The organism is Mycobacterium shunyiense (assembly GCF_058270075.1).
The window spans coordinates 1-57,671 of sequence record NZ_JBZDPU010000005.1; the positions used below are offsets into that span (position 1 = coordinate 1).

The 57,671-nt window shown below is 66.9% G+C and carries 45 protein-coding genes (1 of these 45 running past the window's edge); 34 read left to right on the forward strand and 11 right to left on the reverse strand.

Annotated elements, in window-relative coordinates; genetic code table 11:
- The first annotated feature begins 347 nt into the window (after window positions 1–347).
- The 9 genes from AC4ELH_RS02565 to AC4ELH_RS02605 all read left to right on the forward strand — a co-directional run bounded on the left by AC4ELH_RS02565 (window position 348) and on the right by AC4ELH_RS02605 (window position 10,616).
- Window positions 348–1,106 carry a GntR family transcriptional regulator gene (locus tag AC4ELH_RS02565; RefSeq protein WP_448446580.1) on the forward strand — a complete coding sequence of 253 codons (759 nt, stop codon included), beginning with the start codon at window positions 348–350 and terminating at the stop codon, window positions 1,104–1,106.
- Window positions 1,103–1,330, forward strand: a complete 228-nt coding sequence (locus AC4ELH_RS02570) for a 4Fe-4S dicluster domain-containing protein (protein ID WP_003880761.1) — start codon at window positions 1,103–1,105, stop codon at window positions 1,328–1,330. The genes AC4ELH_RS02565 and AC4ELH_RS02570 overlap by 4 nt, the downstream gene beginning before the upstream one ends.
- Window positions 1,331–1,340: 10 nt before the next feature.
- A complete protein-coding gene (locus tag AC4ELH_RS02575; protein ID WP_498883170.1) occupies window positions 1,341–2,771 on the forward strand; it encodes an ABC transporter substrate-binding protein in 1,431 nt (476 codons plus the stop codon).
- Window positions 2,768–3,628, forward strand: a complete 861-nt coding sequence (locus AC4ELH_RS02580) for an ABC transporter permease (RefSeq protein WP_064880448.1) — start codon at window positions 2,768–2,770, stop codon at window positions 3,626–3,628. Before AC4ELH_RS02575 ends, AC4ELH_RS02580 begins: the two co-directional genes overlap by 4 nt.
- A complete protein-coding gene (locus tag AC4ELH_RS02585; protein ID WP_498883171.1) occupies window positions 3,625–4,374 on the forward strand; it encodes an ABC transporter ATP-binding protein in 750 nt (249 codons plus the stop codon). The genes AC4ELH_RS02580 and AC4ELH_RS02585 overlap by 4 nt, the downstream gene beginning before the upstream one ends.
- Before the next feature lie 5 nt (window positions 4,375–4,379).
- Complete coding sequence (locus tag AC4ELH_RS02590; protein ID WP_498883322.1) at window positions 4,380–7,055, forward strand: fumarate reductase/succinate dehydrogenase flavoprotein subunit; 2,676 nt, start codon at window positions 4,380–4,382, stop codon at window positions 7,053–7,055.
- 114 nt (window positions 7,056–7,169) lie between these two features.
- Window positions 7,170–7,664 carry a DinB family protein gene (locus tag AC4ELH_RS02595; protein ID WP_498883172.1) on the forward strand — a complete coding sequence of 165 codons (495 nt, stop codon included), beginning with the start codon at window positions 7,170–7,172 and terminating at the stop codon, window positions 7,662–7,664.
- 87 nt (window positions 7,665–7,751) lie between these two features.
- Window positions 7,752–10,361: a helix-turn-helix transcriptional regulator gene (locus tag AC4ELH_RS02600; RefSeq protein ID WP_448446592.1), complete on the forward strand. Its 2,610-nt coding sequence runs from the start codon at window positions 7,752–7,754 to the stop codon at window positions 10,359–10,361.
- Window positions 10,362–10,415: 54 nt separating this feature from the next.
- Complete coding sequence (locus AC4ELH_RS02605; protein ID WP_064879747.1) at window positions 10,416–10,616, forward strand: hypothetical protein; 201 nt, start codon at window positions 10,416–10,418, stop codon at window positions 10,614–10,616.
- A gap of 7 nt (window positions 10,617–10,623) precedes the next feature.
- On the opposite strand, the gene AC4ELH_RS02610 is transcribed toward AC4ELH_RS02605, so the two are convergent.
- The 4 genes from AC4ELH_RS02610 to AC4ELH_RS02625 form a co-directional block, all read right to left on the reverse strand.
- Window positions 10,624–13,728 (reverse strand): hypothetical protein, encoded by a 3,105-nt coding sequence (locus AC4ELH_RS02610; RefSeq protein ID WP_498883173.1) that lies wholly within the window; start codon window positions 13,726–13,728, stop codon window positions 10,624–10,626.
- Window positions 13,725–18,860: a hypothetical protein gene (locus AC4ELH_RS02615; RefSeq protein WP_498883174.1), complete on the reverse strand. Its 5,136-nt coding sequence runs from the start codon at window positions 18,858–18,860 to the stop codon at window positions 13,725–13,727. Before AC4ELH_RS02615 ends, AC4ELH_RS02610 begins: the two co-directional genes overlap by 4 nt.
- A 777-nt stretch (window positions 18,861–19,637) precedes the next feature.
- Window positions 19,638–20,840: a serine hydrolase domain-containing protein gene (locus AC4ELH_RS02620; RefSeq protein ID WP_498883175.1), complete on the reverse strand. Its 1,203-nt coding sequence runs from the start codon at window positions 20,838–20,840 to the stop codon at window positions 19,638–19,640.
- A 51-nt stretch (window positions 20,841–20,891) separates the two neighbouring features.
- Window positions 20,892–21,980 (reverse strand): AraC family transcriptional regulator, encoded by a 1,089-nt coding sequence (locus tag AC4ELH_RS02625; RefSeq protein ID WP_498883176.1) that lies wholly within the window; start codon window positions 21,978–21,980, stop codon window positions 20,892–20,894.
- 188 nt (window positions 21,981–22,168) lie between these two features.
- Between AC4ELH_RS02625 and AC4ELH_RS02630 the strand changes: the two genes are divergently transcribed.
- The 12 genes from AC4ELH_RS02630 to pyrF all read left to right on the forward strand — a co-directional run bounded on the left by AC4ELH_RS02630 (window position 22,169) and on the right by pyrF (window position 37,495).
- Window positions 22,169–23,296, forward strand: coding sequence for an NDMA-dependent alcohol dehydrogenase (locus AC4ELH_RS02630; RefSeq protein WP_064879700.1), 1,128 nt, complete (start codon window positions 22,169–22,171; stop codon window positions 23,294–23,296).
- Window positions 23,297–23,314: 18 nt separating this feature from the next.
- Window positions 23,315–24,727, forward strand: coding sequence for an aldehyde dehydrogenase family protein (locus AC4ELH_RS02635; protein ID WP_498883177.1), 1,413 nt, complete (start codon window positions 23,315–23,317; stop codon window positions 24,725–24,727).
- 4 nt (window positions 24,728–24,731) lie between these two features.
- Entirely contained in the window at window positions 24,732–25,691 is a 960-nt protein-coding gene (locus tag AC4ELH_RS02640; RefSeq protein ID WP_498883178.1) for an alpha/beta hydrolase, read from the forward strand.
- 3 nt (window positions 25,692–25,694) lie between these two features.
- Window positions 25,695–27,302, forward strand: coding sequence for a flavin-containing monooxygenase (locus AC4ELH_RS02645; protein WP_498883179.1), 1,608 nt, complete (start codon window positions 25,695–25,697; stop codon window positions 27,300–27,302).
- A gap of 117 nt (window positions 27,303–27,419) precedes the next feature.
- Window positions 27,420–28,703, forward strand: a complete 1,284-nt coding sequence (locus tag AC4ELH_RS02650) for an MFS transporter (RefSeq protein WP_498883323.1) — start codon at window positions 27,420–27,422, stop codon at window positions 28,701–28,703.
- Window positions 28,704–28,804: 101 nt separating this feature from the next.
- The gene (pyrR, locus tag AC4ELH_RS02655) at window positions 28,805–29,362 is read left to right on the forward strand and encodes a bifunctional pyr operon transcriptional regulator/uracil phosphoribosyltransferase PyrR (protein WP_064879707.1); all 558 of its coding nucleotides are present in this window, start codon (window positions 28,805–28,807) and stop codon (window positions 29,360–29,362) included.
- Window positions 29,363–29,390: 28 nt separating this feature from the next.
- A complete protein-coding gene (locus tag AC4ELH_RS02660; RefSeq protein ID WP_064879709.1) occupies window positions 29,391–30,344 on the forward strand; it encodes an aspartate carbamoyltransferase catalytic subunit in 954 nt (317 codons plus the stop codon).
- Entirely contained in the window at window positions 30,341–31,675 is a 1,335-nt protein-coding gene (locus tag AC4ELH_RS02665; protein ID WP_498883180.1) for a dihydroorotase, read from the forward strand. Before AC4ELH_RS02660 ends, AC4ELH_RS02665 begins: the two co-directional genes overlap by 4 nt.
- Window positions 31,672–32,172 (forward strand): PH-like domain-containing protein, encoded by a 501-nt coding sequence (locus AC4ELH_RS02670; protein ID WP_064879753.1) that lies wholly within the window; start codon window positions 31,672–31,674, stop codon window positions 32,170–32,172. The genes AC4ELH_RS02665 and AC4ELH_RS02670 overlap by 4 nt, the downstream gene beginning before the upstream one ends.
- Complete coding sequence (gene carA, locus AC4ELH_RS02675) at window positions 32,169–33,326, forward strand: glutamine-hydrolyzing carbamoyl-phosphate synthase small subunit (protein ID WP_498883181.1); 1,158 nt, start codon at window positions 32,169–32,171, stop codon at window positions 33,324–33,326. The genes AC4ELH_RS02670 and carA overlap by 4 nt, the downstream gene beginning before the upstream one ends.
- The gene (gene carB / locus AC4ELH_RS02680; protein WP_498883182.1) at window positions 33,327–36,680 is read left to right on the forward strand and encodes a carbamoyl-phosphate synthase large subunit; all 3,354 of its coding nucleotides are present in this window, start codon (window positions 33,327–33,329) and stop codon (window positions 36,678–36,680) included.
- A 2-nt stretch (window positions 36,681–36,682) separates the two neighbouring features.
- On the forward strand, window positions 36,683–37,495 hold the full coding sequence (pyrF, locus tag AC4ELH_RS02685) for an orotidine-5'-phosphate decarboxylase (protein WP_498883183.1): 813 nt from the start codon (window positions 36,683–36,685) through the stop codon (window positions 37,493–37,495).
- Here the strand turns inward: pyrF and AC4ELH_RS02690 are convergent.
- The gene (locus AC4ELH_RS02690) at window positions 37,483–38,544 is read right to left on the reverse strand and encodes a DUF2330 domain-containing protein (protein ID WP_498883184.1); all 1,062 of its coding nucleotides are present in this window, start codon (window positions 38,542–38,544) and stop codon (window positions 37,483–37,485) included. The genes pyrF and AC4ELH_RS02690 overlap by 13 nt on opposite strands.
- A 179-nt stretch (window positions 38,545–38,723) precedes the next feature.
- The gene (locus tag AC4ELH_RS02695) at window positions 38,724–39,146 is read right to left on the reverse strand and encodes a hypothetical protein (RefSeq protein WP_498883185.1); all 423 of its coding nucleotides are present in this window, start codon (window positions 39,144–39,146) and stop codon (window positions 38,724–38,726) included.
- A 500-nt stretch (window positions 39,147–39,646) separates the two neighbouring features.
- Here AC4ELH_RS02695 and mihF point away from each other — a divergent pair, with 500 nt between their 5' ends.
- The 5 genes from mihF (at window position 39,647) to metK (ending at window position 43,586) form a co-directional block, all read left to right on the forward strand.
- Entirely contained in the window at window positions 39,647–39,961 is a 315-nt protein-coding gene (gene mihF / locus AC4ELH_RS02700) for an integration host factor, actinobacterial type (RefSeq protein WP_003880790.1), read from the forward strand.
- An 11-nt stretch (window positions 39,962–39,972) separates the two neighbouring features.
- Entirely contained in the window at window positions 39,973–40,566 is a 594-nt protein-coding gene (gene gmk, locus AC4ELH_RS02705; protein ID WP_064879723.1) for a guanylate kinase, read from the forward strand.
- A 91-nt stretch (window positions 40,567–40,657) separates the two neighbouring features.
- Window positions 40,658–40,978 (forward strand): DNA-directed RNA polymerase subunit omega, encoded by a 321-nt coding sequence (rpoZ, locus tag AC4ELH_RS02710; protein ID WP_044518192.1) that lies wholly within the window; start codon window positions 40,658–40,660, stop codon window positions 40,976–40,978.
- A gap of 19 nt (window positions 40,979–40,997) precedes the next feature.
- Window positions 40,998–42,245 (forward strand): bifunctional phosphopantothenoylcysteine decarboxylase/phosphopantothenate--cysteine ligase CoaBC, encoded by a 1,248-nt coding sequence (coaBC, locus tag AC4ELH_RS02715; RefSeq protein ID WP_498883186.1) that lies wholly within the window; start codon window positions 40,998–41,000, stop codon window positions 42,243–42,245.
- A 141-nt stretch (window positions 42,246–42,386) separates the two neighbouring features.
- Window positions 42,387–43,586: a methionine adenosyltransferase gene (gene metK, locus AC4ELH_RS02720; RefSeq protein ID WP_064879727.1), complete on the forward strand. Its 1,200-nt coding sequence runs from the start codon at window positions 42,387–42,389 to the stop codon at window positions 43,584–43,586.
- 131 nt (window positions 43,587–43,717) lie between these two features.
- Here the strand turns inward: metK and AC4ELH_RS02725 are convergent, their stop codons facing one another.
- Entirely contained in the window at window positions 43,718–44,317 is a 600-nt protein-coding gene (locus tag AC4ELH_RS02725; protein WP_498883187.1) for a TetR/AcrR family transcriptional regulator, read from the reverse strand.
- Between the two features lie 99 nt (window positions 44,318–44,416).
- On the opposite strand from AC4ELH_RS02725, the gene AC4ELH_RS02730 reads away from it, so the two are divergent.
- Window positions 44,417–44,890, forward strand: a complete 474-nt coding sequence (locus AC4ELH_RS02730) for an SRPBCC family protein (protein ID WP_498883188.1) — start codon at window positions 44,417–44,419, stop codon at window positions 44,888–44,890.
- 4 nt (window positions 44,891–44,894) lie between these two features.
- On the opposite strand, the gene AC4ELH_RS02735 is transcribed toward AC4ELH_RS02730, so the two are convergent.
- On the reverse strand, window positions 44,895–46,367 hold the full coding sequence (locus AC4ELH_RS02735) for a flavin-containing monooxygenase (protein ID WP_498883189.1): 1,473 nt from the start codon (window positions 46,365–46,367) through the stop codon (window positions 44,895–44,897).
- Window positions 46,367–47,746, reverse strand: a complete 1,380-nt coding sequence (locus tag AC4ELH_RS02740; RefSeq protein WP_491839037.1) for a cytochrome P450 — start codon at window positions 47,744–47,746, stop codon at window positions 46,367–46,369. Before AC4ELH_RS02740 ends, AC4ELH_RS02735 begins: the two co-directional genes overlap by 1 nt.
- Before the next feature lie 86 nt (window positions 47,747–47,832).
- On the opposite strand from AC4ELH_RS02740, the gene AC4ELH_RS02745 reads away from it, so the two are divergent.
- Entirely contained in the window at window positions 47,833–48,891 is a 1,059-nt protein-coding gene (locus tag AC4ELH_RS02745) for an AraC family transcriptional regulator (protein WP_498883190.1), read from the forward strand.
- 54 nt (window positions 48,892–48,945) lie between these two features.
- On the opposite strand, the gene AC4ELH_RS02750 is transcribed toward AC4ELH_RS02745, so the two are convergent.
- Complete coding sequence (locus tag AC4ELH_RS02750; RefSeq protein ID WP_498883191.1) at window positions 48,946–50,211, reverse strand: DUF805 domain-containing protein; 1,266 nt, start codon at window positions 50,209–50,211, stop codon at window positions 48,946–48,948.
- An 88-nt stretch (window positions 50,212–50,299) separates the two neighbouring features.
- Here AC4ELH_RS02750 and AC4ELH_RS02755 point away from each other — a divergent pair, with 88 nt between their 5' ends.
- Both AC4ELH_RS02755 and AC4ELH_RS02760 read left to right on the forward strand, forming a co-directional pair.
- Window positions 50,300–51,379 carry a catalase family peroxidase gene (locus AC4ELH_RS02755; RefSeq protein WP_498883192.1) on the forward strand — a complete coding sequence of 360 codons (1,080 nt, stop codon included), beginning with the start codon at window positions 50,300–50,302 and terminating at the stop codon, window positions 51,377–51,379.
- On the forward strand, window positions 51,376–51,939 hold the full coding sequence (locus AC4ELH_RS02760) for a cytochrome b (protein ID WP_064879739.1): 564 nt from the start codon (window positions 51,376–51,378) through the stop codon (window positions 51,937–51,939). The genes AC4ELH_RS02755 and AC4ELH_RS02760 overlap by 4 nt, the downstream gene beginning before the upstream one ends.
- Here AC4ELH_RS02760 and AC4ELH_RS02765 read toward each other — a convergent pair.
- Complete coding sequence (locus AC4ELH_RS02765) at window positions 51,930–52,877, reverse strand: alpha/beta hydrolase (protein ID WP_498883193.1); 948 nt, start codon at window positions 52,875–52,877, stop codon at window positions 51,930–51,932. The genes AC4ELH_RS02760 and AC4ELH_RS02765 overlap by 10 nt on opposite strands.
- Here AC4ELH_RS02765 and AC4ELH_RS02770 point away from each other — a divergent pair.
- The 4 genes in view from AC4ELH_RS02770 to AC4ELH_RS02785 are tightly spaced (at most 48 nt apart) and all read left to right on the forward strand, a layout consistent with a single transcriptional unit that may run on beyond the window.
- Window positions 52,840–53,598 carry a lysoplasmalogenase gene (locus AC4ELH_RS02770; RefSeq protein WP_498883194.1) on the forward strand — a complete coding sequence of 253 codons (759 nt, stop codon included), beginning with the start codon at window positions 52,840–52,842 and terminating at the stop codon, window positions 53,596–53,598. The genes AC4ELH_RS02765 and AC4ELH_RS02770 overlap by 38 nt on opposite strands.
- Window positions 53,595–55,595: a primosomal protein N' gene (locus AC4ELH_RS02775; protein WP_463792319.1), complete on the forward strand. Its 2,001-nt coding sequence runs from the start codon at window positions 53,595–53,597 to the stop codon at window positions 55,593–55,595. The genes AC4ELH_RS02770 and AC4ELH_RS02775 overlap by 4 nt, the downstream gene beginning before the upstream one ends.
- 48 nt (window positions 55,596–55,643) lie before the next feature.
- Window positions 55,644–57,464: a DUF2207 domain-containing protein gene (locus AC4ELH_RS02780; protein WP_498883195.1), complete on the forward strand. Its 1,821-nt coding sequence runs from the start codon at window positions 55,644–55,646 to the stop codon at window positions 57,462–57,464.
- Window positions 57,458–57,671, forward strand: the start of a protein-coding gene (locus AC4ELH_RS02785; RefSeq protein WP_498883196.1) for a LemA family protein. 323 nt of this gene lie beyond the right edge of the window; 214 of the gene's 537 nt are visible here — the first part of the coding sequence; its start codon is at window positions 57,458–57,460; the stop codon falls past the right edge of the window. Before AC4ELH_RS02780 ends, AC4ELH_RS02785 begins: the two co-directional genes overlap by 7 nt.

Here is a 57,671-nt window from a genome sequence, read left to right on the forward strand (position 1 = left end):
CTTGAGCTTCAATCGAAAACACCGCTGAACAGCAGAAAAGCGCCCACTAGAACACTAGGAGCGCCACACTAGTTCGATTGACCGACAAGAATTCGCTGTTTGGGACCGATGTGGCCAAAGTGGCCAAAGTTTTTTGAGCCGGCCCGCCGGCGGCCCCGAGCCTGCCCAAACGACGTTTCGATCATCGCGATTTGTAAATTCTCCGCACGGCCGAGGTGGCGCAATGAGAGCCGCGACGGCAGTTTCGCCAGGTACCGAACGTCGGCAAGCGGCGCAATCAGTTAACCTGCGTAAACGGCAGATTCGCCGCACTGCGACACCCTGAAATCGCCGCTTACCGTGAGTGCGTGTCGTCGCAGCCCGAAGCCCATCCCATATCGCTGCCGAGTCGTCGTGCGCGTGCTGATCAAGCCCGCCAGGTGGCCGACGTTCTGCGCCACCAGATCTACGAAGGCACCTACGACCGGGCGCTGCCGTCCGAGGCGGACTTGGCTGCCGAGTTCTTCGTTTCCCGCAACACCATCCGTGAAGCCCTGGCCGTCCTCAAGAACGAAGGTCTGATCGACCGCGGCACCAAGGTCGGCACGCACGTGGCGGCCAGAAAATACGACCACGGCCTCGACGCGTTGGTGGGGCTGAAGGAAACGTTCAAGGACTACGGCGACGTCCGCAACGAAGTGAGGGCCGTTCAGCGGCTGTCGGCCCCGCCTGCGGTGGCCCGCAAGCTGGCGCTCGAGCCCGGTGCGCAGGTCGTGTTCATCGAGCGCCTGCGCTACCTCGCCGATCTGCCGGTGTCGCTGGATCTGACCTACCTGGCTCCTGAGATCGGTGAGCAGGTGATCGACCATCCGCTGGAGAGCAACGACATCTTCGCGCTCATCGAACGGGTCAGCAGGCGCCGGCTGGGCGGGGCAAGCCTTGCCCTGGAAGCGGTTTCGGCTGACGCGCACACGGCCGCGATGTTGCAGGTGCCCGCCGGATCAGCCCTGTTGATGTCGGAACGGCTGACCAGTCTGGATGACGGCACGCCCGTCGACCTGGAGTACATCAGGATGCGTGGTGACCGAATCACCATGCGAGGCAACCTTGTTAGGAGAGACGCATGACACTGGTCAATCAGCGAGCCGATGTCCCGGTGACCATCGACGAATCCCTGTGTATCGAGGGCTGCACACTGTGCGTCGACGTGTGTCCGCTGGATTCGCTGGCCATCAATCCCGAGAACGGTAAGGCCTTCATGCACGTCGACGAGTGCTGGTATTGCGGGCCCTGCGCGGCTCGCTGTCCCACCGGCGCCGTCACCGTCAACATGCCCTATCTCATCCGCTAGAGGACCCGATGTGAAAACAGCCCTGATCGCCCTCACCGCCGGTCTCACGCTCGCGACCGCTGGTTGCTCCCTGGACTCGGCGACGAAATCGGCCGATACCGTCGACGTCGTCGTCGGCTACCAGTCCAAGACCATCAACACGGTGACCGCCGGAACGTTGTTGCGCGCCCAGGGATACCTGGAGCGCCGCTTGGCCGACATCACCACCCGCACCGGCACCAAGTACAACGTGACGTGGCAGGACTACGACACCGGAGCGCCGATCACCGCGCAGATGGTCGCCGAGAAGATCGACATCGGGTCCATGGGTGACTACCCGATGCTCATCAACGGGTCCAAGACGCAGGCCAACGAACGCGCCAAGACCGAGATCGTCTCGGTCACCGGGTACAACCCGAAGGGTGCGCTGAACATGGTTGTGGTGGCGCCGGATTCACCGGCAAAGTCGTTGACCGATCTGGCCGGCAAGAAGGTCTCGGCCAGCGTCGGATCCGCCGGCCACGGCATGTTGGTGCAGGCGCTCGGCAAGGCCGGCGTCGACGCCAAGACCGGTGTGGAGGTGCTCAACCAGCAGCCGCAGGTCGGCGCCTCCTCGCTGGAATCGGGTCAGGTTCAGGCACTCTCACAGTTCGTCGCCTGGCCCGGGCTGTTGGTCCAACAGGGCAAGGCCAAACTGCTCTACGACGGAGCCGAGTTGAACTACCCGACCCTGCACGGAGTGGTGGTGCGCCGGGCGTACGCGGCCGACCATCCCGAAGTGCTCGACGCGTTCCTGCAGGCACAACTGGATGCCACAGACTTCCTCAACACCAAGCCGTTGGAGGCGGCCCGCCTCGTGGCCGAGGGCAGTGGGCTGCCGCAGGAGGTCGTCTACCTGTACAACGGGCCGGGCGGAACCTCGTTCGACACCACACTCAAGCCGTCGCTGGTCGACGCACTCAAAGGCGATGTGCCCTACCTGAAGTCGATCGACAACTTCGCCGACCTCGACGTGACCGGTTTCGTGCAGGATGCACCGTTGCGGGCGGCGTTCGCGACGCGTGGTCAGGACTACGACAAGGCGCTGGGGTCGAACGTCAACCCCTCGGCGTTGAGCGGCACCGACCCGGTGTGCCACACCGCTGTCGACAATCCCGCCACCGCAGGCGAACTGTGGCTCGACGGGTCTGATGCCACCACCGCGGCCGCGACGCCGGTCTGCCTGCTCAAGGCGATTCGGCAGGCAGAGGGTGAGGGCAAGAAAGTCCGCGCCGCCTACATCTCTGACGCCGAACTCGGTACGCGATGGTTCGCCGACAAGGCGGTGTGGGTGCGCCTGCCGGAGTCGGGCGCCGAAGGATACCTGCCGTTCGGTACCCAGGCAGGCGCCGAACGTTATACCGCAGCGCATCCCGGCACGGCCATCGTCGATTACCGGCAAGCGTTGGTAGGTGCGGTGTGACCACCACCGATGCCGCTCCGGCCGCGGTCAGCGACCCGCCGGCCGCGCCGGAAGCCCGAAGCGCCCGCCGCACGCCCTCAGTCTGGCGGCATCGCCTGATCCGCCTGACGTCGGTGGTGAGCGCCATCGTGCTGTGGCAGCTGTTGACGGCCAACGACGTGCGGTTCGGGCTACGGTTCGACACGCTGCCCACGGTCACCGAAATCACCGCCGCCCTGGTGAACCGGTTCGGCACTCCGGAGTACTGGCTGGACCTCGGCCAGTCGCTGATCCGGATCCTCACCGGATTCGGAATCGCCGCGGTGGTCGGGGTGATCACCGGAATCCTGCTGGGGCGCACTGCCTTGTTCGCCGACATCTTCGGTCCGCTCACGGAACTGGCCCGGCCGATCCCGGCGATCGCCATTGTGCCCGTGGCCATCCTGTTGTTTCCCAGCGACGAGGCGGGGATCGTCTTCATCACGTTCCTCGCGGCCTACTTCCCGATCATGGTCAGCGTCCGGCATGCGGTGCGTGCGCTTCCGACCATCTGGGAGGACTCGGTCCGCACGCTGGGGGGTGGTCGGCTCGATGTCCTCCGCCAGGTGGTGCTGCCCGGCATCCTGCCGGGACTGTTCGGCGGGCTCTCGGTCGGCATGGGCGTGGCCTGGATCTGTGTGATCTCGGCCGAGATGATCTCGGGCCGCCTGGGTGTGGGCTACCGCACCTGGCAGGCCTACACGGTGCTGAACTACCCCGACGTTTTCGTCGGCATCATCACGATCGGTGTGCTCGGCTTCCTGACCGCTGCCGCGGTCGAGCTGATCGGCCGTCGGGCCACCCGTTGGCTGCCACGCGGTGAGGAGAGCGTGCGATGACCACAACCCTTGCCGGCACGGGACTGCAGCTGGAGCTCGACGGAATCACGTTGTCCTACACGGGTTCCCCGGTAATCGAGAATCTGAGCCTCACGGTAAAGCCCGGCGAGATCCTGGTGCTGACCGGCCCCTCGGGATGCGGTAAGTCCACGGTGCTGCGTGCGCTCACCGGGCTGCTGCGGCCCGACGGCGGCCGGGTGCTGGCCGACGGCGAACCGGTCACCACCACCTCCCGTGACCGCGGCATGGTGTTCCAGGACAGCGCCCTGCTGCCGTGGCGCACGGTGCGGTCGAACATCGAACTCGCCTTGCAGTTGCGGGGTGAGCCGAAAGCCGGCCGTCGTGAGCGGGCCGATCGCTGGATCGCCGAAGTCGGCCTGTCCGGGTTCGCCGATTTCCTGCCGAAGAACCTCTCCGGCGGAATGCGGCAGCGGGTCCAGCTCGCCCGAGGCCTGGCGGGCGCACCCCGCGCGGTGATGATGGACGAGCCATTTGCCGCGCTGGACACCCAGACCCGGGCAGCCATGCAGCGGTTGCTGATCGACACCTGGAAAGCGCACCCGACGACGATCGTGTTCGTCACTCACGACGTCGACGAGGCACTGATCCTCGGTGACCGGGTCGCTGTGCTCGGTCGTGCCGGGCAGCCGTTGCGCGCCCTCATCGAGGTGGGCCAGCCCCGAACCGACCATCCCGAACGATCCGCGCTACGCGCCGAGATCATTGCCGCCTTGGAGCAACCTTGACCGAATTGACCGAGATTCCCGACGTCGAAAACGCGATCCGGATCGACTGCGATGTACTGGTGATCGGCGGGGGCACCGCCGGCACCATGGCTGCTTTGACCGCGGCCGAGAACGGTGCCCAGGTGCTGCTGCTAGAGAAGGCGCACGTGCGGCACTCGGGTGCATTGGCCATGGGGATGGACGGCGTGAACAACGCCGTCATCCCCGGCAAGGCCGAGCCCGAGGACTATGTCGCCGAGATCACCCGGGCCAACGACGGAATCGTCAACCAGCGCACCGTATATCAGACCGCGACCCGCGGATTTGCCATGGTGCAGCGGCTTGAGCGGTACGGCGTCAAGTTCGAGAAGGACGAGCACGGCGAGTACGCCGTACGCCGCGTGCACCGATCCGGCTCCTATGTGCTGCCGATGCCCGAGGGCAAGGACGTCAAGAAGGCTCTGTACCGGGTGCTGCGACAACGGTCGATGCGGGAGAAGATCCGCATCGAGAACCGGTTCATGCCGGTGCGCGTGCTCACTGACGGGGGGAGAGCGGTCGGCGCAGTCGCATTCAACACCCGCACAGGCGAATTCGTCACCGTCGCGGCCAAGGCTGTGATTCTGTCCACCGGAGCGTGCGGCCGTCTCGGACTGCCGGCCTCGGGATATCTGTACGGCACCTACGAGAATCCGACCAATGCCGGTGACGGATACGCGATGGCCTACCATGCCGGCGCCGAACTCTCGGGAATCGAGTGCTTCCAGGTCAATCCACTGATCAAGGACTACAACGGCCCGGCCTGCGCCTATGTGGCCAACCCGTTCGGCGGCTATCAGGTCAATGCGCTGGGGGAGCGCTTCGTCGACTCCGACTACTGGTCGGGCCAGATGATGGCCGAGGTGAAAGAGGAGATCGAATCGGCCCGTGGCCCGATCTACCTCAAGGTCAGCCATCTGCCCGACGAGACGCTGACCACGCTGGAGAACATCCTGCACACTACCGAACGGCCCACCCGCGGAACGTTCCACGCCAACCGCGGGCATGACTACCGCACCCACGACATCGAGATGCACATCTCCGAGATCGGTTTGTGCTCTGGCCATTCCGCCTCGGGTGTATGGGTGGACGAGCATGCGCGCACTACCGTCCCCGGCCTGTACGCTGCCGGCGACCTGGCGTGCGTGCCGCACAACTACATGATCGGCGCCTTCGTCTACGGCGACCTCGCCGGCGAGCACGCGGCCTCGACACTCTCGGAAGTGGCGGCGCCGGAGCAGCTTCCAGCCGATCAGGTGGCCGAGGCTCACGAGCTCATCTACCGTCCGCTGCGGCACCCGGACGGTCCGCCGCAGCCGCAGGTCGAGTTCAAGCTGCGCCGGTTCGTCAACGACTATGTGGCGCCGCCGAAGACCGCCACCAAGCTCTCGATCGCGGTGCAGACATTCGAGCGGATGGAGGCCGAGGTCGAGGGGATCGGAGCCCGCACGCCGCACGAGTTGATGCGTGCTGCTGAGGTGTCCTTCATCCGCGACTGCGCGGAGATGGCGGCGCGTTCGTCATTGACCCGGACCGAATCGCGTTGGGGTCTCTACCACGAGCGGGCAGATCTGCCCCAGCGGGACGACCAGCAGTGGCGTTACCACCTGAACCTCTACAAGGGCGACGACGGCACCATGCAGTTCGTGAAGCGGCCGGTGGCACCGTATTTCGTCGCGGTTCCCGAATTGGACCATCTGACCTCGCAGGACCCGGTGACGACGGTCGAGCAGCCGCACCTGCACGGCGGCCGGGCCCCGGCTGTCGAACGGTCCCGCGTCCGGACCACCGACTCCGGGCAGCCACCGTCGCCACGGATCGCCGCGGTGCTGGCCTTGGAGGAGCCCACGCTGGAGGAACTGAGCAGCTACCTGACCGACGCGGACGCCGGTGTGCGCCGTACCGCGGTCGCCACTCTCGTCGAGTATCTGCCCGACGGGTACCAGCCCGTGTTGGTGGCCGCGCTGGCAGACGATGACGCCGGGGTGCGGCGCGAGACCGCCGACGCGGTCCGTGAACTCGTCGAGGTCCTGCCGGATCCGGGCGCTTTCGCCGATCGACTGGAGTCCGCGGACCCGGTGGTCCGTGCCGTGACGGTTTACCTGCTGAGTTCCCGGCGCGTCGGTGGCGCCGAGGCGTACCGGCTCGCGTTGACCGACATCGATCACCGGGTTCGGATCGAAGCGGTGCGCGCCCTGGTGTCGGTCGACGACCACACCGGCGTCGCGGGAGCCACGACCGACGAGAACCGGGAGGTGCGCATCGCCGCGGTGGGCGGCCTGGCGACCCTGCGGGCCGGTGCCGATGCGGTGCGGGTGGCACTCGACGACCCGGATCCGCTCGTCCGGGCAGCCGCCCTGGCCTCCCTCGGTGCGGTCGGCTGCACCGGTGACGACGTGGTCAGCGTCGAGAAGGCCTTCACCGAGTCGGCCTGGCAGATCCGTCAGGGCGCGGCCCGGGCGCTGGCCGGGGCCTTGCCGGAGTTGGCACTACCCACCCTGTCGCGGGCGCTCGAGGATCAGCACCTCGATGTCCGCAAGGCCGCGGTGCTGAGCCTGAGCCGGTGGGCGGATTCGGAGGGGGCGCGTCAGGCGCTGACCGTCGCGTTGGAGGACAGCGACGCCGATGTGCGGGCGTACGCGCGTCAAGCGCTGGCTGGTTGAGCGGCCCGCCGCTGTCGCTGCTTGAGCGGCCCGCCGCTGTGGCTGGTTGAGCGGCGCCTTGCCGGAACGGCAAGACGCGTGCCATCGGGCGCGGCCGTGCAGATACTGGGCAGGGTGGATACCAGCGAGCGCCGCAGGCACGACAGTCCGCCGCCGCGGACGGGCAACAGCGAATCCGAGGTATTGCGGGGGTTTCTCGACTATCTGCGGGCGTCGATCGCTGCGAAGGTCGACGGCGCGCCGGAACCGATGGCGCGTACATCGGCGGTGCCGTCGGGGACCACGCTGCTCGGCCTCCTGAAGCATCTGACCTATGTCGAACGGTGGGTTTTTCTCGGGGACGACGTCACCGACTGGCAGGCGACGTTCTCCGTCGAACGGTCGGACCGCGCCGCCGACATCGTCGGCCGGTACCGGGAAGCCGTCGCGCGCGCCAACGAGGTACTCGACGAGTGCACCGATCTTGCGGCACCCGTTCTGCGATCCCGGCCGGGGCGCCCCGCGGCCAGCGCCCGATGGGCCCTGGCTCACATGATCGAAGAGACCGGCCGCCATGCCGGTCACGCCGACATCCTGCGCGAACTGATCGACGGCACCACCGGTCGATAACCCCGCGGGGGTCGCACCGCATCGCTGGCGGCATCGAAGTTCGTCGTTACCCGTGCTAACGACCGGACCTCCGCCTAATCTCGATGCGTGCGACTCGCCTGGCCGCTGACAGGGCGGTTGGAGGAGAGCCGGCTGATCGATGCCGCGCTGGCCTCCACCGAACTGTCCGGGATCGTGATCTATGGAAGCGCAGGGGTTGGCAAGAGCCGTATCGCCCGAGAAGCGCTCGCGGCAGCAGACACCGACGGTCACGAAACGCGCTGGACAGTGGGAACATCGGCCGCTCAAGGGTTGCCGCTGGGAACCTTCGCACGGTGGGTCGGCACCTCGGACGCCGACAGTGTGGCACTCGTCGGCCGCGTGATCGACGGCCTGACCGGAACCTCCGACGGCCGGCCCGTACTCGTGTGCGTCGACGATGCACACCTGCTCGACGGGTTGTCGGGCTTCGTCCTGCAGCAGATCGTCCAGCGCGGCGCCGCCAAGCTCCTGTTGACCGTTCGCACGGGTGCACCGGTACCTGCCGAGGTGCTGACTGCGTGTGACCGCGGCCGGTTCGAGCGGTTGGACCTGCAGCCGTTGTCCCGAGACGAGTCGACGCGGCTGTTGACCGCCGCGCTCGACGGCCCGCCGGACGAGGACGCAGCGGCACGGCTGTGGCGGCTGACCCGGGGCAACGTGCTGTACCTGCGAAACATCGTCGAGCAGGAAGTCGCGCAGGGACGTCTCGCGTATCGGCAGGGCTACTGGCGGTGGACCGGCGATCCGGTGATCCCGCCGAGCCTGGTCGAATTGATCGAGACGCGGATCGGTGCACTGCCACCGGCGGTGAGTGAGGTGGTCGACGTACTGGCGGTGGCCGAGCCGATCCAGCTGCATCGGTTGGCGGCAATCACCGATGCCGATGCGGTCGCGACGGCCGAGGCTCGTGGACTGATCACGATCGATCCCACCGACCGTGAGGTCCGCGTGGCGCACCCGTTGTACGCCGAGGTGCGGCGCAACCGGGTGCCGGGTTCTCGGCTGCGCCGCCTGCGAGGGCTGGTGGCCACCGCGCTCGGCGACCGGGACGACCGCGACTCCATGCGGGTGGTGGTGCGGCGAGCCGCACTGATGCTCGATTCGGATCTCGCGCCCGACCCCGAGTTGCTGACTCGGGCCGCGCAGGGCGCGGTGTGGTTGTCCGATCTGGCACTGGCCGACCGGCTGGCTCATGGGGCAATCTCCGCCGGAGCCGGCGTGGAGGCGAATTTCATTCGCGCCCATGCCTTGTCGTGGCTCAGCCGGGGCGAGGAGTCGGACGCGATTCTCGATGCGATCGGGGCCGCCGAGCTCGACGACGACGGCCGCGCCCGGCTGGCCTTCCTACGTGCGTCAAACCTGCTGTGGTCACTGGCCGATCCGGAGGGCGCCAAGCGGCACGTCGACGATGCGGCGGCGGACATTCCGGCTGCTGCCCGGGCCGGCATCGACGCGTTCTACACGGTGTACTGGGCTGCCATCGGATGTCCAGCGCGAGCCGCGACAGCATCCAGCGGCCTGGACCTCGATGCGCTGCCCGCCATCGTGGGTGCGGTCACGGCGTGGGCCGTGACCGTCTCGTGTGGCGACGCAGGGCGTGCCGACGATGCGGTCGCCGCCGCCCGGGCCGGCTACCGCATCACCGAGCGTTCATTCGATGCCGCGCACATGAGATTCGTCATCGCCGACGCGCACATCGGTGCGCTGCTACTGGCCGGGCGGATCGGTGAGGCGCGTGAGGAAGCCGAGCAACTGAGCCGTCAGGCCGCCGAACTGCCCGGGGCAGCGCAGCTGTTCGGCGTCGCGCTGACGGGTCGCGCCGCGGCGGGGGCCGGGCAGCTCGGCGCCGCGGCTGAACTGCTGGATCCGGTGGTCGAGACGATGCGGGCCGCGGGGGAGACCAACGGATTCGGCTATCGCTTTCAACTGCCCAGGGCCACTGCTCTGGCCATCGGTGGTCTGTCGGGCGACTCCACGGTGGTCGAACTCGACGAGTGTCGGCATCCCAGTTGGCATTACCTCGCCTACGAGCATGCCCTGGTCCGGGCCTGGGTCGCTGCGACTCAGGGGGCGGTGTCGGAGGCCGTGGAGATCGTGCTCGATGCGGCAGATACCGCAGGGGACAACGGGCAACTGGCGGCCGAGGTGTTGTGCCTGCAGACCGCGGCGCAGTTCGGCGACCATTCGCGCTCCCGACGGCTCGACGAGTTGACCGGTCTGGTCGAGGGGCCACGGGTCGGTGCCGCCGCCTCGCTGTGCCGGGCCCTCGCCCATGACGACGGCGACGGGTTGGCAAAGGCGTCAACAGAATTCGAGGCATTCGGCGACCTGGTCGCGGCGGCCGATGCGGCCGGTCGCGCGGCGGTGGCATATCGACGCAAGGACATGCGGGGGTCCGCCCTGGCAGCGGCGGCGCGCGCGACGGCACTGGCCGACGCATGCGGTGGTGCGGCCACGCCGGCGTTGCTCGCCGTCGCGGAACGTCTGCCCTTGACCGGCCGGGAACGTGAGATCGCGATGCTGATCGGTGCCGGGTTGTCCAGTCGTGCGATCGCCGACCGGCTACGCCTCTCGATCCGCACCGTAGAGGGGCACATCTACCGTGCGATGGCAAAAACCGGTGTATCCACCAGAGCCGAGCTGATCGCGCTGCTACCGCGGAGGCATCGCGACTGATTCGGGTACCGCGGTACTCACACCGGTTCAGTGGAACCGTCGCATCCTGGATCGATGGCCGACGAGGGGGACTTGCAGGAACGGGCGTTGCGGCAACTTCCGTTGCCGTACTCGCTGGCATTGCGGCTCCGCGACGCCGGAGTGGCACGTGAACTGGTGTGCGAGTACCTCAGCGTCGAGGACTCCGCGCTCGACGGCATCTACCGGATCGCCGAGGCCAAGCTGGCCGCGGCGGTGGCCAGGGTGGGAGCGTAGCGCGGCCTTAGTCAGTGGCTGCAAATTCCGTCAATGGACCTGCCTGCCCCAGCGGATTGATCAGAAGAGCTGCGTAGCCGACGGCATCAGCGTGCGAGTCGCGGATGTGCAGTTCGGTTGACATGAACGCCCAACCGTCGACTCCGCTGGGCGTTGGTGGGAGCACAGTGAGGTCGGCGTCGCCCGGGGTGAGCCAGTGACGTTCGCCGTCTGCTGTGTTCCGCCACAGGGCGAGGCGCCAAGGCGCGATCTGTTGGGCATGCTGAGTCGGCAACCCGGTGAAGGTCACTTCGAGACCGCCCCCGGCGGCGTCGCGCTGCACTGTCGCATGCAGGGCCGGCGTAGGTGCGGTGACCATGGCAGATACCGGCGCGCTGGGGGCGCTCCACTCGCACGGGTGAGCGTCGATTAGGCCGCCGGTGTTCGCGATCGGCGATGGCAGTGGCGCCGCGCCGGGCCGGGTTGAGACCTCTGCCGGGTAGCGCACCTGCGCGGTGACCGCGATGGTGACGAATGCGGGTAGAGCGGCGAGCTTTTCGGGGGCAATATCTGCCCGGTAGGTGTCGGGTGAACCGTCGACGGGGACAAGGGCGCCTTCGTCGACCTCCGTGCCGTAGAGGTAGGAGGTGGACGCGGCCGCCGCGCAGCTCACCCGGTACTGCGGTGGGGACTGGCTCCCGAGGCGCGCGATCACCGTGCCGTTGATGCCGTACGCCTGGACCTGCACGCTCAGTCCACCGTCTTTGGTGTCGATGTGCACTACCGGCGATGGCGGCTGATCGCTGCCGGGTACGGCCACCGCTGTGAGTCCGCAGCCATCGAACGACGCCTCCACCTGCGCATGGGTGAGCGGCACCACCCGGACGAACTGCAGTGTTTGCACGGAACCGGGGATGCTGTGGGCGAATCGGACTGTTCCGCCTGCGGATAGGGGCACGGGGGTGAGCAGAGTGAACGATTCGCGCTTCATCGGTTCGTGCTGGTGGTCGTAGAGTGCTGCGGCCCGGGTGGCTCGGTTGGCGGATTCGGGGAAGACGTCGAGTTGTGCGGTGACGACCTGTTCGTCGGCGAGGTAGACGTTGTAGGCGGCGTGGCCTGGCTCGGTCGGCCACGACAAGTCGATTTGCGCGCGGCCCACCGGATCCCGTCGTGACGACCACAGGATATGCGGGGCGGTGCTCAGTGGTCGTGGCCGGCGCGGATCGACAACGCGCACACGCGCCGTGGCTGAACGGCTGTCGGCGGTATTGGGGTTGAAAGTCGCGGTGACGACCTGGTCGGCGATCTCGCCGGTCTGTGTTTGCGCGGCAGGGAAACTCACCTTCACCCGGTCGCCCGGGAACGGGGCGTTCACGATGTGACCATCGACGCTTATCTGGGTGATCGGCGCAGTGCCGGGACCTAGCGCGTCCGGTGGCGGCACATCGACCTCGACGGTGATGGTTCCCGGTGAGAGTGCGCCTGGGGGCGCGTCTCGCAGGTCATAGTCGGCGAAGTAGTGCGCTTCAGGACGCGGTGCGGGCAGCGGTGGCCGCGGTGGCGGTGTCGCGTGAAGCGTCCCGGGTTGGCCCCATCGGCCGAACTCGTCACCTTCGGCGACCTGCCAGCTCACCGCGCCGACGTCGGCGGGCACGCTCGAATCGACCAATGTGCCTTGGCATCCGGTGGGTAGGTCGCGGCGGCCGGGCAGCAGGGTGAGCGCCCGCGGGGTTCCGTCGACGTCGATGAACGCGTGCTGCGAGTGGATCGCGCCACTGTCTGAACGGGTGAAGGCGACTGGTCCGGCAGGCGGCGGCCCGAGGATGGCGATGTCCTGACGGTAGGTGTTGGCCGCGGTCCACTGGGCGGGGCCGTCGGCAGCCAAGGCCAGTGGCGCAGGGGGATCGGGGAGGGCGCCGATGACCGCCGGCGTGACCAGCACGAGTTGCTGCAGGCCCAGCGAGGCGAGCAGCGGTTGGTCGACCGGGGCGCCGGCCGGCAGCCATGAGTTCATCGCCTGGGCGTCTGGGCCTGCAGACTTCATCGCCGCGACGAGGTGGGCGACGGTGGTGTTCGGAGTGCCTGCAGCGACCGTCGCGGCAGGGTCGGCTGCCCACACCCCGACGGCGATCCACGCGACCGGCACGGAGTCGTCGCCGACGTCCGCCTGCACCGGGCAGGACAGTCCGAGCCAGCGTGCGATGCCCGGATCGGTGGCGGCGGTGATCAGGGTCTGGATGGTGTCGAGTTCGGTGGTGGCCTGTTGCGCGTGGCTGGGGATGGAAAGCGGCGTGCGGTGCCTACCGGGATAGGAGCCAGGATCGGAGTACGCCTGCTGCAGGAGCGATCGCACTGAAGTGGTGCCCATGTCGGTGATGAGCCTGTCCACTCGCGCTGCTTCGTCATCGGCGTCGGTGTCGCGGTCGGTGGGTAGCTCGGCCGGCCCGGTGTGCCGCGGGGCACCGGCGGCGGCCCGGTCGATGCCTGCGCTGGAATCGACCACTGGGTCGGCCCACGGCGACACGTTGTCGAGCGGCAGGAGAAATTGGACCTTGTCGGCCGCCGGATCGACGTACTCGCGGTTGATCAGGCTTGCATCAAGGCCGACCACATTGCGTGCTATCCCGTCACCGACGAGGCGAATACGGCGGATGCGGGAAGCCGCCAGGGCGAACGGAGCTCGGCTGCGCGACAGCAGTATTCGTTCCTGATTGCCTCCAGCGCGACCGATCACCGAGATTTGCACTGGGCTGAATTCTTCGATGTCGAGCCGAATCCAGCTGATCCATGGATCCTTGTTGCCCTCTTCGTCGGGGCCGAGAATGTCGCCGTAGAGGGGGCGGTCGGGCTTGATCGCCATCTCGGGATCGGTGCCCAGCGGTTGGACCGTGCCGTTGTCGTCGTAGATCCACCAGAAGACGCGCAGCGGCCGCACCAGGATGCGGTTCTCGGGGTCGAGGGCGTCCTTGCGCAGCGGGATGAAGGTGAAGCCGCGCAAGGGGAATCCGATAGCAGGGTTGACCCACGCGCGTAGATGCGCGCTGGTCGCGACGTAGGGATCGTCGGCGGGATCGCGCACCGCGAGGCCCGAGACGCGGAACAGAGATTCTGGGGTGAAGGCTTGCGGTTTCACAGGAGCACCTCGCCGGCAGCTGGGCTGGTTGTCGTGCAGGTGGCGGTCTTGACGGTGCCTGCGTCGGTGTAGGCCAAGGTCAGCGTGACCGGTTGGGCGGGCGCGATGACCAGCGGTGCCGGCGGCGCGAACAGGTACCGGCATTGCGACGAATCGCCGTACCGTCCGCCGAAGTTCACGCCATTGACCTGGAAGCTGGTGACGTCGAGCCGGCCTTGCCGGGCCAGCGGCTCCGGGGATTCGACCAGAACGCCGGCGAGGTTTCTGGTGTTGGGGGTCCACAGCAGCGATGTGCGGCCGGATGTCGGCAGCGGCCACCCTTCCACGCCGAGCGCTGTCAGTGCTGCGGCGAGCGCGGCATCCGAGATCTGGGGCTCGGACAGGACGGCGGGGGTGATGCTGAGATGTCCGTGCGGCGCGCCGGGTGGGGACCGGAATCCGAGGTCGGCGAGTTGGTCATCGGGATTGCGGTAACGCGATGTGCTGAAGATGATGCCCGGCAACGGGTCTGCCGGTGGCGGGTCGGCTTGGCCGTCGACGTGGTTGCCGACGAAGCCGATGTTGAGCTGATAGGTCGCCAGCGGCTGCAGGTCATCGGTGGATGCTTTCAAGCTCGCTCCTGACTTCGGCACCGGGCAGCTGTGTGCGGTATCGACGGCGAGGTAGCGCTGGCCGAGCGAGTCGAGAATGTCGGTATCGGTGAGGTCCTGCCATACCGCTGGATTCAGAACCACCAGCCACGGCGCCGGGTGGGTGTCGCTGCGGGGCGGACCATCGGTGCGCTGGCACGCCAGATCCAACCGGTACCCGTACAGGCCGGCCAGCTGGTCGACATGATCGACGTCGAAGTTCGCCACGAGATCGTCGTCGAGATACCACCACTGGGTGCGATCACCCGGGCTGTAGCTCTTCAAATACCGTGCCAGATAGTCGGTCTTGAACACGGCCTGCTCCCAGGCGAATTCCCGCCAGGCAAGTTCCGCTACGGGCGGATGATGCACCACCACCGCGCCCGGGGGCGGGAGTTTCGCGGTACGGAAAAAGTACTCCTGCACCTCCTCGGGGAAGAGCGTGGGCGGGACCGGGGGCTGCTGCGCGGCGCCTTGTTCTGTCTGGCCCGCGGTCTGGGTGACCACACGGACCAGGTACAGAGCATCGGGATCCAGCTTGAGTGGGGTGCGGAACTGCGGTGGGGCATTGTTGTGCTGGTCGACGGTGTTGGCCGCATCGGTGGCACTCTTGGCTGCGGCCTTGGCGTCCTTGAACGCGTCCCAACTGGTGCCGTGCAGCCCCAGAACGGTGATGCCCTGCAGCAGCGGGTATCGGAGGCGAGCGCCACGGGTGGTGGTCGGAGCGGTGTAGCCGACCCGGAGCCGACCGTCAGGCAGATCTGCTGCATTGGTGAACAGCCAGTCAGCACCGGAATCGATGTCGACAATTGCGATTTGGTCGACGAGTTCGGGGAAGGTGCCATCGAGGATCACCCACAGCTCCGCCTCACGCAAACTCGTGTCGGCAACGACAGTAAGAGAGATGGGTTCTTCAAGGCCGAGTGCCTTCAGGCTGTCGCCGAGTGGTTGATACGACCTGATCATCGGCAGCCCCAGCGCGGCCTCGAACGACCGCCCCTCGATGGTGATGGGATCGACGGGGACGACCGACCCCGGCCGGAAGGTGAACTGTGCAGGGATCAAGCTCGCCATCCCAGCTTCGCTGAGCGGCAGACCGCGTCCCCAGGGGTTCAACGTGACTGCGGCGGTGAACCGTGAGATGTGGGTACCGGGTTCAGGTGCGGCCGGCAACGTCCACCCGGTCGGCGAGGGCTGCGCGAGGTCGCCGAGCGCCCAACCGGGCATCGCAGAGTGCGGCACCCGGCAGGCAGATGCGGTCGCGGTGACTGGATCGACACCTGGTGCAGTGTTGGCGGCGCCGTCGCTGCGTCGATGTGCCCACATGTCCGACCGATGAGTCAGCAGGGCCAACTCCCGTGCTCCGCAAGGGTTCCCCGCGCCACCGGCGCCGACCTCGGCCTGTTTGGGCTGCTGCCACGCCGCCTCCAAACCGGTGGTGAGCAACGCCGGGACACCGTCGACACGCCAGAGCTCGACACTGTTCAGATAGTGCGTGTAACGCAGTTTGTCGTTGCCGGTCTGACCGCTGGCGTGCAAACTGTCCACACCTGCGAACGCGGTGTTCAAGTTCGCAAGGCTGGGTCCGAGATCGAACTGCAAAATGGGCACCACGTCCGGCCACACCGTCGGCGCGTCATCGGCGCCGGCAGCGCCCTGCCCCACCTCGACATAGTGCCGATCCGACAGCGACATCCTGAGCGGCCGCCATGGAGCGGGCGGCGGCACGGCGGCGCTGGGCTTGTCGGGCCCGATGTGAAGGTCCACGCAACCCTCAATCTCGGTGAACCACAAGTCGATACTGCCGCACACCCGAAAGTCGGCGGCCAGGAAGTCGCCGGGCCCGAGCTGCAGCGCCAGATCGGCATGCGCGCCGATGGAGAACGGGCCCAAATGCAAGGCGCCGCCGATCGTTCCCGACCCGGCCAGAAACCACGGGTTGGTGGCCATTCCGACCGCGGCGCGTGCCGAGAGCTGCAGCCAGACAGGTGGGACACCCCAGTTCAGACTGACGGCGAACCCGAAGCCGATCGCCGGGCCAGGGAGTGTGATCGACGTGCCGCCCAGCTTGTCGATCGTGTCGCCCTGCACCATCAGGTAGGCCGATGCCCCGATGTCGAACAATTTGGGTAGCACCTTGGCAGTCATCGGGCCTGGGGGACGGCCGGGCATTCCGTCAGAGCCCAGCCGGAAGTACCAGGACGACGGGTCGGCGAACGGCAGCCTGGCGTCGAGCGGAATCTTCACCTCTACCAGCTGCGGGGGATCGGAGTCGATGACGAAATTGCCCCTGGCGCCGACGGTGATCCCGTCCTCGTCGATGACGATCAGTCCCTTGAGGGGGCTGTTCTGGGTGTTCAGGAAGTCCGGGGTGTGTAGGACCCGCGCATTGACTGCAAGGCGGAACGACGGATCGGGCACGGTGACGATGAGCTTGCCGGTGGCGCTGAAGGTGAACGCGAGGTCGTAGAGGGTGCCCACACCGGCCTGCAGTCCGAGCATCATCGCGCCGGCATCGGGCACCGTGTCGTTGGGAGTCCACCGCAGTTGTCGCTCGACGATGTCGTCACCTCCGGCGGGCAGTACGGGGCGCATGTTCAGGCCGAACATGCCGCCGAGACTGTAAAGACCAAGTCCGGTCGGCCCCAACGGAATCGCACCGGGCAGTGAGCCGGTCACGTCGAGCAGGAAGCTCGTTCCGCCTTTGTAGACGAAGATGACTCGGGCTCCCACTCCCAGCGGTGCGCCGATCTGGGCAGAGATGTCAGCGCTGAAGCCGTCGTCGGTGATGTTGGCCGCGCCGTGCCCGGTCAGTGCGGCGGTGTCGATGTCGACACCCAAGCCGCGCAGTTGTATGTCGACGTGTCCGTTGCCGTCAGCGGTGATGCGCACCGTGGCGTCGCTGACGGTGATCGGGCCCAGATCGGCATTGAACTTCAGATCGATTTCGTACCAGAGTGATCCGTGGCCGGATCGGGTGCCGAGGATATCCAGCAATGAACCTGGTGTCTGTACGATCCAGGCGCCCGGGTCCTCCACATCCAGCGTGGCGTTGGCGAAGCTGAGATGGATCGACGCCAGATCTTGGCCGGTCGTTTCGACAGCGACGTTGCGGTAGCGGATCCGCATCGGGCGGTTGTCAGCCATGGCGATACGCATCGCATTACCAATGCTGAACGTGCTCACCTTGACGTCGACGAGATAGTCGACACTCAAACGCATGGCCTGGCCCGCGCCGGCGGTGGACAGCGCCACCGAAGCACGGTCGATGACCACCTTGCCCGCGGAGTCGAAGAAAGCACTGGCCGCACCCGCGGCGGTGAGTAGTTCATGCAACCAGATCCCCGACTCGTCTCCGCTGGGCGGCTTCTTCGCCCCGAGCTCGGAGTCGGCGATCAGCGCGGTGGCCAAGGCCGCCGCGGTCACCACCGCTTTGCCACCGGCATCAGTACCGGTGGCCTTGACCAGGCCGTCTGGCCCGGCCGCATCCACAGACACTTCGAAGGCGACCGCCGCGGCCGGCTGCAGTGCGCGCGAGCAGCGCACACGCACCGTCAGCGGATCACCGCCGGCGAGGGTGAACGCGCCGCCGCCGGGGCCGGGCGCCGCTTCGTCTCGGCCTGCGACACCAAATTTGGCGGTGGCCTCGATCGCAGTGGGCAGTAGGTCGGCCAGCGAGGAGGCGGCGGGGTCTTGCCACTGCATCCGTACGTCGATTTGGGGGCGCGTACCGGCAGCGGGGATGGTTGCCTCGACCGAGGCCGCCAGCCCACCGGGAGTGCCCAGCCGCAGGTCGAAATCGATGGCGTGCCCGCCGATCAGCGGGATGTCCCGCGGAATGTAGAGCTTGGCATTGCGAATGGCCAGGCCAGTCCACTCAGGTGAAGGGGAACCCGGCGCCGAGGCGGTGGTGGAGTCGTCGACGACGATCCCATCGGTGATGTCGATACCGAAGCCGCTGTCTCCGAACAGGATCTGAGTCGGGGTCGGCTTCAGCACGAACACGTCATCTTGGGGGTCCTGACCCAGTTCGAACTTCAGCCAGGTGATCGTGGCCGCCGCGGTGGGGGTGCCGTGGACGCGAAGGCAGAGGTCGGCGTGCAGGTCGACCGGGTCGCCGGTCGTTGTCAACCATTCTCGCGGCTGTCCGCCCTCCGGGTCAGGTTCAGTCTCGCGACGCGCGGCGACCAGTACCGTGTTGGGATCCACCAACGTCAAGGCGTTCTTTATCCCGGGCAGGTCGTCGAGGAGTAGGTCGAGTTGAAAACCGCCTCCGGGCAGCGCTTTCCACCGATACCCGATATTCGGACCGAAGCGCGCCAAGTCGACAGTGAAGAATCCGAGCAGCTTGGTGTTGACCGTGCCTTGAGCGGTCCCGGAGTGCACGTCGTTCCCATCGACGACGTCATTGGACACCTGCAGACCAGACAGAAACGCCTCGATGGTCGGGGATACCGCGACCCCATGCCTGGCCGGTGCCAGGTCATCGAAGAGGTTGCTCATCGCATCATCCGCCCTCACTCCAACTCGGTGACAACAAAGTCATATCAACGCGGAGTCGGAGATGTGCGAGTAGTTCACTACTGCACTTTCCGTTTGTCGGGCGATCTGCTGCACCGTGTGTTCCGGCGAGCTCAGATCGATAAGCCGCTGTCTGCTGGTGGCCCAAGCGTCGAAATGGAGTAGCCCGGTACTCGTGTTCGAGTTGCAGGGGCTGCCCATACTGACCTCAGCGCAATTCCTGCGCTTGGCTCATCGAAGTCGGGTTGGAAAACGGCGGGTTATTCACCCAGTCGTTCGTGCTCAAGGCGACGCGAATTGCGTTGCTCTGACCAGAAATTCACCGCCAGAAAAGGGGGAGGACCGAGATGCCCTTCTTGTTTGTCGGGAGCAAGCTCCTGAATATCGCGCCGGAGTCGCCGAACGATGGTCTGACCATCGCACTCGCGACTATGAACAACCTAGGATTCGCCAACCTGAGGAGGGGAAACGATGTGTCCGGCTCGCGGGCAGGCGCCTTCGTGTCGGCGTCATGCCGTCCCGGCCCGGGGGACAACTCATTCTGGGTGTTCGTCGCCTCGGCCGGAGAAAATGAGAATGCGACACGGGCGGGAGTTGACGTGGTGATATCGCACCTCTGAAGTCGCGGCGTCTTTCCGTCCGGTGGAGGCGCGGTGGATTCGGTGGATGACAGGGTCTCGGTAGCGTGCGGGATGAGTTTCACCCCGCGGATGCGAGGTCGACCCAGTGCGGGAGCCGAACGGCCCGAGTCATCACACGTCAGAGATCGAGCGCCTGGTATGTCCGCCGAACGAAACGGGGTTGGGCCACCTGAAGTTTCGCCGTCGAGGTGTTGCCGCTGACGGCCGCGGCGTCCACCGACAGATTCGGATGGTTCTGGATCAGATAGATCAGGATCAGGTCCGCCGACGGGTCGGCCTGCCACCACGTGCCGTAGGCGCCGGGCCAACTGAAGGTGCCCGACCCACCGGGGCCGAACAACTGGCGTGACTTTGTCGGGTCGGTGACCACCGACAAGTTCAGACCGAAGCCGCGACCCACCCAGAACGGTGCGCCAAGGAACTGGTGTTGCTTCTGTTCGGGGGTGAGCCGATCGGTGCGCATCACCTGGACCGACTCCTCGGACAGCACGCGCACCCCGTCGACCGTGCCGCCGGCCAGCAGCATCCTGGCGAACTTCAAATAGTCGTCGGCGGTGGAGAACAAGCCAGCCCCACCCGTGCAGAACGGGGGATCGGCGATCGGCGCCGGGCCCATCACATCGTGGGTCAAGGTGTTCTCGGCGGTCAGCTGGTACATCGTTGCGGCCCGTCGCCGGCCGGCGGCGTCGACCGAGAAGCCGGTGTCGACCATGCCCAGCGGCTCAAAGATCCGTTCGGACAGAACCTGGGCCAACGGCTTGCCCTCGATGCGGGACAAGGCGATCCCCAATACATCGGTGGAATGACTGTAGGTGAGGCGTTCACCGGGCTGATGGGCCAACGGAAGCTTGGCCACCTCGGCCAGCCAACGGTCCTGGTCCTGGCGCAGTGACAGCTTGCCGTAGGCCGTCGCCAGCGGCCCCAGCACCGAGAAAACGTAAGCCAGACCGCTGCGGTGGGTCATCAGGTCATCGAAGGTGATGGGCCGCCGCGCGGGCTCGGTGCGGTCCAGCGGTCCGCGCGTCTCGCGCAACACACGCATGTCCGCCAGTTCCGGCAGCCATTTCGTCACCGGCTCGTTCAGCGCGAACTTGCCCTCCTCGGCCAGTGTCATCGCCGCCGCCACCGTGACAGGTTTTGTCATCGAGGCGATCCGGAAGATGGTGTCCCGTTGCATCGGGAGCCGGGCGTCGACATCGCGGTGCCCCAGGGCGTTCACCTGGAGCACCTTGCCCGCCTGCCACACCAGCGTGACCGCGCCGGCCAACAGCCCGGCGTCGATCGCCTCACGGATGGACGTCTGATTGCCGTCGAGATTCATCCGCGTCAGCCTATCCAGCGGCGGAGTCCCGATCTCCGCTACCTCCGGGCGTCACCCTCGGCGCCAGCGCCTGCGGGCGCGGACCACGCTCGACCAGTCCTGGTACCCGAGCCGGCGAGCGATCTCATAATGCGGAATCATGCGGTCCCGCAGGAGATTGTCGGCGACGCTCCGGCGTACCTCGTCCAGGACGGCCCGGTAGGTGGTGCCCTCGCGCTCGAGGTGCCTGCGCAATGTGCGCGATGCGTAGTGCAGGTGCAGCGCCACGTCTTCCAGGGTGAGGTCCAGAGACGACTGGTCGAGCAGATGTGCGCGCACCTGGGCGGCGACGCCGGTGTGGTGCAACCGCTCGGCGCGGATGCGGTCACAGTGAGCGACCATCAGCTCGGTCGTATGGGCATTCGCCATCGGCGGCGCCAGGTCGAGATAGCCCACGTCGTAGACGATTTCGTTGCGGGCGCATCCGAATGACACCGGCACCCGGAAGTAGTCCCGGTACACATCGACACGGCCCGCGACAGAAGGAGCCGGGAAGGCGAACCTGATTTCGTGTAGCGGGACCGCGTCGACGTCGGGGAACGTGTCGCGCTGGATCTGCATGACCGCGGTCAGATCACGTTCGATGATGAACCTCCGGATGGCCTCGGGGATGTCGCCGGCATCGAAGGCGAGGACGTAGTGGTCATCGTCGATGCGGGCCGTCATGGTCGAGAAAGCGAAAGTCAGCATCGCGTAGTACAGGCCCCGATGGACCGTGTCCCGCACGCTGGCCGACGCAGCCAGGAGATAACCCAGATAGCCGTAGGCGGTCAGGTGGTAGCGGCTGCCCAGTTCCACCCCCGAACCGGGACTGTCCGCGCACAGGGCGGCCAGACTGCGGATCACCGCGAGCTCCTGACTGGCCTCGACGACGGTGTCGATGTCGGTCAGGCAGGAGGCATCGAGGTGAGAGCCCGCCAGCACCGCCTCGGCAGGGCTGCCGCGCCGGGCCGCCCACTCACACATGATCGCTACCGAAACCGCAGTGCGCGGGTGGTCCCAGGGGTCGGTCATGGCCGCTATGACCCGGTTGGTCGATTGGAGGACCGGGGAGCTGGGCAGTGCCTCCTGATCAGCGGATTCGGCGAGGACCGACGTCATGACGCCCAGTTTTGCCGACCTGGGGAGCGGGGTCAACGAGGGCATGAGCCGCCGAAGTGGCCGGAAATGTCGAGTTGTGGCCGGGACGGTCCTGTCGGACGGCGCGCCACCGCTCTACGGTTCGAGGGGAGTGATTCAGCTCTCAGTTTGCCCGGAACTGTGTCGGATGACACGCGAGGAGACGCTCTGTGAAAGTCAAGGCCGCTGTCGTCGAGGAAATCGGCGCACCATGGACGATCTGCGAGGTTGACTTGGGGGACCCGGTTGCCGGTGAGGTGCAGGTGAAACTGGCCGCGTCGGGCCTGTGCCACTCGGACGCACACGTCGTCGCCGGCAGCAGCCCGGTGCCGTTCATGCCCGTACTCGGCGGGCACGAGGGTGCCGGCGTGATCACCAAGGTCGGGCCCGGGGTCACCGGACTGGAGGAAGGCGACCACGTCGTCCTCGCCTTCATTCCGGCGTGCGGCACGTGTCCGTCGTGCGCCACCGGTCTGCAGAACCTCTGCGACGAGGGCGCCGGGCTGCTGACGGGCCAGGCTGTCTCCGACAAGACGTACCGGGTGACCCGCGACGGCCAACCGGTCATCCAGATGTGCCTGCTCGGCACCTTCGCGCCGTATGTCACGGTCAGCCAGGCCTCGGTCGTCAAGATCGAGAAGGATGTGCCGCTGGAGGTGGCTGCCCTGCTGGGCTGCGGAGTCTCCACCGGCTGGGGCTCGGCGACCGAGATCGGCGACACCCACCCCGGCGACACGGTCGTGGTGATGGGCATCGGCGGCGTCGGCATCAACGCCGTGCAGGGTGCGAAGTTCGCAGGTGCCCGGTTCGTCGTCGCGATCGACCCGGTCGACTTCAAGCGGAAGAAGGCGCTCGAGTTCGGCGCCACCCACACGTTCGCCTCCGTCGAGGACGCCGCCGCCGAACTGCCCGACCTCACGTGGGGAAAAATGGCTGAGGTCACGATCATCACGGTCGGCGAGATCAAGGGCGAACACATCCAGCAGGCGCTGAGCCTGACCGGCAAGGGCGGACAGGTAATCGTCACCGGCATGGGCGATTTCACCCAGTCGACCGTCGACCTCAATCTGTTCGAGCTGACCCTGCTGCAGAAGCGGGTCCAAGGGGCGGTGTTCGGCGGCGTCGGACCCCGCACCCAGATCCCGAGACTCCTCGATCTCTACCGCTCCGGCAATCTCAAGCTCGACGAACTCGTCACCACCCGCTACCGCCTGGAAGACATCAATCAGGGCTACCGGGACATGTTCGACGGCAAGAACCTTCGCGGCCTCGTCGTCTACTCCGACACCGACTACTGATCCGAACAGGGGGAATCAATGCAGATCCAAGACAGCAACTACATTGACGGCAAGTGGGCGGTTTCGAGCGGCAGCACCCGCATACCCGTCATCAACCCGGCGAACGACGAGGTGATCGCCGAGGTGGTGGCCGGCACTGCCGCAGACGTCGACGCCGCCGTCGCAGCCGCACGTGCCGCGTTCCCGGCGTGGTCGGCGACGCCGGTCGGGCAGCGCGCGGATTACCTCACCGCGATCGCCGGCAAGTTGGCCGAGCGGTCCGAAGACCTGGCCCGAACCATCTCATCCGAGATGGGTTGTCCCATCACGATTTCCCGGGCAATCCAGCTGGGGCTGCCACTCAACAGTTTCGCCGAGGCCGCCAACATCGTGCGCGAGTACGAGTTCGAGAACGAATACCGCGGATCGACGATCGTGCGGGAACCGTTCGGCGTGCTGGGCGCCATCACGCCCTGGAACTACCCCCTGCATCAGATCGCCCTGAAGGTCGCATACGGATTGGCCGCGGGAAACACCGTCGTCGTCAAACCCAGCGAGGTGACGCCGCTGTGCGCGCTCGCGCTGACCGAGATCATCGACGAGATCGGTCTGCCGCCAGGCGTGTTCAACCTGGTGTTCGGCACCGGGGCGGATGTCGGCGAGGCGATCGCCGGGCATGACGACGTCGATATCGTCAGCTTCACCGGATCCACCCGGGCCGGCCGGCGCGTGCAGGAAGTCGCCGCCCGCACCGTCAAGCGTGTCTCGCTGGAGCTCGGTGGCAAGAGCCCCAACATCATTCTCGACGACGCCGACCTGGAATCGGTGGTGCCCGCATCGGTCACGACGATGATGCTCAACTCTGGGCAGACCTGTTCGGCGCTGACCCGCATGATCGTCCCGCGCGACAGACTGGCCGAGGTGGAGGCACTCGCGAAGGCGACTGCCGAAGCGCTGCCGGTCGGCGACCCGAGCGACGAAGGAACCGCACTGGGGCCGCTGTCGTCCCGAGCACAGCAGGAGCGGGTGATCGGCCATATCCAGACGGCGATGAGCGAAGGGGCACGTCTGGTCACCGGCGGCGACACCGCAACCGACGGTCCAGGTGCCTTCGTACGGCCGACCGTGTTTTCCGACGTCACCGAGGACATGGCGATTCATTCCGAAGAGGTCTTCGGCCCGGTTCTCGCGATCGAGGCATACGACTCGGAGGACGACGCGGTACGGATCGCCAACGCAACGGATTACGGCCTGGCCGGGGCGGTCTGGTCCGCCTCGCCGGAGCGTGCCGAGGGCATCGCGCGCCGGATCCGGGCCGGCCAGGTGCAGATCAATGCCGGCGCCTTCAACGCCAACGCGCCCTTCGGCGGATACAAGCAGTCGGGCAACGGGCGTGAGGCCGGCCGGTACGGGCTCGAGGAATTCCTCGAGATCAAGTCGATCCAGCGGTGATCTGATGCCGCTAGAACCGGTGACCCAGGCACTGCTGGCGCAACTTGCGGAGACCCGCGACCCACCGATGCACGAGGGCACGCCGGCGATCGCGCGGATGGCCGGGCCGATCTTCGCCGGCATGAGCGGACGCGGTCCCGACGTGGCCGCGGTGCACAACCTGAAGCTCGAGGGTGAGGACGGCGGGAAATTCCGGGTCCGTGTTCTCGTTCCCGAGGGCGAATCCCGTTCGGTCATCGTGTATTTCCACGGCGGTGGATGGGTGATCGGCGATATCGATCTGCAGTACGACCACGTCGGCCGGCACCTGGCGAACCTGACCAACTCCACCGTGATCCTGGTGAACTACCGCAAGGCGCCCGAGTATCCGTTCCCCGCCGCGCTGGAAGACAGTTGGATCGGATTGTGCTGGGCCGCAGCGCATGCAGCGGAGTACGCACCCGTCGGTGCGCCGTTGATCGTGGCCGGCGACAGCGCCGGAGGCAACATCGCCGCGGTGATGACGCGGTGGGCCCGCGACCGGCACGGGCCCAGGATCGACTACCAGGCATTGGTCTACCCGGTTACTGACTGCGACTTCGACCGGCCCTCGTACGTCGCGCCCGAAAATCAGCTGATGCTCGGCCGGGACACCATGATCTGGTTCTGGGAGCACTACCTTCCAGACCAGGCCCGGCGCACCAACCCGGACGCGTCACCGTTGCGGGCGCCCAACCTCGCCGGTCTCCCGCCCGCTCTCGTCTATGTCGCCGAGTACGACCCGCTGCACGACGAGGGTGTCGCCTACGCGGCCGCGCTGGCCGACGCCGGAGTGCGTGTGACGTTGGAGGAGGCGGCCGGCGAAATGCACGGGTATTTCCAGATGGCGAACATCCTGCCCGGTTACCAGACCGGAATGTCGTTGGTCGCCAAAAGCATCGGGTCGTTCCTCGACGCGTACCGGTCCGACCGAAAGGCGGTGTGAGTGGTGGCCGATCACGACGTGATCATCATCGGTGCCGGATTCGCCGGGCTTTACCAGCTCTACAAGTTACGTGAGCTCGGATTCGACGCACGCGTCCTTGAGGCCGGGCCGGAGGTGGGTGGCACCTGGTACTGGAACCGGTACCCGGGGGCCCGCTGCGACATCGAATCAATCGAATACTCATACTCGTTCGACTCGCAGTTGCAGCAGTCGTGGAACTGGACCGAGCGTTACGCTGCTCAGCCGGAACTGCTCGCCTACGCCAAGCATGTTGCCGACCGCTTCGACCTCCGTCGCGACATCACCTTCGATACCAGGGTTGTCGCAATGGATTTCGACGGCACCAGAAACGAGTGGACCGTCACGACCGAAGCGGGCGCCCAAATCAGCGCGAACTTCGTGATCGCGGCGACCGGATGCCTGTCCAAACCGTTGATGCCGTCGTTCGAGGGACTGGAAGATTTCGCCGGTGACGTCCTCTGGACCTGGGACTGGCCCGCCGACGGCGCGGACCTTGAGGGCAAACGGGTTGCCGTCGTCGGCACCGGTTCCTCTGGCGTGCAGACGATCACCGCGATCGCACCGGTGGTGGGCGCACTGACCGTGTTTCAGCGCACGCCCCCGTACGCCGTCCCGGCGCAGAACCGGCTGATCGCCGACGAGCTCGCCGACGTCAAACAGCGTTACCCGCAGTTTCGCGACGTCAGCCGCCTGTCGCGGGGCGGCGCGCAGTGCGGCGACGGTGCGGCGCTGCCCCCGTTCTTCGGCGATCTCGACAGCGGCACCTCCCGTGCCGAGCTCGACCGGCGCTGGGATGACGGCGGCCTGTGTTTCCAGCAGTCGTTCTACGACCTGCTGTTGGATCCGGTCGCCAACGAGACCGCCGCCGAGTATGTGCGCGAGCGAATTCGTCAGAAGGTCACCGACCCTCGGCTCGCCGAGAAGCTGACGCCGCGCGGCTATCCGATCGCGGCCAAGCGGATGTGCGTCGACACCGGTTACTACGAGGTCTACAACCAGGACAACGTGGAGCTCATCGACCTCAACGACGAACCGCTGCACCGGATCACGGCACGCGGCATCCTCGCCGGTGACACCGAGTACGAGTTCGACGTGATCGTGCTGGCCACCGGATTCGATGCCATGACCGGCGCGCTGAACGCCATCGACATCCGGGCCGTCGACGAGACCGGCGCCACCCACACGCTGCGGGAGAAATGGGCCGCGGGCCCGCGGACGTATCTCGGCTTGATGTCGGCGGGATTCCCGAACCTCTTCACCGTCACCGGGCCGCAGAGTCCCTCAGTGCTGTCCAACATGCTCACCTCGATCGAGTACCACGTCGAGTGGATCAGTGCCGCACTGGTGCACCTGCGCGAGCACGGCCTGAACCGGATGGAAGCCGACATCGGGGCCGAGGACAACTGGGTGAACATCACCAACGACACCGCCGACCTGACCCTGCTGCCGCAAGCCGCGTCCTGGTACATGGGTGCCAACGTGCCCGGTAAGCGACGGGTGTTCCTGCCGTTCGTCGCCGGTGTCGGCGTCTACAAGCAGATCGGTGACGGCGTGGCCGTGGCGGGTTATCACGGATTCGAGATGGTCTGACCCAACTGCTGGGTGATACTTCTCGGGCGAAGTTCGTGGCGTGAGAAGAGGCAGATGACCCAGCAGGACCAGATCGACGGCGAACCGAGCTCCGTCGCGACTCCGGAGGCCCACACCATGAAGCGGGTGGCGTTCGCCAGCTTCGTCGGCACGGCGATCGAGTTCTACGACTTCTACATCTACGGCACCGCCGCGGCGCTGATCTTTCCCCACGTGTTCTTCCCGAACATGAGCCCCACGATGGCGACCATCTCGTCGCTCGGCACGTTCGCGGTCGCATTTCTGTCCCGCCCCGTCGGTGCGGCAGTGTTCGGCCATTTCGGAGATCGGTTGGGCCGCAAGAAGACTCTGATCGCCACGCTGTTGATCATGGGGTTGTCGACGGTGTGCGTCGGGCTGGTGCCCAGCTCCGCGACCATCGGCGTCGCCGCCCCGATCATCCTCCTGGCCCTGCGACTGCTCCAGGGGTTCGCCGTGGGTGGCGAATGGGCGGGGTCGGCGCTGCTCAGCGCCGAGTACGCGCCCGTCGGGAAGCGCGGTATGTACGGGATGTTCACCCAGCTCGGCGCCGGCGCCGGTCTTGCGGTGAGCAATCTGGTGGTCTTCATCGTGAGCCTGACCATCGGCGAGAAGAGCGCGGTCTTTCTCGACTGGGGCTGGCGGTTGCCGTTCTTGTTCAGCGCAGTACTGCTGATCGTGGCGCTCTACGTGCGGCTCAGCATCGACGAGACACCCGTCTTCGCCCGGGAACAGGTGACCGGCGGTGTGCCCAAGGCGCCGCTGAGCGAACTGTTCCGGACCCAGACCCGGCAGGTGGCGCTAGCCGCGGGTTGCATGGTCGGCATTTTCACCATGAGCTTCCTCGGTGGCACCTACCTGATGAGCTACGCCAGCACACCTATCGGGCATCCGCGCAGCCTCATCCTCGGTGTCGGTGTGCTCGCCGGCGTCGCGCTGATGGTCTTCTCGGCGATCTCGGCGGTGCTGTGCGACCGGTACGGCCGGAGGCGCGTCATCCTTGCCGGCTTCGGGCTGGCCCTGCCATGGGCGTTCGTCGTGATGCCGCTGATCGACTCCGGTTCACCGGTGGGTTTCGCGGTGGCGATCGCCGGCATCTTCTGCATCTTCGGCCTGTCCTACGGGCCGATCGGATCCTTCCTGCCTGAGATCTTCGCCACCCGATACCGCTACACCGGCGCCGGCCTGTCGTTCAATCTGGCTGGCATCGTGGGCGGAGCGATACCGCCACTGGTCGCCGGTGCTCTGGTGGCCACGCTCGGTAGCTGGGCTGTTGGGGCGATGATGGCGGTATTCGTCGTCGTCAGCATCGTCTCGACGCTGTTGCTGCCCGAGACGAAGGGAACCGAACTGGACGCCGTGATGAGTGACACTGCGGGGTGACCGTGGCCGGTCGGAGGTTTGCGGCCTGCTAAGCTGCCTGGCAGTTCGACGTCCTTTAACGATCCGTCCCGAGAGGCGGAGAAGGAGGTCAGAGTCACCTCATGGGCTCTTCAGGTACCGACCGGGAATTGTTGTCTGCGGCGGACGTCGGCCGCACCGTTTCCCGGATCGCTCATCAGATCATCGAGAAGACCGCTCTTGACGATCCCGCCGAACGCGAACGGGTCGTTCTCCTCGGCATCCCCACGCGCGGTGTGACCCTCGCCAGGCGGTTGGCCGCCAAGATCAACGAGTTCGCCGATGTGGCGTTGCCCGTCGGTGCGCTTGACATCACGCTCTACCGCGACGACCTCAACTTCAAGCCGCCGCGACCACTGGCGGCCACCTCGATTCCGCCCGGCGGCATCGACGACGCCGTCGTGATCCTCGTCGACGACGTGCTGTACTCCGGGCGCTCGGTGCGCTCAGCGCTGGATGCGCTGCGTGACATCGGTCGCCCGCGGGTGGTGCAACTGGCGGTGCTCGTCGACCGCGGTCACCGGGAACTGCCGGTCCGCGCCGATTACGTCGGCAAGAACGTGCCGACCTCGCGCACCGAGAGCGTCCATGTGCTGCTGTCCGAGGATGACGACCGTGATGGGGTAGTGATTTCGAAATGACGAACGCTTGCGTGAGGAATCGACCGCTATGACGACACGTCATCTTCTGTCGGCAGCGGATCTGAGCCGGGATGACGCTACGGCGATCCTCGACGACGCCGACCGGTTCCGCGAAGCACTGCTGGGCCGCGAGATCAAGAAGCTGCCCACGCTGCGCGGCCGCACCGTCATCACCATGTTCTACGAGAACTCCACCCGGACCCGGGTGTCGTTCGAGGTCGCGGGCAAGTGGATGAGCGCCGATGTGATCAACGTCAGCTCGTCGGGATCCTCGGTGGCCAAAGGAGAGTCGCTTCGCGATACCGCGCTGACCCTGCGTGCCGCCGGCGCCGACGCCCTGATCATCCGCCATCCTCACTCGGGCGCCGCACAACAGCTCGCCGAGTGGACGGCCGAGGAGACCGGCGGTCCCAGCGTGATCAATGCCGGTGACGGAACCCATGAGCACCCGACCCAGGCCCTGCTCGACGCGTTGACCATCCGCCAGCGTCTCGGCTCCATCGAGGGCAAGCGTGTGGTGATCGTCGGCGATGTGCTGCACAGCCGCGTCGCCCGTTCGAATGTGTCGCTGCTGAGCACCCTTGGCGCCGAGGTGGTGCTGGTGGCGCCGCCCACGCTGCTGCCGGTCGGGGTGTCCGGGTGGCCGGTCACGGTGTCGCACGACCTGGATGCCGAGTTGCCCGCAGCCGACGCCGTGTTGATGCTGCGCGTGCAGGCCGAGCGGATGAACGGCGCGTTCTTCCCTTCGGCCCGTGAGTACTCGGTGCGCTACGGATTGTCCGAGAAGCGTCAGGCCATGCTGCCCGGTAACGCCGTGGTGCTGCACCCGGGACCGATGGTGCGCGGCATGGAGATCGCGTTCCCGGTTGCCGATTCCTCGCAATCAGCTGTTCTGCAACAGGTTTCAAATGGTGTCCACGTGCGGATGGCGGTGCTGTTCCATCTGCTGGTGGGCGCGGATCGGGAGGCGATCAGCGTATGACGCAGCAGGTACTCATTCGCGGTGCACGCCTCTACGGCGAAGGCGACCAACTCGACGTACTGATCGCCGACGGCCAGATCGCCGAGATCGGCTCTGCACTCAAGGCGCCCAAGGACGCCGAGGTGATCGAGGCCGCCGGCCAGGTGCTCCTGCCGGGCTTCGTCGACCTGCACACCCATCTGCGCGAGCCGGGCCGCGAATACGCCGAGGACATCGAAACCGGTTCGGCCGCCGCGGCTCTCGGTGGATACACCGCGGTGTTCGCGATGGCCAATACCGATCCGGTCGCCGATTCCGCGGTGGTCACCGACCACGTGTGGAACCGCGGCCAGCAGGTGGGCCTGGTCGACGTGCACCCGGTCGGTGCGGTCACCGTCGGCCTGAAGGGCAAGCAGCTCACCGAGATGGGCCTGATGGCCGACAGCGTCGGTCAGGTGCGGATGTTCTCCGACGACGGTCTGTGCGTCGATGATCCGCTGGTCATGCGGCGTGCCCTCGAATACGCCACCGGCCTGGGGGTGCTCATCGCCCAGCACGCCGAAGAGCCGCGGCTGACCGTCGGCGCGGTCGCGCACGAAGGGCCCAACGCGGCCAAACTCGGGTTGGCGGGGTGGCCGCGTTCGGCCGAGGAATCGATCGTGGCCCGCGACGCGATCCTGGCCCGCGATGCCGGTGCCCGGGTACACATCTGCCACGCCTCCACCGCCGGCACCGTCGAACTGCTGAAGTGGGCCAAGGCGCAAGGCATTTCGATCACCGCCGAGGTCACGCCGCACCACCTGCTGCTCGACGACGGCAGGCTGGCCGGCTACGACGGACGCAACCGGGTCAACCCGCCGCTGCGCGAAGCGAGTGATGCCGTTGCGCTGCGGCAGGCATTGGCAGACGGGGTCATCGACTGCGTGGCCACCGATCACGCGCCGCATGCCGAGCACGAGAAGTGCTGCGAATTCTCGGTTGCCCGTCCGGGCATGCTCGGCCTGCAGACCGCGCTGTCGGTGGTGGCCGAGACCATGGTGCGTCCCGGCCTGCTGACCTGGCGCGGGGTAGCCAAGGTGATGAGCGAGGCGCCGGCAGCCATCGTCGGCCTGCCGGATCAGGGCCGGCCGCTGGAGGTGGGCGAGCCCGCCAACCTCACCGTGGTCGATCCCGATGCGACCTGGACGGTCGAAGGAGACGAGCTGGCCAGCCGCTCGGACAACACGCCCTTCGAATCGATGACGCTGCCCGCGACCGTGACCGCCACACTGTTGCGGGGCAAGATCACTGCGCTGCACGGGAAGTGTCTTCCGGCGGGCAGGAGCGCAGCGACCCGGGGATCGGCGCCGTGAACACCCCCACGCTGATCGCATCGCTGATCCTGGCCGCGCTGCTGGCTGTGCTGATCGCTTTCCTGATCCGCCAGATGATGCGCGGCTGGCTGCATCGCGCGCAGCGCCAGGCCGAACTGATCGGAACCCTGCCGCCGCTGCCCGACACGGTCAGCGCATCGATCATCCCGCCCATGAAGGGCATGTACGTGGGCAGCACGGTGGTGCCGCACTGGAACGACAAGGTGGCCGCCGGCAGCCTGGGCTTCCGGGCCAAGGCCGTGTTGACCCGTTACCCCGAGGGAATCATGTTGCAGCGCAGCGGGGCCGGTCCGGTCTGGATTCCCGCCGAGTCTGTCACCGCGATCAGAACCGAGCGTGGGATCGCAGGCAAGGCACTGACTTACGACGGAATCCTGGCCATCAGGTGGAGGTTGCCCTCGGGCACCGAGATCGACACCGGGTTCCGCGCCGACAATCGCGCAGAGTACGACCGCTGGCTGGAGGAAGAGGTATGACGAACAATCGGAACGGCAAGGCGGTCCTGGTACTGGAGGACGGGCGCGTCTTCACCGGTACCACATTCGGTGCGGTCGGGCAGACCCTCGGCGAGGCGGTGTTCTCCACCGGCATGTCGGGCTACCAGGAAACGCTGACCGACCCGAGCTATCACGGTCAGATCGTGGTGGCCACGGCACCGCAGATCGGCAACACGGGCTGGAACAACGAAGACGGTGAAAGCCGCGACGACAAGATCTGGGTGGCCGGTTACGCGGTGCGTGACCCCTCGCCGCGGGCGTCGAACTGGCGCGCCAGCGGCACCCTCGACGACGAGCTGGTCCGTCAGGGCATCGTGGGCATCGCCGGGATCGACACCCGGGCAGTTGTGCGCCACCTGCGCACCCGCGGGTCGATGAAGGCCGGGGTGTTCGGCGGAGCCGCGTTAGCGGCGACATCGGGCTCAGGGGACGCGTCCTTGGACGAGTTGGTCGCCCGCGTACTGGACCAGCCCTCGATGCTGGGTGCGGATCTGGCGGGGCAGGTCAGCACGCAGAGTTCCTACATTGTGGAACCAGAAGGCGGCCACCGGTTTACGGTCGCGGCAGTCGACCTGGGTATCAAGACCAACACCCCGCGCAACTTCGCGCGACGCGGGATCCGCAGCCACGTGCTGCCGTCATCGGTGAGCTTCGATCAGATCGCCGATCTCAAGCCGGACGGGGTGTTCCTGTCCAACGGGCCCGGCGACCCGGCCACCGCCGATCACATCGTCGCGGTGACCCGCGAGGTTCTGAGTGCGGGAATCCCGTTGTTCGGCATCTGCTTCGGCAACCAGATCCTGGGCCGCGCCCTGGGCCGGTCCACCTACAAGATGGTGTTCGGCCACCGCGGCATCAACATCCCGGTCATCGACCACATCACCGGGCGGGTGGCGATCACCGCCCAGAACCACGGGTTCGCATTAGAAGGAGAGAAGGGCGAGGTTTTTGATACCCCCTTCGGATCAGCCGAGGTCAGCCACACCTGCGCCAACGACGGTGTGGTCGAGGGCATCCGGCTGGCCAACGGCCGGGCGTTCTCGGTGCAGTACCACCCGGAGGCCGCGGCCGGCCCGCACGACGCCGAGTACCTGTTCGACCAGTTCGTAGACCTGATGGCAGGAGAGAAGTAAATGCCACGTCGCTCTGACCTCAACCACGTGCTGGTGATCGGGTCCGGCCCGATCGTCATCGGCCAGGCCTGTGAATTCGACTATTCAGGTACCCAGGCCTGCCGGGTGCTGCGCTCCGAGGGGATCCAGGTCAGCCTGGTCAACTCGAACCCGGCGACGATCATGACCGACCCCGAGTACGCCGACAACACCTATGTCGAGCCGATCACCTGGGAGTTCGTCGAGAAAGTCATCGTCCAGCAGGCCGAGCGCGGCAACAAGATCGACGCCGTCCTGGCCACCCTCGGCGGGCAGACCGCGCTGAACACCGCGGTGGCCCTGCACGACAACGGTGTCCTCGAAAAGTACGGCGTCGAGATGATCGGCGCTGATTTCGAGGCGATCCAGCGCGGTGAGGACCGGCAGAAGTTCAAGGACATCGTCGCCAAGGTGGGCGGTGAGTCCGCGCGCAGCCGTGTCTGTTTCACTATGGACGAGGTCCGCGAGACCGTCGCCGATCTGGGGCTGCCCGTCGTGGTCCGGCCCAGCTTCACCATGGGCGGCCTCGGATCCGGCATGGCGTACTCGGCCGAGGACGTCGAGCGGATGGCCGGTGACGGGTTGTCCGCCTCACCGACGGCGAACGTGCTGATCGAGGAATCCATCTACGGCTGGAAGGAATTCGAGCTCGAGCTGATGCGTGACCACCGCGACAACGTCGTGGTGGTGTGCTCGATCGAGAACTTCGACCCGATGGGCGTGCACACCGGGGACTCGGTGACCGTTGCCCCGGCGATGACGCTGACCGACCGCGAGTACCAGAAGATGCGCGACGTGGGCATCGACATCCTGCGTGAGGTGGGCGTCGACACCGGCGGCTGCAACATCCAGTTCGCGATCAACCCGGCAGATGGACGGCTCATCGTCATCGAGATGAACCCGCGCGTCTCGCGGTCCTCGGCGCTGGCTTCGAAGGCCACCGGGTTCCCGATCGCCAAGATCGCGGCGAAGCTGGCCATCGGCTACACGCTCGACGAGATCGTCAACGACATCACCAAGGAAACCCCGGCCTGCTTCGAGCCCACGCTGGACTACGTCGTGGTCAAGGCGCCGCGGTTCGCGTTCGAGAAGTTCCCCGGGGCTGACGCCACGCTGACCACCACGATGAAGTCGGTCGGCGAGGCGATGTCGTTGGGCCGCAACTTCATCGAGGCCCTCGGCAAGGTGATGCGGTCGCTGGAGACCAGCCGGGCCGGCTTCTGGACCGGGCCGGACCCCGACCTGACGGTCGAGCAGCTGCTGACCGGCCTGCGCACCGCCGTGGACGGCAGGCTCTACGACATCGAACACGCACTGCGTCTGGGCGCCAGCGTCGAGCAGGTGGCCGAGGCCTCCGGCGTCGACCCGTGGTTCATCGAGCAGATCGCCGGACTGGTCGCGCTGCGCGTCGAACTGCTGGAAGCGCCGGTGCTCGACGCCGAACTGCTGCGGCGGGCCAAGCACAGCGGCCTGTCGGACCGCCAGATCGCCGCTCTGCGGCCGGAACTGGCCGGTGAGTCCGGGGTGCGCGCGCTGCGCCGCAGGCTCGGCATCCATCCGGTGTACAAGACCGTCGACACCTGCGCGGCCGAGTTCGACGCCAAGACGCCGTACCACTACAGCAGCTACGAGCTCGACCCCGCGGCCGAGACCGAGGTGGCCCCGCAGACCGAGAAGCCCAAGGTGCTGATCCTGGGATCGGGCCCGAACCGCATCGGCCAGGGCATCGAGTTCGACTACAGCTGTGTGCATGCCGCGACCACACTGAGTGCGGTCGGCTTCGAAACCGTGATGGTCAACTGCAACCCCGAGACGGTGTCCACCGACTACGACACCGCCGATCGGTTGTACTTCGAGCCGCTCACCTTCGAGGACGTGCTGGAGGTCTATTACGCCGAGGACGCCTCGGGCAAGGGCGAGGACGGGACCGGTCCCGGCGTCGTCGGCGTCATCGTGCAGCTCGGCGGTCAGACGCCGCTCGGTCTGGCCAAGCGTCTCGAGGCGGCCGGGGTCCCCATCGTGGGTACCGGGCCCGAGGCCATCGACTTGGCCGAGGACCGCGGGCTTTTCGGCGAAGTTCTGGTCAACGCCGGTCTGCCCGCCCCGCGGTTCGGCACCGCCACCAGCTTCGAGCAGGCCCGGCGGATCGCCTCCGACATCGGCTACCCCGTGCTGGTGCGCCCCTCCTACGTGCTGGGCGGGCGTGGGATGGAGATCGTCTACGACGAGGCGACCCTGGAGGGCTACATCGCCCGTGCCACCCAGCTGTCCCCGGAACACCCGGTGCTGGTCGACCGGTTCCTCGAAGACGCGATCGAGATCGACGTCGACGCGCTGTGCGACGGCAACGAGGTGTACATCGGCGGCATCATGGAGCACATCGAGGAGGCCGGCATCCACTCCGGTGACTCGGCGTGCGCGCTGCCCCCGGTCACCTTGGGGCGCAGTGACATCGAAGCGGTGCGCCGCGCGACGGAGGCCATCGCCCACGGCATCGGCGTGGTGGGACTGCTCAACGTGCAGTACGCGCTCAAGGACGACGTGCTCTACGTCCTGGAGGCCAACCCCCGCGCCAGCCGTACCGTGCCGTTCGTTTCCAAGGCCACCGCGGTGCCGCTGGCGAAGGCCTGTGCTCGGGTGATGCTGGGTGCCACCATCGCCGAGTTGCGCACGGAGGGTCTGCTGAACAAGACCGGCGACGGGGCCGCCATTGCCCGCAATGCGCCGGTGGCGGTCAAGGAAGCCGTGCTGCCGTTCCACCGGTTCCGCCGGGCCGACGGTGCGCAGGTCGACTCGCTGCTGGGACCGGAGATGAAGTCGACCGGCGAAGTGATGGGCATCGACCACGATTTCGGTACCGCGTTCGCCAAGAGCCAGACCGCGGCCTACGGGTCGCTGCCGACCTCGGGCACCGTCTTCGTGTCGGTGGCCAACCGCGACAAGCGGTCGCTGGTGTTCCCGGTCAAGCGCCTGGCCGACCTCGGATTCCGGGTACTGGCCACGGAGGGTACCGCAGAGATGCTGCGCCGCAACGGTATTCCCTGCGACGAAGTGCGCAAGCACTCCGAGGAACCGCACGGAGATGCGCCGCTGCCGTCGTCGGTCGACGCCATCAAGGCCGGCGAGGTCGACATGGTGATCAACACGCCGTACGGAAATTCCGGGCCGCGCGTCGACGGTTACGAGATCCGTTCGGCCGCAGTGTCGATGAACATCCCGTGCGTGACGACGGTGCAGGGTGCCTCCGCCGCGGTGCAGGGCATCGAGGCGGCCATCCGCGGCGACATCGGCGTGATGTCACTGCAGGAACTGCACAGCGAGTTGGAATCGCGCTGACCATGGACGCTTTCGGGCAACGGCTGGCCACCGCGGTGTCGGAGCGGGGACCGCTGTGCCCCGGCATCGACCCCCATCCCGAACTGCTGCGGGCGTGGGGCCTGTCCACCGATGCCGACGGACTGGCCGCGTTCAGCGACATCTGCGTGACGGCGTTCGCGGGCTTCGCGATGGTCAAGCCGCAGGTGGCGTTCTTCGAGGCCTACGGCTCAGCGGGGTTCGCGGTGCTCGAACGCACCATGGGTGCGCTGCGCGAGGCCGGGGTACTGGTGCTGGCCGATGCCAAGCGCGGGGACATCGGCTCGACCATGGCCGCCTATGCGGCGGCCTGGGCCGGTGATTCGCCACTGGCGGCCGACGCGGTCACCGCGTCGCCGTATCTGGGGTTCGGTTCGCTGCAGCCGCTGCTGGACACCGCCGCGGCCAATGGTCGTGGAGTGTTCGTGCTGGCCGCGACCTCCAACCCGGAGGGGGCGAGTGTGCAGCGCGCGATGGCCGGGTCGCGCACCGTGGCTCAGTCCATCGTCGATTCCGTCGCTGAGGTGAATCGGATCGCCGCTCACTCCACCGGATCGGTCGGTGTGGTGGTCGGGGCCACCGTGACGGACCTGCCTGATCTGAGTGCGCTGGGCGGGCCGGTGCTGGTGCCCGGTGTTGGTGCTCAGGGCGGGCGTGCCGACGCGCTGGGTGGGCTCGGCGGGGCCCGACTGGTTCTGCCCGCGGTGTCCCGCGAGGTGCTCCGGGCCGGTCCCGCGGTGGCCGATGTGCGCGCGGCCGCCGAGCGCCTGCGTGACGAGGTCGCCTACCTCGCCTGAGGGCGGCCGCGGATCCTGAGCGTCCGAACGATGACGAACACCGCACCGATGGCGGCGGCGGCCAACAGAGCGAGGCCGGTGAGATCCCCGCGATCTCGTTCGCGGTAGATAACTTCCTGGTAGTCGGTGTCCGAAGCAGCAGGTGCGAAGCCGTAATCCCCGTCGATCGATGCGGGGGAGTCGATTGTGTCGGTCCACCGGGTCAGGTAATTCCCCGCTTCGAGGAACGTATCGAGCTCGCGGATCCCGCCCGATATGCGTCCGGCGAACTGCAGCTCGGGCTTCCGTCCGGAGACCGGGAATGCGGTCGGATCCATGCGGTGGTTGGCCAGCACACACAGGTCGACGGCCAGCGGGAGTTTGGCCGCACGGGACAGGCGCATCGGGTAGATCACGGTGTCGGAGGCGAACGACAACCGCAATGGCTGCAGATTCCCGGTCAGGGTCTGGCCGGCCGCGTCGGGAAACAGCTGAATGGCCACGATCTCCCAACCACCGGCGATGTAGGGCGTGAGGTCCTCAGCGAGGCTCGGCGGCTGCGGAAAACCCTTCTCCGACAACCACGACGCCAATGCGTGGGGATCGTCAGAGGCCAGCCGGGTGACATTGAACGGCCCGAGTCGCTGCTGGCTGCGCACCGTGACCCCGTCGGGAGCGGCAGCGCTGACAAGGCCGTCTCCGCGCTGGGAGACCATCCCCGGCAACCAACCGAACGACGGCCACCAGGAGTCGCGATACTCGATACGCGGTGCCGACAGCGCGGCCAGTGCACTGAACACGGCCGGTTCGCCGAGCGTGACCTCGGCCTCTGACGGCACCGGCATGATCCAGGCAGCCTTCGACGAGCCGCCTCGCACGTTGAACGACATCAGGATGTCCTCGGTGACACCGTCCCACGCGACGAGTGCACGCTCGTCGGCGACGCTGGCGCCCGCACGGTCCGGGATGTACGCGCCGCACCCACAAGCCCAGGCCGGGGCTGCGACGTTCGCTGTCAATCCGATCAACAGCAGGATGAGTACCGCGCTCGCCGATCGGATCACGGTCATATCGTATGGGGTTGCAAGGCATCGAAGAGACGGAAAAAGCGGGCCGTCCCGGTGGCGGCCCGCCTTTTCGTCAGCACTCCTCGGTTTGCCCGATTGGGCGGCCGTATCCTCTCGACGAGAATTGCTCGGATACAACCAGTTTGGTCAGTGCGTTGCCAGATGCGGTGAGGCGCACCGGGTCACAGCGGGATCCAGATTCCGAAGAACCAGAAGCCCCATCCGTTGAAGTCCGGGTTGAACAGCGGTGTCACCCACCTGCCGTTGTAGTTGAACGGCTGGTGGTCGAAACGGCCCTGGTCCATCCCACGCCAGGACAGATCGGGGGGCGGGGGGCCCCAGTGCCCACCGCGGTCATCTGGTCCGCCGTGGTCGCCGGGCCATCCAGGTCCTCCGGGGCCGCCTGGCCCGCGGTCGCCGGGTCCGCCGTGGTCGCCCTGCCATCCAGGCCCGCCATGGTCACCCGGTCCTCCCGGGCCCTGGCAGTTGCCGAAGTTGCACGGTGGCCCGGGTTGGGCGGCCGCGAGCCCGGTCCCGGCGCTCAGGGTGGCGGCTCCGAGGGTCACCGCCAGGGCAGAAGCGCAGGTGAGACGCTTGATGTTCATGTCTAGCTTCCCTTCACGGGCGTCAGATACCCGATCATCGGAGGCTATTTAGCCGAGCTGTGTATTCGCTATGCGGCAACTAGGCGGGGGTTAGGCGTCGTGCATACGCCGACGTTTGACGTGCGCGTCACCCGTTCCGACACGCCCGACACGCCGTGACCAGCGAAAACTTTTTTTACCCGCCGGTAATCCCAGGTTTTGGGGGCACCGCCGAGGGGGCGGGGCCTCTTCGGACTTAGCTGGCGGGTCCTCGAAAACCATTGACTTGCAGGAATATCCGGCCTCCGGGGCCGCCTGCATCGATGCTGAGCCGTGATTTCGGCGAAAAACCGGCGGCCGGCGGAGCGCACTACACGCTGGGCTTTTAGCGCCGTAACCAGGGGGTGGGGTTAGCGTTCGTCAGCCAGCGTGGGTACGGTCGTCGTCGCTGGCTGGTTTGCACTCCAGCCGTACAAAACAAGTGATGGCCGAAGAGAAATCGCCAGGAGACGGAGGAAACCGTGGCCCTTCCCCAGTTGACCGACGAACAGCGCGCGGCAGCGTTGGAGAAGGCTGCTGCCGCACGTCGAGCGCGAGCCGAGCTCAAGGATCGACTCAAGCGTGGCGGCACCAACCTCAAGCAGGTGCTCACCGACGCCGAGACCGATGAGGTCTTGGGCAAGATGAAGGTCTCCGCGCTGCTGGAGGCCCTGCCCAAGGTCGGCAAGGTCAAGGCGCAGGAAATCATGACCGAGCTGGAGATCGCCCCGACCCGCCGTCTGCGCGGCCTCGGTGATCGTCAGCGCAAGGCCCTCCTGGAGAAGTTCGACCAGTAGAGACGCCCGCATTGAGCGCTGGTAGAGGGGCCGGGCAACAGGCATCGACGGCTCCGGTCGTCGTGTTGTCCGGTCCCTCCGCCGTCGGGAAGTCCACCGTGGTCCGCTGCCTGCGGGAGCGGCTTCCCGACTTGTATTTCTCCGTCTCGGTCACGACCAGGGCACCGCGCCCCGGCGAGGTCGACGGAGTCGACTACACATTCGTGTCCAAAGAGCGGTTTCAGCAGCTGATCGATGACGGTGAGCTGCTGGAATGGGCTGAAATCCACGGTGGTTTGCAGCGCTCGGGGACGCCGGCGCAGCCGGTGCGAGAGGCCACCCGGGCCGGGCGCCCGGTGCTGATCGAGGTCGATCTGGCCGGGGCGCGCGCCGTCAAGAAGGCCATGCCCGAGGCGGTATCGGTGTTCCTCGCACCGCCGAGCTGGGACGAACTGGTCAACCGTTTGTCCGGTCGCGGCACCGAGACGCCCGAGGTGATGGCCAGGCGATTGGAGACGGCGCGGGCCGAAATGGCCGCGAAATCCGACTTTGACCAGGTTGTGGTGAACCGCCAGTTGGATACCGCATGCGCTGAATTGGTATCCTTGCTGGTGGACAGCCGATGACTCATCGTGCCGGGACCGACGCGATCGGATCCGCGAGCCACCAGCACGCTGTTCAGTAACCGCATTCACGCAACCGCCAGGAGACTTTTTCGTGAGCACCCCGCACGCCGATGCGCAGCTGGCCGCTGCGGACGACATCGATTCGTCCGCCGCCAGCGCCTACGACACGCCGCTGGGCATCACCAACCCGCCCATCGACGAGTTGCTGGACCGCGCGTCGAGCAAGTACGCGTTGGTGATCTACGCCGCCAAGCGGGCGCGTCAGATCAACGATTACTACAACCAGCTCGGCGACGGCATTCTTGAGTACGTCGGCCCTCTGGTCGAGCCCGGTCTGCAGGAGAAGCCGCTGTCGATCGCGATGCGGGAGATCCACGAGGACCTGCTCGAGCACACCGAGGGCGGCGAGTAGCCAGGCCAGGGCCGGAGACGTGAGCGCGGGTAAGCGAATCGTCGTCGGTGTGGCCGGCGGCATTGCCGCCTACAAGGCGTGCACCCTGGTCCGCCAACTCACCGAGGCGGGCCATTCGGTACGCGTGCTGCCCACCGAGTCGGCTCTGCGCTTCGTCGGCGCCGCCACCTTTGAGGCCCTGTCGGGCAATCCCGTGCACACCGGTGTGTTCACCGACGTGCACGAGGTTCCGCACGTCCGGATCGGCCAGGAGGCCGATCTGGTGGTCGTCGCACCCGCTACCGCCGACCTGCTGGCGCGTGCCGTGGCAGGCCGCGCCGACGACCTGTTGACCGCCACGCTGCTCACGGCGCGATGTCCGGTGCTGTTCGCGCCCGCGATGCACACCGAGATGTGGTTTCACCCGGCCACCGTCGACAACGTGGCCACATTGCGCCGTCGGGGCGCTGTGGTGCTCGAACCGGCGTCCGGCCGGCTCACAGGGGCCGACAGCGGTGCGGGACGGCTCCCCGAGGCCGAAGAGATCGCCACGTTCGCCCAGTTGCTGCTGGAGCGGGGCGACGCCCTGCCCTATGACCTGGCCGGCGTCAAGGCGCTGGTGACGGCCGGCGGCACCCGTGAACCCATCGATCCGGTGCGGTTCATCGGCAACCGCAGCTCGGGCAAGCAGGGATACGCCGTGGCCCGGGTCCTGGCCCAGCGCGGCGCCGACGTGACGCTCGTCGCGGGTAACACCGCCGGTCTGGTCGACCCGGCCGGCGTCGACGTCGTACACATCGGTTCTGCCGCCCAGTTGCGAGACGCGGTGTCCAAGTACGCCCCCGAGGCCAACGTTCTGGTGATGGCCGCAGCGGTCGCCGACTTCCGGCCCGCGCAGGTGGCCACCAGCAAGATCAAGAAGGGCAGCGCCTCCGAGCCCAATTCCATCGACCTCGTCCGCAACGACGACGTGCTCGCCGGAGCAGTGCGCGCCCGGACCGAGGGACAGCTGCCGAACATGCGGGCCATCGTCGGCTTCGCCGCCGAGACCGGCGATGCCAATGGCGACGTGCTGTTCCACGCCAGGGCCAAGCTCCAGCGCAAGGGATGCGATCTGCTGGTGGTGAACGCAGTGGGGGAGAACCGTGCGTTCGAGGTGGACAACAACGACGGTTGGTTGCTGAGCGCGGACGGCGCCGAGGTTGCACTCGAGCACGGTTCGAAGACGCTGATGGCCACCCGTATCGTGGACGCGATCGGGGCGTTCCTGGGCAAGCACGACGGGTGACGGCACGTACTCAATGTGCGGATAAGGGTTGCGCATCGGCGTCCCACGCGCTTGGGTGCAACAGGGCATAGATATTATTCGCCTAACTAAGTAGTTTTGAGACTGAAAACTTTTTCAGATCGGCAAGGAAGGAAGCGGACCGTGAGCGAAGGTCGCCTGTTTACCAGTGAGTCGGTAACCGAAGGGCACCCCGACAAGATCTGTGATGCGATCAGCGACTCGGTGCTCGACGCGCTGCTGGAGCAGGACCCCAAGTCGCGGGTCGCGGTGGAAACGCTGGTGACCACCGGCCAGGTGCACGTCGCCGGCGAGGTCACCACCTCCGCCTACGCCGACATCCCGAAGATCGTGCGTGACCGCATCCTGGAGATCGGTTACGACTCGTCCACCAAGGGCTTCGACGGCGCCTCGTGCGGTGTGAACATCGCCATCGGCGCGCAGTCGCCTGACATCGCCCAGGGCGTGGACACCGCCCACGAGGCGCGTGTCGAAGGAGCCGGCGATCCGCTGGATTCCCAGGGCGCCGGTGACCAGGGCCTGATGTTCGGGTACGCCATCGGCGACACCCCCGAACTGATGCCGCTGCCTATCGCACTGGCCCACCGGCTGTCGCGGAGGCTGACCGAGGTACGCAAGAACGGCGTGCTCGATTACCTGCGCCCGGACGGCAAGACGCAGGTCACCATCCAGTACGACGGCAAGACCCCGGTGCGGCTGGACACCGTGGTGCTCTCGACGCAGCACGCCGACGGCATCGACCTCGATGGCACCCTGACCCCGGACATCCGGGAGAAGGTCGTCAACACCGTGCTGGCCGATCTCAACCACGAGACGCTGGACACCTCCGATTTCCGCCTGCTGGTCAACCCGACCGGCAAGTTCGTGCTGGGCGGGCCGATGGGTGACGCCGGTCTGACCGGCCGCAAGATCATCGTCGACACCTACGGCGGCTGGGCCCGTCACGGTGGCGGCGCCTTCTCCGGCAAGGATCCGTCAAAGGTGGACCGTTCGGCCGCGTACGCGATGCGCTGGGTGGCCAAGAACGTCGTCGCCGCCGGCCTGGCGGAGCGCGTCGAGGTCCAGGTGGCCTACGCGATCGGCAAGGCGGCCCCGGTCGGCCTGTTCGTCGAGACGTTCGGCACCGAGACCGTCGACCCGGCCCGCATCGAGAAGGCCATCAGCAGCGTGTTCGATCTGCGCCCCGGCGCGATCATCCGTGACCTGGACCTGCTGCGGCCGATCTACGCCCAGACGGCGGCCTACGGCCACTTCGGGCGCACCGACATCGAACTGCCCTGGGAGCAGCTCAACAAGGTCGAGGACCTGAAGGCCTCGGTCTAGCAATTCCTGCCAACAGCCCCCGATCGCTGATCGGGGGCTGTTGTGTTTCCCGGCACCGTCACCGCGAGATCAACGCCATGGTCGTGATTCTTCGGGCGGAGCGACCATGGCGTTGATCTGGGCGGGGTTGATCAGGTGCGGTAGCGCTCTACGACGCGGCCGGCGAGTGTGCGTGCGCGCACCAGTCCGCCATCGGTGCCGAACAGCTCGCGACGGGTGTTGCCCGCACACAGGTAGGCATCGACCCGGAAGGCGTCTTCGGCGGGATCGGGTGAACCCGCTACGGAGAATTCGTTTTCCAGCAGATCCAGCCACTCCTGCTTGAGATTTCGCACCGCGTCGGCCACGGGGCCGGTGCGATGCCCGAACTCGACCGATGTCGCCGATACGAAGCAGCCGCCCGGGAACACCTCGGCGCGCAGGTACGCCAACCAGGAATCGAGAAGGGCATCGAGCCGCGCGGCTCCGGGCGGACAGCTCAGCGCCGGACGGATTACGACGTCGATGTAGACCTGGCGCGCTTCAGCTACTGCGGCCAGCTGGATCGCCTCCCGGTTGTCGAAGACCGTGAGGATTCCGCTTTTGCTCACCCCGGTCGAGGTGGACAGGCCACCCACGGTGATCCCGTCCAGGCCGTGTGTGGTGGCGATGTCTGCAGCGGTACGCGCGACCAGGCGACGGGTGGCATCGCCACGCGCTCTCCGCCCGTCAGCTGCAGGCAAAACGGTCATCAGTTCACAGTAGCCACACTCTGGACGTGGGGTGGCCGAGTCGCGTACGGTCGACAATGGCCAATATGCGACCGATCGGTCGTATTGATCGGAGGGGTAATGACCACCAGCTTCAAGGCGCTACTGGAACGCCAGATCGCCATCGAGACAACACCTTCCGTGGTCTGGGAGATCATCCGCGACGTCCGACGCATGTCACAGTGGAGCCCGCAGGTGATATCGGTGAAGCTGCGCGAACCCGACGATGACATCCGGCTGGGTTCCACGTTCACCAACCTCAACCACCAGGGTGAGCTTGAGTGGATCACGCACGGCGAGGTGGTGCGGTACGAGCCGGAGAAAGAGATCGCCTTCCGCATCGCCGAGAACTATGCGATCTGGTCGTTCTCGATCAGCGCTGACGATGCCGGTGCCACGGTGCTGACGCAACGGCGCGAGACCCCCGACGGAATATCGCAACTTTCGCTCGATCTGACCGAGTCGCACCTCGGCGGACAGCAGGCCTTCACCGAACAACTGGAAGTCGGAATGGAGCAGACCCTCGCCGCCATCAAGGCATGCGCCGAGGCCTGACGAGCTAGGAGGTGAACGCGTAGTCGTCGAGGTCGAAAGTCCTGCTGCGCCAGTAGGCTTCGACTGTGGTGGCGGGCCTGAGCGGCACGTCACCGTTGCGGTCGAAGTAGTAGCTGTTGGCCAGGTTGCAGCTGTCCTGCCAGAAGATCTGGCGGTGACGCTTGCGCATCATCTCCGCGAAATACCGGTCGTTGGCCTCCCGGCGGACCTCGACGCGGCGGGCCGCACGACGGTCCGCCTGCGCGATACACCGCACCAGATGCCGGGTTTGGGCCTCGATCAATGCGAAGTACGACGACCCGACGTAGCCGTACGGGCCCATCACCGAGAAGAAGTTGGCGAAGCCGGGGACGCTGACTCCTTCGTAGGCCTGCATCCGGTGCTGCATCCAGAACTCGCTGAGTGACTGTCCGCCCGACCCCACGATCTCGAAGGGCAACGCATCCACATCCATCACCTTGAAGCCGGTGGCGAGGATGAGCACGTCGACGTCGTGGCTCTCCCCGTCAGTCGTCGCGACACCGGATCCGGTGATCTTGTCGATCGGCTCGGTGACCAACCGGACATTGTCCCGGTTGAAGGTGGCCAGATAGCTGTTGTGGAAGCCTGGTCGTTTACATCCCACCGCATACCGCGGTGTGAGTTTGTCGCGTACCTCGGGATCACGCACCTGTTGGCGCAGATAGGCCCGCCCGGCCGCGCCGGCCCGCTTGGCGAAGGGGTTGATGGTGAAGTACTGCGCGGCCAGCGGGAAGGTGAATTCCACGTACGCCTGGCTGATCAGCCGGTGCAGCGTCCGGCCGCCGGGCAGCCGCATCAGCCCGCGCGCGACCGGTGGGATCGGCACGTCGAACTTGGGGAAGCACCAGATAGGCGTCCGTTGAAAGACGGTGAGCTGCTTGACCGTCGGGGCGATCTCGGGAATCACCTGGACCGCAGAGGCGCCGGTGCCGATGATCGCCACCCGTTTGCCGGTGAGATCCTGGTTGTGGTCCCAGCGGGCGGTGTGCACGGTGGTCCCGGCGAAGGAGTCCACGCCGTCGATCTCCGGCAGCTTCGGGATGGTCAGCACGCCGCTGGCGTTGACCAGGAATCGCGCCGTGAGTATCTCGCCCGACTCTAGTTCAGCCCGCCACAGGTTCTCGTCGTCGTCGAAGACTGCACGTGCGACGGTGGCGTTGAACCGAATCCGGGGCCGCAGGCCGTATTTGTCGACGCAGGTGTCGGCGTAGGCGCGCAACTCGTTCCCGGGGGCGTAGGTGCGGGACCAATCCTGCGACTGTTCGAACGAAAACTGGTAGGAGAACGACGGGATATCCACGGCCACACCGGGATAGGTGTTCCAGAACCAGGTCCCGCCGGCGCCGTCCCCGGCCTCCAGGATCTGGTAGTCGTGCAGGCCGGCCTTGTCCAGCGCGATGGCCGAGCCGATGCCGGAGAATCCGGCGCCGATGATGAGCGTGTGAAAGTCGGGCATCAAGCCACCTCTCGGCTGCGTCCGATCATGTGGACGCCGTATTTGGGTCGCAATGTCAACGTAGCCTCCATCTCCACCGAGTGGCCAGGATCGAGATCGAAAACGAACCTCTGGCTCATGATCGCGGCGATCAACACCATCTCCATCAGGGCGAAACTCTGGCCGATGCAGATCCGGCGCCCGCCGCCGAACGGCAGGTAGGCCGAGCGCGGCCGGCTCTTGGCGGCGTCACCGAGAAATCGATTGGGGTCAAAGGTGTCCGGATCGGGCCACCATCGTTTGTCGTGGTGGATCTGATGAATCGGGATGATGACCGTCGTGCCCGGACGAATATGGTGGCCGTCGATTTCATCGGGCTCGACCGCCTCGCGCGCGATGATCCATACCGCGGAGTGACAACGCTGCGACTCCTGTAGACACGCAGTGGTCCACGGCATCCGGGTCAGATCGCCTGCCGTCGGACGGCCCGCTCCCAGCACGGAATCCACCTCGGCCAGCATCCGGTCCCGGGCGTCGGGGTGGCGTGCCATCAGGTACCAGAACCACGACATCGCGTTGGCCGTTGTCTCGTGCCCCGCGAGCATGAATGTCAGCGCTTCGTCGCGGACCCGCTGCCGCGGCCAGGTTCCATTGTCCGCGCGGAACAACACGTTGAGCAGGTCGGCCGATTCGGTGGGGTGGGACAGACGTTCGTCGAGCACGGCGTTCACCGCGGTATCCAGGGCCAGGGCGATGCGCTGGCCTTCGCGCAGCGGAGGCGGCAGCGGGATCCCGGAATACGTGCTCGCCGCCATGGCGTCGTACACCGGGCGAGGGAGCAGGCCCAGCAGGCCCAGCCGGGCCAGCTTCTCGGTGCGCCTGAGCCCTCGTGTGGTGAGGTCTCGCATGCTGTGCACGATCGGTCCGAAATCCTGACTGAACAGGGCGTTGGAGACGACCCGCAGAGTGGTTTCCACCATGGCGGCATGCATGTCGAACCGGACACCGTCACCGCCCTCGGCGAGCTCGTCGGTGGCTCGCGCGATCGGGGCGATCATCAGGTCGACGATGTCGTTGAGATGACGACGCGCGAACGTCGGGTTCAGGGCCGCCCGGTGGTAGGCCCAGGAGTCGCCCTCGTCGGTCAGCAGGTTTATCCCCGCCGCGGCACGGATCGGCTCGTACTCGTTCGATTTGACGTAGCGAAGGCGTGCTTGATGCAGCACGTGGTCGATGTAGTCAGGATGTGCGATCGATACGAAACGTCTTCCTGCGCAGCGGTATCGGGTGATGTCCCGGCCCTGTGTCCGGGTCAGAAAGCCGCTGTCGGTGCTGAATCCGACCGTGATCGCCTCGCGGGTCATGGTCCACGTGCTCAGTCGTGCCGCCGGTGCCGCCATGAATCCAGCGTATGAATGACATGGGGAGCGGGGAATGGGACTATCGGACACAGAGTTGGGATTTTGGGACAGCGGGTGGGGAGCCAATGGTCAGGTCGGGATCGATCTCGCGGTCGACGTGGTCGGCCGATGTCTGCCATCCGATCCACGCCACCCGCGTGCTGTGCGAGGTGGCGGTCGAGCGCGGGGTCCCGGCGGCGCACGTCCTGGCCGGCACCGGCATCACGCCGGCAGACCTCGATGATCCCGACTGTGTGATCAGCGCACATGACGAGATCCTGGCGGTCCGTCACCTGCAGGCTAGGCTGCCCGACGCGCCCGGATTGGGGGTCGATGTTGGTGGCAGGTCGGCGCTGACACACATGGGCCTGTTCGGGTTCGCGGTCATGTCGTGTGCCACGTTGCGCGAATTGTTCAGCATTGGGATGCGTTACTTCGCCCTGACCACGCTGCAGATCGATCTTCAATTGTTCGAGGGCGTCGACGAATGCGTAATGGAACTCAACGTGGGGCACCTACCCGGCGACGTCCAGCGCTTCTTCATCGAACGTGATGTAGCCGGAATTGTTGCCACGACAGCAAGTTTCGCCGCTCCGGTGGTGGCCCAGTACGCCGACCGCATATTCGCCGAGGTGTCTATCGACGAGCACGTACTGCAGCCGTTACTTGCCCTGATGCCGCTCCCGGACGTGGCGTTCGGCCGTGCCCACTCCCGACTGCACTTCCCTCGCGCCATGCTGGACGAGCCCCTGCCGCAAGCCGATCCGTACACCCTCGATCTGTGCATCGCCCAGTGCGATGTGCTGATGCAGCGCTACGAGCAGCGCCGTGGGATCACTGCAGTGGTGCGCAGCAAGCTATTTCGCGACCCCGGCCGCATTCCGGCACTGCCAGAGATCGCCGCGGAACTCGGTGTCCATCCGCGAACCCTGCGACGTCGCCTGGCCGACGAGGGAACCACGTTCCGGGCACTGGTCAACGAGGCCCGGTCGGCGCTCGCCGTCGATCTGCTGTGCAGCGTCGGGCTGACGGTCGAGGAGGTTTCGCGACGTCTCGGCTACAGCGAGACCTCGACGTTCTGCCATGCGTTCAAACGCTGGCACGGCATGCCGCCCAGTGCGTTTCACGCCGTGGCACACATGTGAATCGGGCGCAGGGCGCCCGTGGCCCCCTGCGCGGCACGGTCATGTTGCCGCGGATTACTTGATGTCAGTAACGAGTAGGGGATTGGTCTCGGCCATCTTCTCGAGTACCTGAAGCGTGCCCGCGACGCCGTTGTCAAGCGCTTGTGCGGCGGTGACCGTGTCGTCGGTAACTCCGACAAGCTGTACGAAGCGCAGGCGGCCCCCGCCGGTGTCGACCGGCGGGAGTTGAGGGTCTTCGACGAACATGATTGCGGTCAGGTCGGTTTGGGGATCACCGAGCGTGATCGGGCCACCGACCTTGATGCGGTGACCGATGTCCAGCGCATCTGTCCCGCTGAAAACCAGGTCACCCAGCCGTTGGAGGAGACGCAGCGACCAGGTGGGGACTTGTGCTGGCAGCGGTTGGGTGAGGTCGATGTCGGCGGCCACCCGGAAGGTCCACTCATAGTCTGCCCAGGTGTCATCCTCGTCGGACGATGGATCGGACGCGAACACGTTGGAGAACCCGTAGGTGACCAGATGCCAGTGTGGCTGTGGGGCAGCCGTATTCGGGTACGCGGTGATTCCCCAAATTCCCTGGCCGGGCAAGCGTGCATCGGTGCGGCCGAAGTGAGGTGCGACATTGCCCAGTCCTGGGTACAGCCGCGCGAAGGCGGCATCGATTGCGTCCCATCCGGGGGCCGAATCGTCATCGTCGTCATCATCGTAGTCATCACGCCGGTCGAAGCGCTCACCAAGCGGCTTGGCAGGCAGCACGCCGAAGATGATCGGGAACACGGATCCGATGTAGGGCAACAGGAATAGTAGGGACATCCATCCTGACAAGTCGGCGTCATGGAGTCGACGGACCATGAGTGCCCAGCTTGGAACCGCGCAGACTAGTACGAATACCGCCACGGGTACAAGGGACAAGCGCCCGAGCGTGCTGGGATCACCGGCTACGGCGACGATGGCCAAGCAGAAAACGGTGGCTACTGCGACTGCCAGCTGGACCCACCAATACTCGCTGCGTGACGCGCGGCCGGAGAAGCGGGCGTAGCTGCGGAAGAAGCGCGAGATTGCCTGTCCGAATGATGCTCCATACAGCGGCAGCGTGAGGTCGCGCGGATCGGTCGCGCCGAGTGGCTCGGATGGGTACTCCGTGCCGGACGAGGTTTCCTCGTTGCGGGTCATTGGTTCCTCTGCTCGATATTTGGTTGTGCGCGGAACCGTCCGGTTCCGCCGTCCCGTCAACTGACGGCTGAGATCACCGCGGACGCTAGCACCGTTGCGCCAAGCAATGCATGCAATGTTCTGCCATGTCCGGGTACAACCCGACACGGCGTCACACTTATCCGATTGAACGGCCCGTGGCCGCATTCCGTTTCACACTGGACGGGGTCCGGCGGCGAAAAGGGGTGCGATCACGATGGGATCCGATGACGTTCCGGAGCTCAACCGCAGGAGAACGCTGCTGGGGCTGGCTGCGGTCGGTGGTGTGGTGGCCGTGGGGGTGGGCGGGCTCGCCGAAGCAGCGGGCTGGCTACGGCCCGACGCGCTGACACCGGCAGATTTCGCCGACCGCTTCGAGCAGGTCTCCGGCCTTCACAAGGGATTCCGCCGCAACCACGCCAAGGGTCTGGCCGCGACGGGAACGTTCACCAGCACGGGCGCGGGCGCCCAGGTGAGCAGGGCGGCGGTGTTCAAACCCGGCACGGTGCCCGTCGTCGGACGGTTCTCGCTGTCCGGGGGGCTGCCCGATCAACCCGACAAACCCGACACGGTAAGGGGACTGGGTCTGATGTTCCGGTTGCCCGACGGCGAGCAGTGGCGCGTCGCGATGGTGAATCTTCCGGTGTTCCCCGACAGCACCCCGCGGGGCTTCTATGACCGGATGCTGGCCTCGCGTCCCGTTCCAGAGACCGGCAAGGCGGATCCGCAGGCGATGGCGGCGTTCCTGGCCGACCACCCGGAGACCGCCGCGGCGATGAAGATCATCAAGCAGGCTCCGCCGAGTGCAGGGTTCGCCGACAGTACGTACCGCGGCCTCAACGCGTTCCGAGCCACCGATGCCCAGGGCGAGACGACGGCGATCCGGTGGGCAGCCGTGCCGATAACAGGGGAGCCGCCCGCCGGGCAGCCCCACGGCGACGACAGGAACGTCCTCTTCGACGCACTCATCGACACCGTTGCCCGTGGCCCGGTCAGCTGGAAGCTCATCCTCACCCTGGCCGACCCCACCGACCCCACCCATGACGCCACCCTGCCGTGGCCGCAGAACCGCGCCACCGTCGATGCGGGCACCATCACCATCGACGCCGTGCAGACCGAGGCCCCCGGCAACGCCCGCGACATCAACTTCGACCCGCTCGTGCTGCCCGACGGACTGGCCGTCTCCGACGATCCACTGCCGAGCGCACGGTCGGCGGTCTATGCCCGCTCGTTCAACCGACGGGCCCGAGAACCCAAGTCGCCCAGCGCAGTCGTCGTCCCCGGGGGTGCGCGATGACCACCGAAACGAAGCCGCCGATCACGAAGTTCAACCTGGCGGCCCGGCTGCTGCACTGGTCGATGGCGGTCATGGTGATCGCACAGTTCTTCATCGGCGTCACCATGATCGCGGCGCTCAGCTACTACCCGTTGTTGCTCGCGATCCACCGGCCGCTGGGCATCGCCATCCTGGTGTTCGCGATCGTTCGGTTGGTCAACCGGCTCACCCGCCGGTTGCCGCCGTTCCTGGCGACGATGGGCCCGTTGGAACGCCGTATCGCCAGTTACTCCGAATACCTGCTGTACGCATTGCTTTTGGCGCAACCGTTGATCGGGTGGGCGATGCTGTCGGCCGCCCAGTCGCCGGTCGTGTTGGTCGGGGCGCTGCACCTTCCGGCGATCGCCCCGCACAACATCACCCTGTACGCGGCCTTGCGTACCGCCCACACCGTGGCCGCCTACCTGCTGTTCGCGACCTTCACTGCACATATCTGCGCCGTCTTGTTCCACACCCTGGCGCTACGCGACGGGATACTCCGTCGAATGTCGTTGTGGCCCAGCAGAAACGGTCAGTCGTGAAGGGCTGCTCGTAGCGCGACCATCGCCCGGTCGAACGATTCGGTTGCTGCCGGGACCACACCGACGTAGCCGAGGTAGCCATGCACCAGAGTCTCGGCGTGGTCCAACTGCACGGGAACGCCGGCAGCAGACAACATCTCGGAGTAACGGATGCCGTCGTCACGCAACGGGTCGTGCCCGGCCACCGCGACATAGGCGGGTGCGAGTCCGGAAAGGTCCGCCGCACGGGCCGGCACCAACGTGGCCGGCGGGTCTGACAGATCCACATGCCCGGCGTACCAGCGGGAGAATCCTGTGACGGCATCGAGCCCCAGGATCGGTGCCTCGGCGTTCTCGGTGAACGACGGCAGGCTGGTGTCCCAGGTGGTGGCCGGGTACCAGAGCAGCTGGAAGCGCAGCCCTGGAACACCGGCGTCACGAATCAGCTGCGCCACGACGGCGCTGAGATTGCCACCCGCCGAATCGCCGGCCACGGCCATCCGGTCGGCGTCGACGCCCAGTTCAGCGGCGTTGGCGGCCACCCACTGCGTCGCCGCCCACACGTCGTCCACGGCGGCGGGGTAGGGGTGCTCGGGGGCCAGCCGGTACTCCACCGACACCACGACGGCGTCGGCGGAGACGGCATGCTGGCGGGCGGTGCCGTCGTAACTGTCCAGGTCCCCCAGTGCCCAGCCGCCGCCATGGATGAACACCACGACCGGCAGCGTCGTGCCGTCGGCGGTCGGCGGTCGGTACACCCGAACCGGGATCGGGCCGGCCGGCCCGGGGATCTCACGGTCCTCGGTCTTCACATCGGGATGGACCGGCAACCGCGGAATCTCACTGAACTGGCGGCGGGCCTCCTCGACACCGATGTCGGTCGACAGTTGGAACGGCACTGCCTCCAGTACCTTCTGCAGGATGGCATCGACAGCTGGTTTCTCGTCAGCAACGGACATTCCGCAACCGTACGCACACCGCGTCACGGTGTGGCTGTGGGTGGTGGCCGCGGTCGTCGCGGCGGGCTACGGGGTGTTCCTGATCGTCACGGCGACGCGGTTGCCGACGGGAGCCGACCTGACGGGGCAATTCACCCTCCAACCTGCGGTGAAGGCGCTCACAGCGGTCCTGCTGGCTGCGGCCGCGTGCGCCCATCCGATCGTTCGGGAACGGCGCTGGCTCATCGGTGCGCTGCTGTTCTCCGCACTCGGCGACTTCCTGCTCGCCATCCCGTGGTGGGAGCCGTCCTTTGTCTTGGGGCTCGCGGCATTCCTGGTTGCGCACCTGTGCTTTCTGGGCGTGCTGGTGCCGCTGGCGCGGCGTTCCACCCCGCGGCTGATCGCGGTGGCCGTCACCATCCTCGCCTGCGTGGCGCTGCTGACCTGGTTCTGGCCCCGGCTCGTCGAACAGGGGATGGCCGTCCCGGTCGTCGCCTACATCGCGGTGCTCGGAGCCATGGTGTCCACCGCGTTGCTGGCCCAGCTGCCCACTCCGTGGACCGCTCTCGGCGGCGTGTGCTTCGCGGCGTCGGACGCCATGATCGGCATCAGCCAGTTCGTGCGCGGCGATCAACTGCTCGCCGTCCCGATCTGGTTCGGCTACGCGGCGTCACTGGTGCTGATCACGGCAGGACTGTTCTTCGGGCGCCCGACACAACCTCCTGCTAAACCTGCACAGTGACGATCACCCGCCGCGCCGCCGAACACGAGCCCATTGCGCGGGTGCTTCCTCTGCTCACGGTTCCGCACCTGGACCGGGAGTTCGACTATCTGGTGTCGGAGGAGCAATCCGACGACGCCCAGCCCGGTGTGCGGGTCCGGGTGCGGTTCAACGGCAGGCTGGTCGACGCTTACCTCCTGGAACGACGCTCCGACACCGACCACACCGGAAAGCTCGGCTGGCTCGATCGGGTGGTCTCGCCGGAGCCGGTGCTCACCCCCGAGGTCCGGCGGCTCGTCGATGCCGTCGCCGCCCGCTACGCCGGCACCCGTGCGGATGTGCTGCGCCTGGCGGTGCCTCCGCGTCACGCCAGGGTCGAGAAGCAGACCGCGGAGGAACCGGAACCCGTCACGGCCGTCCCGGTGGACACCAGCGCCTGGGCCCGCTACGGCCGCGGGGAACAGTTCCTGACTGCGGTCGGTGAGGGTCGCGCGGCGCGCGCGGCATGGCAGGCACTGCCCGGCGAGAACTGGGCACTGAGGCTGGCCGAGGCGGCCGCGGTGGCGGTGAACGCGGGGCTGGGGGTGGTCGCTGTCGTACCCGATCAGCGCGATGTGGACGCGCTGTATGCCGCAGCGACCCAACAGATACCGGCGTCACGGGTGGTGGCATTGTCGGCCGGATTGGGCCCCTCGGCCCGGTACCGCCGCTGGCTGGCGGCGCTTCGAGGACAGGCTCAGGTGGTGATCGGCACCCGCAGTGCGGTGTTCGCCCCCGTGGCCAACCTCGGCCTGGTCCTGGTGTGGGACGACGGCGACGACAACCTCGCCGAGCCGCGCGCGCCCTATCCGCACGCCCGCGAGGTCGCCATGCTGCGCGCCCACCAGCTGCGCTGTGCCGCGATCATCGGTGGCTACGCGCGCAGCGCCGAGGCACAGGCGCTGGTGCGGACCCGCTGGGCCCACGATGTGGTGGCGGCGCGGCCGGTGGTGCGGGCCGCCGCACCGCGAGTCGTCGCCTTGGAAGACAGCGGCTATGCCCAGGAACGCGATCCCGCCGCCCACAGCGCGCGGCTGCCGTCCATGGCACTGCAGGCGGCCCGCTCGGCGTTGCAGGCGCAGCACCCGGTGCTCATCCAGGTTCCGCGGCGCGGTTACGTGCCCGCGTTGGCCTGTGCGCGATGCCGCGCGGTGACACGCTGCCGGCACTGCACGGGCCCGCTGGCCCTGCCGGACCGGGGGAGCGCGGCTGCCGAATGTCGCTGGTGCGGCCGGGCCGAGCCAGCATTGCGTTGTGTGCGTTGCGGTTCGGATGCGGTGCGGGCGGTCGTGGTCGGGGCCCGGCGGACGGCCGAAGAGCTGGGCCGGGCCTTTCCCGGCACGTCGGTGATCACCTCCGGCGGCGACGCCGTGGTCGATGCGGTGAAGGCCGGCCCGGCCCTGGTGGTCAGCACCCCCGGCGCGGAGCCCGTGGCCGACGGCGGCTACGGCGCCGCCCTGTTGCTCGACGCGTGGGCGCTGCTGGGCCGGCAGGATCTGCGGGCCGCCGAGGACACGATGCGCCGGTGGATGGCGGCGGCGGCCCTGGTGCGGCCGCGCACCGAAGGCGGTGTGGTGGCCGTGGTCGCTGAGTCGGCGATCGCCGCCGTGCAGGCGCTGATCCGGTGGGATCCGGTCGGACATGCCGACACCGAACTCGATGCCCGCGGTGAGGTGGGATTGCCGCCGGCGGTGCACATGGCGGCCATCGACGGGACGACGACCGCGGTCGAGGCGCTGCTCGACACTGCCCAACTGCCCGACACCGCGGAAGTCCTCGGGCCGGTGGAACTGCCGCCCGGCGCCCGCCGCCCGCCGGGACTGGCGTCCGATGCCGAGGTGAGCCGGATGCTGGTCCGGGTGCCGCGTGATGGTGGTCTGGAGTTGGCGGCCGCGCTGCGGCGAGCCACCGCGGTGCTCAGCGCGCGCAAAGATCAGCAACCATGTCGTATCCAAATCGACCCGCTCCACATCGGATAGGGCGGATACTTCACCCGTTATCGGTGAGTGCCGAATCAGGAGGCTGCGATGCGCCGGGTGTGGTCGTGGTTGTTCACGTTGGGGCTCATCGCCTTTGGTCTGCTGTGGCCGCTCGTGTTCACGGGTGGGTCCGCGTCGGGCCCCGGCCCCGTCGACCCGGTGGTGATCACCGATTACCGCGCGAATTTCACCGTAGACGCCGACGGTCGGATGACCGCGGTGGAGACCATCACCGGGGATTTTCCCGGCGGGCGGCACGGCATCTTCCGGTACTGGGATATGGCCAACCAGAACAACTCCCGGCTGCGGCAGATACCCGAGATCACCTCGATCACGATGGACGGCTCATCGGTTCCGTATGAACTGTTGTGGGAAACCGGTAAACGGTTCCGGGTGGCCAAGATCGGCGACCCGGGCTCGACGCTGAACTGGGGCAGCCACGTTTTCGAGATCCGGTACACGATCGACGGTGTCCTCGACCCGGGACGCAACGGCGCTCACCGTCAGTTCGCCTCGAACACCGGCAACCCCGACGCGCGGTCGGCGTTCTACTGGAACGTCGTCGCGCCCGCCTGGAACAACACGATCGAGCGGGCCGACATCTCGGTCACCCTGCCGGCGGAGGTGACCGGCGCCGGTTGCAGCGTCGGATTCGGCGTCGGCAGTGCGTGCACGGAGCTGCGCACCGACGGCAACACCGTGCGGTTGTCCGCGACCAATCTGGAGCCCCACACGCCGGTGACGCTGCGCGCCGGAGTCGACATCGCCGCTCCGGCGCAGGTGAGCCTGCCGTGGCCATACACGTGGGACCGCATCCTCGGTCGGTCGGTGACCGCACTGGCGTGGGTCGCGCTGGTGGCCGTCGGGATGGGCCTGCTCGCCTACTTCTGGACGCGCATCACTGTCGAACCGCCACCGGGATTCCCGGTGCAGTACGCGCCACCCGAAGGGCTCGGCCCGGTGCAGACCGAGTACATCCGCACCGAGACCATTCCGAAGAACGGGCTCAGCGCGACGCTGTTCCACCTCGCCGAGCGCGGGCTTGTCGAGCTGCGGCAGGTCAGTGACAAGCATTGGAAGATCAAGGGCCTGGCCAAGCCGGCCGAGTGGTCCGGAGTGGATCCGGTCGCCATCGACGTGGGCGCAGCACTCAAGGTGATGTCGGTGGGCGCCGAGTTCTCCGCCAAGAACACCGCGGCTTCGGGGAAGAAGCTCAGCAAGGCCAAGGCCGACATGGCCGTTGCCGTGCGGAAGTGGGCACTCGACGGCGGATTCATGGTCAGGCGTCGTAAGGAATTGTGGATCCGCGTCGCCAATGTGGTGGCGTTCTTCGCGGCGCTGGCCGGTTTCTTCCTCTGGTTCGGCATCACATTGTGGGGGTTGCCCTTCGCAGTGTTCTTCCTGTGCTCGCTGCGCGGCTGGTCCGGGGGCGTGGGTACCCGGCGGACTCCGGCCGGTCGGGAACTATGGTCGCGCGCAGAAGGTTTTCATCGCCTGCTGTCCACAGATTCGGCTGAGTCCAGGTTCGATTTCGCCGCGCGCAAGGACCTGTACCTGGCCTACATCCCGTTCGCGGTGGCGGGCGGCGCCGCCGCACTGTGGGCGAAGAAGTATCAGGACACCATGGGGGCTCCTGCACCCCAACCAAATTGGTACGACTCGTCGTCATCGTCATCGGACAGCAGCCACGGTTTTGCCGGCGGATCCGGCGGCGCGGATTTCGACAGTTTCGAGTCGGCACTGTCATCATCGATCGGGGCGTACACCGCCTCGCAGTCATCGTCGTCGTCTTCGTCGAGCGGCGGATCATCGTCGTCCGGTGGAGGCGGGGGCGGTGGTGGTGGAGGGGGAGGGGGCGGCTCATGGTGAGACTGCTGTTGGTCGTGGTGCTGGCGCTCGCGGTGGCGGTGTTGGTGGGCTTCGTCGTGGGCTATAACAAGCTGCGCGCGGCGGACGTGCGCGTCGCCGAGGCGCTCGGCGGCATCGATGTGGAGCTGACCCGCCGGGCGGCGCTGATTCCGGCGCTGGTTCAGGCCGTCGCGACGTTCGCCTCGCATGAGACGGTGGTTCTCGGCC

Coding starts and splice junctions, on each gene's coding strand:
- AC4ELH_RS02570 (WP_003880761.1), top strand. CDS start 1,103: ATGACACTGGTCAATCAGCGAGCCGATGTCCCGGTGACCATCGACGAA.
- AC4ELH_RS02585 (WP_498883171.1), top strand. CDS start 3,625: ATGACCACAACCCTTGCCGGCACGGGACTGCAGCTGGAGCTCGACGGA.
- AC4ELH_RS02605 (WP_064879747.1), top strand. CDS start 10,416: ATGGCCGACGAGGGGGACTTGCAGGAACGGGCGTTGCGGCAACTTCCG.
- AC4ELH_RS02615 (WP_498883174.1), bottom strand. CDS start 18,860: ATGAGCAACCTCTTCGATGACCTGGCACCGGCCAGGCATGGGGTCGCG.
- AC4ELH_RS02620 (WP_498883175.1), bottom strand. CDS start 20,840: ATGAATCTCGACGGCAATCAGACGTCCATCCGTGAGGCGATCGACGCC.
- AC4ELH_RS02625 (WP_498883176.1), bottom strand. CDS start 21,980: ATGACGTCGGTCCTCGCCGAATCCGCTGATCAGGAGGCACTGCCCAGC.
- AC4ELH_RS02635 (WP_498883177.1), top strand. CDS start 23,315: ATGCAGATCCAAGACAGCAACTACATTGACGGCAAGTGGGCGGTTTCG.
- AC4ELH_RS02640 (WP_498883178.1), top strand. CDS start 24,732: ATGCCGCTAGAACCGGTGACCCAGGCACTGCTGGCGCAACTTGCGGAG.
- AC4ELH_RS02650 (WP_498883323.1), top strand. CDS start 27,420: ATGAAGCGGGTGGCGTTCGCCAGCTTCGTCGGCACGGCGATCGAGTTC.
- pyrR (WP_064879707.1), top strand. CDS start 28,805: ATGGGCTCTTCAGGTACCGACCGGGAATTGTTGTCTGCGGCGGACGTC.
- AC4ELH_RS02660 (WP_064879709.1), top strand. CDS start 29,391: ATGACGACACGTCATCTTCTGTCGGCAGCGGATCTGAGCCGGGATGAC.
- AC4ELH_RS02665 (WP_498883180.1), top strand. CDS start 30,341: ATGACGCAGCAGGTACTCATTCGCGGTGCACGCCTCTACGGCGAAGGC.
- carA (WP_498883181.1), top strand. CDS start 32,169: ATGACGAACAATCGGAACGGCAAGGCGGTCCTGGTACTGGAGGACGGG.
- carB (WP_498883182.1), top strand. CDS start 33,327: ATGCCACGTCGCTCTGACCTCAACCACGTGCTGGTGATCGGGTCCGGC.
- pyrF (WP_498883183.1), top strand. CDS start 36,683: ATGGACGCTTTCGGGCAACGGCTGGCCACCGCGGTGTCGGAGCGGGGA.
- AC4ELH_RS02690 (WP_498883184.1), bottom strand. CDS start 38,544: ATGACCGTGATCCGATCGGCGAGCGCGGTACTCATCCTGCTGTTGATC.
- AC4ELH_RS02695 (WP_498883185.1), bottom strand. CDS start 39,146: ATGAACATCAAGCGTCTCACCTGCGCTTCTGCCCTGGCGGTGACCCTC.
- AC4ELH_RS02725 (WP_498883187.1), bottom strand. CDS start 44,317: ATGACCGTTTTGCCTGCAGCTGACGGGCGGAGAGCGCGTGGCGATGCC.
- AC4ELH_RS02730 (WP_498883188.1), top strand. CDS start 44,417: ATGACCACCAGCTTCAAGGCGCTACTGGAACGCCAGATCGCCATCGAG.
- AC4ELH_RS02735 (WP_498883189.1), bottom strand. CDS start 46,367: ATGCCCGACTTTCACACGCTCATCATCGGCGCCGGATTCTCCGGCATC.
- AC4ELH_RS02740 (WP_491839037.1), bottom strand. CDS start 47,746: ATGGCGGCACCGGCGGCACGACTGAGCACGTGGACCATGACCCGCGAG.
- AC4ELH_RS02745 (WP_498883190.1), top strand. CDS start 47,833: ATGGTCAGGTCGGGATCGATCTCGCGGTCGACGTGGTCGGCCGATGTC.
- AC4ELH_RS02755 (WP_498883192.1), top strand. CDS start 50,300: ATGGGATCCGATGACGTTCCGGAGCTCAACCGCAGGAGAACGCTGCTG.
- AC4ELH_RS02760 (WP_064879739.1), top strand. CDS start 51,376: ATGACCACCGAAACGAAGCCGCCGATCACGAAGTTCAACCTGGCGGCC.
- AC4ELH_RS02770 (WP_498883194.1), top strand. CDS start 52,840: ATGGCATCGACAGCTGGTTTCTCGTCAGCAACGGACATTCCGCAACCG.
- AC4ELH_RS02765 (WP_498883193.1), bottom strand. CDS start 52,877: ATGTCCGTTGCTGACGAGAAACCAGCTGTCGATGCCATCCTGCAGAAG.
- AC4ELH_RS02780 (WP_498883195.1), top strand. CDS start 55,644: ATGCGCCGGGTGTGGTCGTGGTTGTTCACGTTGGGGCTCATCGCCTTT.